General features: G+C 73.7%; 55 protein-coding genes (2 of these 55 only partly in view). 30 read left to right on the plus strand and 25 right to left on the minus strand.

The window, feature by feature from the left end:
* Window positions 1–726, plus strand: the 3' portion of a protein-coding gene (locus tag JHAT_RS11570; RefSeq protein ID WP_253195464.1) for an ABC transporter permease. The gene continues 582 nt to the left of window position 1, outside the view; 726 of the gene's 1,308 nt are visible here — the last part of the coding sequence; its start codon lies beyond the left edge, outside the window; the stop codon is at window positions 724–726.
* A 203-nt stretch (window positions 727–929) separates the two neighbouring features.
* Here JHAT_RS11570 and JHAT_RS11580 read toward each other — a convergent pair whose 3' ends face one another.
* A complete protein-coding gene (locus JHAT_RS11580) occupies window positions 930–3,500 on the minus strand; it encodes a helicase C-terminal domain-containing protein (RefSeq protein ID WP_077798013.1) in 2,571 nt (856 codons plus the stop codon).
* Between the two features lie 146 nt (window positions 3,501–3,646).
* Between JHAT_RS11580 and JHAT_RS11585 the strand changes: the two genes are divergently transcribed.
* Window positions 3,647–4,711: a hypothetical protein gene (locus JHAT_RS11585; RefSeq protein ID WP_171990843.1), complete on the plus strand. Its 1,065-nt coding sequence runs from the start codon at window positions 3,647–3,649 to the stop codon at window positions 4,709–4,711.
* A gap of 84 nt (window positions 4,712–4,795) precedes the next feature.
* Window positions 4,796–5,446 (plus strand): HAD family hydrolase, encoded by a 651-nt coding sequence (locus JHAT_RS11590; protein ID WP_077798015.1) that lies wholly within the window; start codon window positions 4,796–4,798, stop codon window positions 5,444–5,446.
* On the opposite strand, the gene JHAT_RS11595 is transcribed toward JHAT_RS11590, so the two are convergent.
* Complete coding sequence (locus tag JHAT_RS11595) at window positions 5,407–5,673, minus strand: hypothetical protein (protein WP_077798016.1); 267 nt, start codon at window positions 5,671–5,673, stop codon at window positions 5,407–5,409. The two genes, JHAT_RS11590 and JHAT_RS11595, sit on opposite strands and share 40 nt — an antisense overlap.
* Window positions 5,674–5,823: 150 nt before the next feature.
* Here JHAT_RS11595 and JHAT_RS11600 point away from each other — a divergent pair, with 150 nt between their 5' ends.
* Window positions 5,824–6,207 carry a cold-shock protein gene (locus JHAT_RS11600; RefSeq protein ID WP_077798017.1) on the plus strand — a complete coding sequence of 128 codons (384 nt, stop codon included), beginning with the start codon at window positions 5,824–5,826 and terminating at the stop codon, window positions 6,205–6,207.
* A 10-nt stretch (window positions 6,208–6,217) separates the two neighbouring features.
* On the opposite strand, the gene JHAT_RS11605 is transcribed toward JHAT_RS11600, so the two are convergent.
* From JHAT_RS11605 to JHAT_RS11620, 4 genes are read right to left on the minus strand one after another with little or no spacing between them, the layout of a single operon-like run.
* The gene (locus tag JHAT_RS11605; RefSeq protein ID WP_077798018.1) at window positions 6,218–7,066 is read right to left on the minus strand and encodes a 1,4-dihydroxy-6-naphthoate synthase; all 849 of its coding nucleotides are present in this window, start codon (window positions 7,064–7,066) and stop codon (window positions 6,218–6,220) included.
* Window positions 7,056–7,754, minus strand: a complete 699-nt coding sequence (locus tag JHAT_RS11610; RefSeq protein ID WP_077798019.1) for a futalosine hydrolase — start codon at window positions 7,752–7,754, stop codon at window positions 7,056–7,058. Before JHAT_RS11610 ends, JHAT_RS11605 begins: the two co-directional genes overlap by 11 nt.
* Before the next feature lie 23 nt (window positions 7,755–7,777).
* Window positions 7,778–8,290: a DUF2771 domain-containing protein gene (locus JHAT_RS11615; RefSeq protein WP_171990844.1), complete on the minus strand. Its 513-nt coding sequence runs from the start codon at window positions 8,288–8,290 to the stop codon at window positions 7,778–7,780.
* 59 nt (window positions 8,291–8,349) lie between these two features.
* Entirely contained in the window at window positions 8,350–9,738 is a 1,389-nt protein-coding gene (locus tag JHAT_RS11620) for an MFS transporter (protein WP_077798021.1), read from the minus strand.
* Between the two features lie 470 nt (window positions 9,739–10,208).
* Here JHAT_RS11620 and JHAT_RS11625 point away from each other — a divergent pair, with 470 nt between their 5' ends.
* Complete coding sequence (locus JHAT_RS11625; RefSeq protein ID WP_077798022.1) at window positions 10,209–11,135, plus strand: DUF3027 domain-containing protein; 927 nt, start codon at window positions 10,209–10,211, stop codon at window positions 11,133–11,135.
* A gap of 70 nt (window positions 11,136–11,205) precedes the next feature.
* Here the strand turns inward: JHAT_RS11625 and JHAT_RS11630 are convergent, their stop codons facing one another.
* The 4 genes from JHAT_RS11630 to JHAT_RS11645 all read right to left on the minus strand — a co-directional run bounded on the left by JHAT_RS11630 (window position 11,206) and on the right by JHAT_RS11645 (window position 13,492).
* The gene (locus JHAT_RS11630) at window positions 11,206–11,463 is read right to left on the minus strand and encodes a hypothetical protein (RefSeq protein WP_077798023.1); all 258 of its coding nucleotides are present in this window, start codon (window positions 11,461–11,463) and stop codon (window positions 11,206–11,208) included.
* Window positions 11,460–11,807: a hypothetical protein gene (locus JHAT_RS11635; protein ID WP_077798024.1), complete on the minus strand. Its 348-nt coding sequence runs from the start codon at window positions 11,805–11,807 to the stop codon at window positions 11,460–11,462. Before JHAT_RS11635 ends, JHAT_RS11630 begins: the two co-directional genes overlap by 4 nt.
* Window positions 11,808–11,895: 88 nt before the next feature.
* Complete coding sequence (locus JHAT_RS11640) at window positions 11,896–12,819, minus strand: helix-turn-helix domain-containing protein (protein ID WP_077798025.1); 924 nt, start codon at window positions 12,817–12,819, stop codon at window positions 11,896–11,898.
* A 241-nt stretch (window positions 12,820–13,060) separates the two neighbouring features.
* Complete coding sequence (locus JHAT_RS11645; protein ID WP_077798026.1) at window positions 13,061–13,492, minus strand: ATP-binding protein; 432 nt, start codon at window positions 13,490–13,492, stop codon at window positions 13,061–13,063.
* A gap of 158 nt (window positions 13,493–13,650) precedes the next feature.
* Between JHAT_RS11645 and JHAT_RS11650 the strand changes: the two genes are divergently transcribed.
* The 3 genes from JHAT_RS11650 (at window position 13,651) to JHAT_RS11660 (ending at window position 18,035) form a co-directional block, all read left to right on the plus strand.
* Entirely contained in the window at window positions 13,651–14,529 is an 879-nt protein-coding gene (locus tag JHAT_RS11650) for a helix-turn-helix transcriptional regulator (protein WP_077798027.1), read from the plus strand.
* Complete coding sequence (locus tag JHAT_RS11655; protein ID WP_077798028.1) at window positions 14,526–14,741, plus strand: DUF397 domain-containing protein; 216 nt, start codon at window positions 14,526–14,528, stop codon at window positions 14,739–14,741. The genes JHAT_RS11650 and JHAT_RS11655 overlap by 4 nt, the downstream gene beginning before the upstream one ends.
* A gap of 165 nt (window positions 14,742–14,906) precedes the next feature.
* The gene (locus JHAT_RS11660) at window positions 14,907–18,035 is read left to right on the plus strand and encodes a sacsin N-terminal ATP-binding-like domain-containing protein (RefSeq protein WP_077798089.1); all 3,129 of its coding nucleotides are present in this window, start codon (window positions 14,907–14,909) and stop codon (window positions 18,033–18,035) included.
* 41 nt (window positions 18,036–18,076) lie between these two features.
* Here the strand turns inward: JHAT_RS11660 and JHAT_RS11665 are convergent, their stop codons facing one another.
* Window positions 18,077–20,479, minus strand: a complete 2,403-nt coding sequence (locus JHAT_RS11665) for an HAD-IC family P-type ATPase (RefSeq protein WP_077798029.1) — start codon at window positions 20,477–20,479, stop codon at window positions 18,077–18,079.
* Between the two features lie 130 nt (window positions 20,480–20,609).
* Window positions 20,610–20,897: a DUF2530 domain-containing protein gene (locus JHAT_RS11670; RefSeq protein WP_077798030.1), complete on the minus strand. Its 288-nt coding sequence runs from the start codon at window positions 20,895–20,897 to the stop codon at window positions 20,610–20,612.
* 202 nt (window positions 20,898–21,099) lie between these two features.
* On the opposite strand from JHAT_RS11670, the gene JHAT_RS11675 reads away from it, so the two are divergent.
* Window positions 21,100–22,557 carry an NCS2 family permease gene (locus JHAT_RS11675; protein WP_077798031.1) on the plus strand — a complete coding sequence of 486 codons (1,458 nt, stop codon included), beginning with the start codon at window positions 21,100–21,102 and terminating at the stop codon, window positions 22,555–22,557.
* Between the two features lie 27 nt (window positions 22,558–22,584).
* Here the strand turns inward: JHAT_RS11675 and JHAT_RS11680 are convergent, their stop codons facing one another.
* A complete protein-coding gene (locus JHAT_RS11680) occupies window positions 22,585–22,773 on the minus strand; it encodes a ribbon-helix-helix protein, CopG family (RefSeq protein WP_077798090.1) in 189 nt (62 codons plus the stop codon).
* A gap of 148 nt (window positions 22,774–22,921) precedes the next feature.
* Between JHAT_RS11680 and JHAT_RS11685 the strand changes: the two genes are divergently transcribed.
* The 3 genes from JHAT_RS11685 to thpR are packed head-to-tail and all read left to right on the plus strand — an operon-like array spanning window position 22,922 to window position 25,344.
* Window positions 22,922–23,359 (plus strand): MarR family winged helix-turn-helix transcriptional regulator, encoded by a 438-nt coding sequence (locus tag JHAT_RS11685; protein WP_077798032.1) that lies wholly within the window; start codon window positions 22,922–22,924, stop codon window positions 23,357–23,359.
* 27 nt (window positions 23,360–23,386) lie between these two features.
* Window positions 23,387–24,751 (plus strand): MFS transporter, encoded by a 1,365-nt coding sequence (locus tag JHAT_RS11690; protein ID WP_077798033.1) that lies wholly within the window; start codon window positions 23,387–23,389, stop codon window positions 24,749–24,751.
* Window positions 24,752–24,771: 20 nt separating this feature from the next.
* Window positions 24,772–25,344, plus strand: coding sequence for an RNA 2',3'-cyclic phosphodiesterase (gene thpR / locus JHAT_RS11695; protein WP_077798034.1), 573 nt, complete (start codon window positions 24,772–24,774; stop codon window positions 25,342–25,344).
* 132 nt (window positions 25,345–25,476) lie between these two features.
* Here thpR and JHAT_RS11700 read toward each other — a convergent pair whose 3' ends face one another.
* From JHAT_RS11700 to JHAT_RS11710, 3 genes are all read right to left on the minus strand, one after another.
* Entirely contained in the window at window positions 25,477–26,469 is a 993-nt protein-coding gene (locus JHAT_RS11700) for an aldo/keto reductase (protein WP_077798035.1), read from the minus strand.
* A gap of 52 nt (window positions 26,470–26,521) precedes the next feature.
* A complete protein-coding gene (locus tag JHAT_RS11705) occupies window positions 26,522–27,109 on the minus strand; it encodes a Uma2 family endonuclease (RefSeq protein WP_077798036.1) in 588 nt (195 codons plus the stop codon).
* A 101-nt stretch (window positions 27,110–27,210) separates the two neighbouring features.
* Complete coding sequence (locus tag JHAT_RS11710; protein ID WP_077798037.1) at window positions 27,211–27,891, minus strand: GDSL-type esterase/lipase family protein; 681 nt, start codon at window positions 27,889–27,891, stop codon at window positions 27,211–27,213.
* 100 nt (window positions 27,892–27,991) lie between these two features.
* On the opposite strand from JHAT_RS11710, the gene JHAT_RS11715 reads away from it, so the two are divergent.
* Window positions 27,992–28,975 (plus strand): hypothetical protein, encoded by a 984-nt coding sequence (locus tag JHAT_RS11715; RefSeq protein WP_077798038.1) that lies wholly within the window; start codon window positions 27,992–27,994, stop codon window positions 28,973–28,975.
* 64 nt (window positions 28,976–29,039) lie between these two features.
* Here the strand turns inward: JHAT_RS11715 and serC are convergent, their stop codons facing one another.
* Window positions 29,040–30,158, minus strand: coding sequence for a phosphoserine transaminase (gene serC / locus JHAT_RS11720; protein ID WP_077798039.1), 1,119 nt, complete (start codon window positions 30,156–30,158; stop codon window positions 29,040–29,042).
* Between the two features lie 110 nt (window positions 30,159–30,268).
* Between serC and JHAT_RS11725 the strand changes: the two genes are divergently transcribed.
* Window positions 30,269–33,145, plus strand: coding sequence for an FAD-binding and (Fe-S)-binding domain-containing protein (locus tag JHAT_RS11725; protein ID WP_077798040.1), 2,877 nt, complete (start codon window positions 30,269–30,271; stop codon window positions 33,143–33,145).
* A gap of 18 nt (window positions 33,146–33,163) precedes the next feature.
* Here JHAT_RS11725 and JHAT_RS11730 read toward each other — a convergent pair whose 3' ends face one another.
* From JHAT_RS11730 to JHAT_RS11740, 3 genes are all read right to left on the minus strand, one after another.
* Window positions 33,164–34,327, minus strand: coding sequence for an alpha/beta hydrolase (locus JHAT_RS11730; protein ID WP_077798041.1), 1,164 nt, complete (start codon window positions 34,325–34,327; stop codon window positions 33,164–33,166).
* A 104-nt stretch (window positions 34,328–34,431) separates the two neighbouring features.
* Window positions 34,432–34,716 (minus strand): hypothetical protein, encoded by a 285-nt coding sequence (locus JHAT_RS11735; protein WP_077798042.1) that lies wholly within the window; start codon window positions 34,714–34,716, stop codon window positions 34,432–34,434.
* Entirely contained in the window at window positions 34,713–34,964 is a 252-nt protein-coding gene (locus tag JHAT_RS11740) for a hypothetical protein (RefSeq protein ID WP_077798043.1), read from the minus strand. The genes JHAT_RS11735 and JHAT_RS11740 overlap by 4 nt, the downstream gene beginning before the upstream one ends.
* 145 nt (window positions 34,965–35,109) lie before the next feature.
* Here JHAT_RS11740 and JHAT_RS11745 point away from each other — a divergent pair, with 145 nt between their 5' ends.
* The 3 genes from JHAT_RS11745 to JHAT_RS11755 all read left to right on the plus strand — a co-directional run bounded on the left by JHAT_RS11745 (window position 35,110) and on the right by JHAT_RS11755 (window position 37,817).
* Entirely contained in the window at window positions 35,110–35,364 is a 255-nt protein-coding gene (locus tag JHAT_RS11745) for a GntR family transcriptional regulator (protein ID WP_077798091.1), read from the plus strand.
* Window positions 35,365–35,418: 54 nt separating this feature from the next.
* Window positions 35,419–36,234, plus strand: a complete 816-nt coding sequence (locus tag JHAT_RS11750) for a class I SAM-dependent methyltransferase (RefSeq protein ID WP_077798044.1) — start codon at window positions 35,419–35,421, stop codon at window positions 36,232–36,234.
* A gap of 131 nt (window positions 36,235–36,365) precedes the next feature.
* Window positions 36,366–37,817, plus strand: a complete 1,452-nt coding sequence (locus JHAT_RS11755) for an FG-GAP and VCBS repeat-containing protein (protein WP_253195465.1) — start codon at window positions 36,366–36,368, stop codon at window positions 37,815–37,817.
* 56 nt (window positions 37,818–37,873) lie between these two features.
* On the opposite strand, the gene JHAT_RS11760 is transcribed toward JHAT_RS11755, so the two are convergent.
* Window positions 37,874–38,272: a helix-turn-helix domain-containing protein gene (locus tag JHAT_RS11760; protein WP_077798045.1), complete on the minus strand. Its 399-nt coding sequence runs from the start codon at window positions 38,270–38,272 to the stop codon at window positions 37,874–37,876.
* Window positions 38,273–38,462: 190 nt separating this feature from the next.
* Between JHAT_RS11760 and JHAT_RS11765 the strand changes: the two genes are divergently transcribed.
* Window positions 38,463–39,188, plus strand: a complete 726-nt coding sequence (locus tag JHAT_RS11765) for an alpha/beta fold hydrolase (protein ID WP_077798046.1) — start codon at window positions 38,463–38,465, stop codon at window positions 39,186–39,188.
* Window positions 39,189–39,426: 238 nt separating this feature from the next.
* Window positions 39,427–39,987 carry a DinB family protein gene (locus JHAT_RS11770; RefSeq protein WP_061444117.1) on the plus strand — a complete coding sequence of 187 codons (561 nt, stop codon included), beginning with the start codon at window positions 39,427–39,429 and terminating at the stop codon, window positions 39,985–39,987.
* Window positions 39,988–39,990: 3 nt separating this feature from the next.
* Here JHAT_RS11770 and JHAT_RS11775 read toward each other — a convergent pair whose 3' ends face one another.
* Together JHAT_RS11775 and JHAT_RS11780 are read right to left on the minus strand one after the other, a co-directional pair.
* Complete coding sequence (locus JHAT_RS11775) at window positions 39,991–40,605, minus strand: dihydrofolate reductase family protein (protein WP_077798047.1); 615 nt, start codon at window positions 40,603–40,605, stop codon at window positions 39,991–39,993.
* 93 nt (window positions 40,606–40,698) lie between these two features.
* Window positions 40,699–41,151 (minus strand): NUDIX hydrolase, encoded by a 453-nt coding sequence (locus JHAT_RS11780; protein WP_061444119.1) that lies wholly within the window; start codon window positions 41,149–41,151, stop codon window positions 40,699–40,701.
* Window positions 41,152–41,347: 196 nt separating this feature from the next.
* Here JHAT_RS11780 and JHAT_RS11785 point away from each other — a divergent pair, with 196 nt between their 5' ends.
* Window positions 41,348–42,325 carry a DMT family transporter gene (locus JHAT_RS11785; RefSeq protein WP_171990845.1) on the plus strand — a complete coding sequence of 326 codons (978 nt, stop codon included), beginning with the start codon at window positions 41,348–41,350 and terminating at the stop codon, window positions 42,323–42,325.
* 41 nt (window positions 42,326–42,366) lie between these two features.
* Here JHAT_RS11785 and JHAT_RS11790 read toward each other — a convergent pair whose 3' ends face one another.
* On the minus strand, window positions 42,367–42,531 hold the full coding sequence (locus JHAT_RS11790; protein WP_171990841.1) for a hypothetical protein: 165 nt from the start codon (window positions 42,529–42,531) through the stop codon (window positions 42,367–42,369).
* A 150-nt stretch (window positions 42,532–42,681) separates the two neighbouring features.
* Between JHAT_RS11790 and JHAT_RS11795 the strand changes: the two genes are divergently transcribed.
* The 9 genes from JHAT_RS11795 to JHAT_RS11835 all read left to right on the plus strand — a co-directional run bounded on the left by JHAT_RS11795 (window position 42,682) and on the right by JHAT_RS11835 (window position 54,638).
* Window positions 42,682–44,445 (plus strand): serine/threonine-protein kinase, encoded by a 1,764-nt coding sequence (locus JHAT_RS11795; protein ID WP_077798049.1) that lies wholly within the window; start codon window positions 42,682–42,684, stop codon window positions 44,443–44,445.
* Between the two features lie 143 nt (window positions 44,446–44,588).
* Entirely contained in the window at window positions 44,589–45,383 is a 795-nt protein-coding gene (locus JHAT_RS11800; protein ID WP_077798050.1) for a TIGR03084 family metal-binding protein, read from the plus strand.
* Window positions 45,380–47,050: an acyclic terpene utilization AtuA family protein gene (locus tag JHAT_RS11805; protein WP_077798051.1), complete on the plus strand. Its 1,671-nt coding sequence runs from the start codon at window positions 45,380–45,382 to the stop codon at window positions 47,048–47,050. Before JHAT_RS11800 ends, JHAT_RS11805 begins: the two co-directional genes overlap by 4 nt.
* The gene (locus tag JHAT_RS11810; protein ID WP_077798052.1) at window positions 47,047–48,645 is read left to right on the plus strand and encodes an acyl-CoA carboxylase subunit beta; all 1,599 of its coding nucleotides are present in this window, start codon (window positions 47,047–47,049) and stop codon (window positions 48,643–48,645) included. The genes JHAT_RS11805 and JHAT_RS11810 overlap by 4 nt, the downstream gene beginning before the upstream one ends.
* An 8-nt stretch (window positions 48,646–48,653) precedes the next feature.
* Entirely contained in the window at window positions 48,654–50,507 is a 1,854-nt protein-coding gene (locus tag JHAT_RS11815) for a biotin carboxylase N-terminal domain-containing protein (protein ID WP_077798053.1), read from the plus strand.
* A 55-nt stretch (window positions 50,508–50,562) separates the two neighbouring features.
* Complete coding sequence (locus JHAT_RS11820; RefSeq protein WP_077798054.1) at window positions 50,563–51,708, plus strand: acyl-CoA dehydrogenase family protein; 1,146 nt, start codon at window positions 50,563–50,565, stop codon at window positions 51,706–51,708.
* 28 nt (window positions 51,709–51,736) lie between these two features.
* On the plus strand, window positions 51,737–53,305 hold the full coding sequence (locus tag JHAT_RS11825) for a 4-coumarate--CoA ligase family protein (RefSeq protein WP_077798055.1): 1,569 nt from the start codon (window positions 51,737–51,739) through the stop codon (window positions 53,303–53,305).
* Window positions 53,302–54,036 (plus strand): enoyl-CoA hydratase family protein, encoded by a 735-nt coding sequence (locus JHAT_RS11830; RefSeq protein WP_077798056.1) that lies wholly within the window; start codon window positions 53,302–53,304, stop codon window positions 54,034–54,036. The genes JHAT_RS11825 and JHAT_RS11830 overlap by 4 nt, the downstream gene beginning before the upstream one ends.
* Window positions 54,024–54,638, plus strand: coding sequence for a TetR/AcrR family transcriptional regulator (locus JHAT_RS11835; RefSeq protein ID WP_107481905.1), 615 nt, complete (start codon window positions 54,024–54,026; stop codon window positions 54,636–54,638). Before JHAT_RS11830 ends, JHAT_RS11835 begins: the two co-directional genes overlap by 13 nt.
* A gap of 24 nt (window positions 54,639–54,662) precedes the next feature.
* Here the strand turns inward: JHAT_RS11835 and pdxH are convergent, their stop codons facing one another.
* Complete coding sequence (gene pdxH / locus JHAT_RS11840; RefSeq protein WP_077798058.1) at window positions 54,663–55,340, minus strand: pyridoxamine 5'-phosphate oxidase; 678 nt, start codon at window positions 55,338–55,340, stop codon at window positions 54,663–54,665.
* Window positions 55,341–55,603: 263 nt separating this feature from the next.
* Between pdxH and JHAT_RS11845 the strand changes: the two genes are divergently transcribed.
* Window positions 55,604–56,329: the 5' portion of a citrate synthase 2 gene (locus tag JHAT_RS11845; protein ID WP_077798059.1), read on the plus strand. The gene runs 375 nt beyond the window's last position; 726 of the gene's 1,101 nt are visible here — the first part of the coding sequence; it begins with the start codon at window positions 55,604–55,606; its stop codon lies off the right edge, out of view.

Below are 56,329 nucleotides of genomic sequence, written 5' to 3' on the forward strand. Positions count from 1 at the left end.
GTCGCCGTGCTCGGCACGGGCATGGCCGGCCGGCTCGGCATCACCACCCTGGACACCCACCCGGCCGTCTTCATCGGCGACGACGCGTTCACGGTCGTCGGCATCGTCGGCGACGTGCGACGCCGGGCCGACCTGCTGCTGTCCGTGATCGTCCCCCGCAGCACGGCCCAGGAACTGTGGGGCCCGCCCAAGGACGGCGCGGACATGCTCGTCTCCACCCGCGTCGGCGCCGCCCAGCAGGTCGCCCGCGAGGTCCCCTACGCGCTGCGCCCCGACCACCCCGAGTACTTCGAGGCCGTACCGCCGCCCGACCCCAGGAGCCTGCGCAGCGGCGTCAGCGACGACCTCGGCCAGCTGTTCCTGCTCCTGGCCGCCGTCTCCCTGTTCATCGGCGCGGTCGGCATCGCCAACACCACCCTGGTCGCCGTGATGGAACGCACCGGGGAGATCGGACTCCGGCGGGCGCTGGGGGCCCGCTCCCGGCACGTCCTCACCCAGTTCCTCACCGAGTCGGCCGTCCTCGGCTCCCTCGGCGGCGTGATCGGCACCTCCCTGGGAGTCCTCGCGGTCGTCGGCGTCGCGGTCGCCCGGGACTGGACGCCGGTGGTCCAGCCGACGACGGTGCTCGCCGCGCCGCTGATCGGCCTCGCCACCGGCGCACTGGCCGGGCTCTACCCCGCCTGGCGCGCCGCCCGCATCCAGCCCGTCGAAGCACTCCGGCGCTGATCACGCCCCGGCCACGAGGACCGTTCCCGCGTTCCGGCCGCCGTTCCGGGCGACCGCCCACGTCCGGCACGCGGGCACCGAGGCGACCTGGGCGTACACCCCCGCCCCACCGTGGCCGACGACCGACCGGCCCCCCGCCCCCTGCTCGACGGGCGGGCCCGTCTCCCGTCTTTCGGCGTCCGCCTCCCGCACGGCAGGCGCGGTCAGCCGTCCTCGGCCAGCTCCGCCACGCCCGTGATCCGGTGCAGCGGATACGTGCGCACCTCGTCCGCCGTGTGGTCGTACGCCGTGACGAAACCGCCCTCGACCCGGATCGGGGCGATGACGCGCTGGCTGGCCGCGCCCTCGGCGTTCACGTAGCCGATCCACAGCGCCTCGCCGGTCAGCACGGCCGCCTGCACGGTGGCCAGGGTCTCGGCCGCGCTCGTGCGGGGCAGCTCGCCGTTCACGGCCGGCGCGCCCTCGCCGGCGCCCGGACCCGGCTTGCGCGGGGCCGTGGAGGCCAGGTCACCGGCGCGCACGGCGCGGATCGCGGCCGCCAGCAGCGTGTCGTCGGGCACCGGGGGCCCGTCCGGCACCGGCTCCGGCGCCGTACGCGGCGGCGTGCGGTGGGCGTCGGCGCGGGCGACCAGCACGTCGCCCCCGGCGGACTCGGCGGCCGGCGCGAACCCCATCGCGCGCAGCCCCTCCAGCAGCGCCGCCGGATCGGCCTGCGCGGCCAGCACGGTCGGCGCGAGGCGGCGCAGGCCCAGGCCGGCGGCCCGCCTGTCGGCGAGGATCTCGTCCAGCGTCGCGTCGTCGTCGCACCGCACGTACGCCGAGGCGGCCCCGACCCGCAGCCGTCCGTGCCGGCGGGCCACGTCGTCGATCAGGTACGTGAGCGGCTGCGGCACCGGCGTACGGGAGTGCCGGGCGAGGAAGGCGTGCAGGTCGGCGGCGGTCCGGCCGGCGTCCAGCGCGCGGCGCACCGAGCCCGGCGTGAACCGGTAGACGGTCGCCCCGCCCCTCGACTCCACGTCCGCGAGCACCCCCAGCACGTCCGCGAGCGGACGCTCCAACGGCCCCGGCGCCACCGCCGTCAGGTCGGCCTGCAGCAGCACGTGGTCCAGCGGATCGGGCAGCAGGGGCGCGAGCAGCCGGGCGGCGGCCGCGGTGGCGGCGGCCCGCTCGGCGGAGCTCGGCGACGGGAGCGCCGCGGGCGCACGGTGGTGGACGGGAAGCTTGGCGCCCGGCCCCTCGGACTCCTCGGGCGCGTCCACCGGGCGGGGCGGCTCGGGCGCCCCGATCAGCGCCCGCCCCGGCGCCGCCAGCGCGCCGCGCCCGGTGACGCCCAGCAGCTCCGCCTCGGACAGCGTCCAGCGGGCGAGCCGGGTACGCAGGTCCCCCTCCTGGTCGGCCCCGCCGTCCCGCCGCGGCCCCCGCAGCGGACGCTCCCAGCGCAGCCTCGCCAGCACCGACTCCCCGTCCGGCGCGGACCCTTCCGGCAGCCCGGCCAGCAGGGCCAGCACCCGGTGCCGCACCTCGGGCGCGGCCGACCGGTCCAGGTTCGGGCCCAGCGCCGAGAGGGTGCGGTCCTTGGCGTCCCGCCCGCCGACCAGCCCCGGCGTCCGGGTGGCCGTCAGCCACGCCTCGGCGAGCCGCGCCCAGCGCTCGGCGGCGGGCAGCTCGCGCCACTCGTCGTACGCCGGAGTCGCCGCGTACCGCTCGTCGGCCTCGCCGTCGGAGGCCAGCAGCCCGGCCGCGTAGGCCAGTTCGACCCAGAACGCGGCGACCGGCTCGGGCACGTCCAGCGCCACGGCCGTCCGCTTCAGGTCGCGCACGCTCAGCCCGCCGGCCCGCAGCACCGCAGGGCCGCCCTCGTGCCAGTCCTTCAGCAGCTCCTCGACGGTCGCCAGCGCCGTGAGGGCCTGGCCGGCCGCGGTGGCGTCCACGACCCGCGGAGCGTGCGCGGCGGCGGCCTCCACCGGCGGCGGCACCGGCTCGGGCGTCCGGTGCGCCCGGCCGGCGCGCAGGTGCAGGGCGACCTCGCGGGGCAGGACGACCGTGCCGGGCGCGGTCGGCAGCAGCAGGCCGCGGTCCAGCAGCCGGCGCAGGTGGGGCGCCGGATCATGGGTGACCTGGCCGTAGGGCGGGCCCCAGACCAGGCGGTCCAGCACCTCGAGGGAGTCCGCCGGCAGCTCGGCCAGCAGGGCCGACATCCGCTCCCGGTCGGTGAACAGTTCGCTCAGCCCGGCCAGGGCGGTGACCGAGTCGTGTGTCGAGGGCAGACCGAGGGCGGTCAGGATCTCCTGGACCCGGCCCGGCGACATCCCCGCCGCGGCCTCCCGCACGGTGGGCCCCAGTCCCGTCGGGGACGGGTGCTGCGGGGAGGGCGCCAGCAGCTCGCGGGCCGTGCGCACCAGGCGCAGCCGGTCGTCACCGCCCCACACCAGGGCCTGCTCGCGCAGCAGGGCGACGGCCCGCGGGAGGGCACCGGTGACGACCGGGTCACCGTCGTCGCCGGCCATGAGGCCGAGCAGCTCGCCGTACGTCGCCGGGTCCGCCGCCACGGCCAGCGCCTCCGCCGTCTGCAGCGTGAACCGGTCCAGCCGCTCCAGGGCCCGCACCACCGAGGCACGGGTGCCGGCCCGGGTGGCGAGCTGGGTGAGGTCCGTGGGCACGGGGGTGACGAGGTCGGGACGGCTGCGCAGGAGGGCGGCCAGGGAGACGTCGTCCCTCGCGCGGAGCGCTTCCGCGAGGGACCGGGGGGCCGCGGACTTCTCCTCGGTGCTCATCCGGCCAACGTTAGCGGGTGGACACGGCGGCGGAGCGACGCGTGCGCGATGCGGTCCGGCGCGCGGGACGTCCACCGCGCACGGGAACATTCGGTACCGTCGTCCGACGGGGTGTCACCCCTCATCCGCCCCGGAGGGATTGTTTCGTGGGGATCGAGAGCGACCAGGTCGTCTACGAGTACCTGAGCCGCGTCGGCGACGTGGCCCAGCAACGGCAACTGCCGTCGGCCACGCGCATGCGGCTGGTCTCCGAACTGCGCAACGAGATCGACCGGCACCGCGCGAGGACGACCGTCGACAGCCCGGCCGCCGTCCGCCGCATCCTGGACCGGATCGGCAGCCCCGACGACGTCGTCGACGCGGCGGGCGGCACCGGCGGGTCGGACGGGCCGGGCGGGGCGGGCGGGGCGGGCGGGGCGGACGGGGCGGTCGGCGAGCCGTCCGCCGCCGTACCCGTACAGCGGGACGGCGCTCCGGAGAACCGGGAGAGGCGCAGGGGCCTGCGGCGCGCCGTACCGCGCCCCCGCCCGGCCGCGCCCCCGCCCGCACCCGAACCGGCCGCCGCCCCGCCGCACCTGGCGAGCGCGCGGGAGCTGGGGGACAGCGCCGTGCAGCCCGACTGGTGGCGGGTGGACGACGGGCCGTTCGGCGGCGGCGACAGCGTGCCGGGGTTCGTCGGCGGCGTGGAGATCCCGGACCTGCTCAAGGCCCCACCGAGGAAGCCGGACGGCAGGGACGACAAGGACGGCAGGGACGGCAGGACCGGGGTCGGCCGGAGGGCACCGGCGACGGAGGAGACGGCGGACCCGCCCCCCGGGAAGCCGGACCGGGCCCGTGCCCCGCGCCGCCGCCCCCGCCTGTGGCCCGAGGGCGGCTGGAACAACCCGCTCCTGCTGATCGCCGCCGCCCTGCTGATCGCCGGCGCCGTGCTCGGCAGCCTCGTCCCGCTCGGCCTGGGCTGGCTGATCGCCTACCTCTCCCGCCGGCTGACCCCGGCCCAGGCGAAGTGGGCGGTACTGGGCCTGCCCGGCACCGTCGCGGCGGCCGGCGTCGTCTGGCTCTGGGGCCGCACGGAGGGCCGCTGGGGCGACCCGATCGCCGAGGGCCACATGAACGACGCCGTCGCCGAGACCTGGCCCTGGGTCCTGCGCTCCGCCGCCGTCGCCACGGCCCTCTACCTCCTCTGGCGCTCCCGCCGCCCCCGCGCCTGACCGGGGGGCGGGCCCGGCGGCGTCCGGCCCGGGCGCCCGGACCGGCCCCCTCGGCCCCTGAGGCCCCCGGGCACAATGGGGGCCATGGCCTCCACCACCCGCCCCGCGCCCACCGTCGGCTTCGACCTCGACATGACGCTGATCGACTCCCGTCCCGGCATCCGCGCCTGCTACCTGGCGCTGTCCGAGCGGACCGGGACGTACGTCGACGCCGACCTGGCCGTCACCCGGCTCGGGCCGCCCCTGGTGGAGGAGCTGGCGCACTGGTTCCCCGCCGAGGAGGTCGCGGCCACCGCCGCCCTGTACCGCGAGATGTACCCGGCGTACGCCGTCACCGCCACGACCGCGATGCCCGGCGCCCGCGAGGCGATCGAGGCGGTACGGGAGGCCGGTGGCCGGGCGATCGTCGTCACCGCCAAGTACGAGCCCAACGCCAAGCTGCACCTGGAGCACCTCGGCATCGAGCCGGACGCGGTGATCGGCGACCTGTGGGCCGAGCAGAAGGCCGTGGCACTGCGCGAGCACGGCGCGGACGTGTACGTCGGCGACCACCTCGGCGACGTCCGCGGCGCACGCGCGGCGAACGCCCTCTCCGTCGCCGTGGCCAGCGGGCCGTGCGACGCCGGGGAACTGCGCGCGGCGGGCGCCGACGTCGTCCTCGCCGACCTGACGGAGTTCCCCCAGTGGCTCGCGGGCTACCGCGACGCCGACGGGCTCGACACGGCGCGCGCCTGACGCCGCCCCGCGGCGATCGACCGGAGCACCCCCGCCCCGGAGACCAGGAAACCCACTCCCATCAGCATGCTCAGTCCGAACATGTAGGTGGGAAAGGGCGTCGTCCCCAGGAACAGCGGGGCCACCGTGACCAGGGTGGCCACGGCGCCGATGAAGAAGACGATCACACCGGCGCGGATCAGGAGGTCACCGGGCCCGGCGGAATTCGTTCGAGTTTCGTCACGCACTCGACCAGGGTAGTTCCCAGCCCGAAGGAACGACCGGGGGACGTCTTGTCACCGGCCCGAAGACCACTAGCCTGGGTACCGGCGGGTCCCACGACCCGCCCGAGTGCTATCAAGAGCAGTTTTCCGACGAGTACGAGGACGAGGACAGACGTGCCTACCGGCAAGGTCAAGTGGTTCAACAGCGAGAAGGGCTTCGGCTTTCTCTCCCGTGACGACGGCGGTGACGTCTTCGTCCATTCCTCGGTCCTCCCCGCCGGAGTCGAGACGCTGAAGCCGGGGCAGCGCGTCGAGTTCGGCGTGGTCGCCGGCCAGCGCGGCGACCAGGCCCTGTCCCTCACCCTGCTGGAGCCGGCCCCCTCGGTCGCCGCCGCGCAGCGTAAGAAGCCGGACGAACTGGCCTCCATCGTGCAGGACCTGACGACCCTCCTGGAGAACATCACCCCGATGCTGGAGCGGGGCCGCTACCCCGAGAAGGCGGCCGGCAAGAAGATCGCCGGCCTGCTCCGCGCGGTCGCCGACCAGCTGGACGTCTGACCCCGGGGTCCTACGGGAACGCCAGCGCGTCCGGGCCGAGGGCCGGTACCAGTCCCTCGGCCGCCGCGCGGGTCAGCAGCCCCCGGATCGCCGCGTAGCCGTCCTCGCCCAGGTCGGCCGTGAACTCGTTGACGTACAGCCCGATGTGCTGGTCGGCGACGGCCGGGTCCATCTCCTGGGCGTGCTCCATCACGTACGGGCGGGACGCCTCGGGGTCGTCCCAGGCCGCGCGCACCGAGGCGCGGACGGAGTCGGCGAGCCGCGTCAGCGTCCCGGCGCCCAGTGACCGCTTGGCGATGATCGCGCCGAGCGGGATGGGCAGCCCGGTGGTGGCCTCCCAGTGCTCGCCCATGTCGGCGAGCTTGTGCAGCCCGTAGTCCCGGTACGTGAAGCGTGCCTCGTGGATCACGAGGCCCGCGTCGACCTTCCCGTCCCGCACGGCCGGCATGATCTCGTGGAACGGCATGACGACGATCTCGCCGACGCCGCCGGGGACCGTGTCCGCCGCCCACAGCCGGAACAGCAGGTACGCCGTCGACGTCTCGCTCGGCACCGCCACCGTGCGCCCGGCGAGGTCGGCCCCCGCCTCGCGGGCCAGCACCAGCGGCCCGCAGCCCCGGCCCAGCGCGCCGCCGCAGGGCAGCAGGGCGTACCGGTCGAGGACGTACGGCAGTACGGCGTACGACACCTTCAGCACGTCGAACTCGCCGCGCTCGGCCATGCCGTTGGTGATGTCGATGTCGGCGAACGTCACGTCGAGGGCGGGGGCGCCGGGGACGCGGCCGTGGGCCAGGGCGTCGAAGACGAAGGTGTCGTTCGGGCAGGGCGAGTACGCGATCTGCAGGGTCTCAGCGCTCATGGGGGTTCCAACTCGTGAAGAGGGGGGTGAGCTTCCCGAAGGCGTCCGTCAGGGCCGTGAGGGCGTCGCCGATGCGCCACGCGGCGCGGTCCCGCGGACCGACCGGGTTGGAGACCGCGCGCAGTTCCAGCACGGGCACCCCGTGCGCGGCGGCGGCCTCGGCGACGCCGAAGCCCTCCATGGCCTCGGCGAGGGCGCGGGGGTGGCGGGCGCGCAGCAGCGCGGCGCGTTCGGCGGTCCCGGTGACGGTGGAGCCGGTCAGGACGGTGCCGGGGCGGGCCCCGGTCGCGGCGGCGACGGCGCGCACCAGTCCGGCGGGCGGGTGGTGGGTGACGGTGCCGAAGCCGAGGTCGGTCACCGGCAGGAAGCCGTCGGCGGTCTCGGCGCCCAGGTCGGCGGCGGTGATCTCGTCGGCGACGACGAGGGAGCCGACCGGCGCCTCGGGCGCGAAGCCGCCGGCGATGCCGGTCGAGACGACCAGGCCGTACGGGGCGCCGTCGAGGGCGGCGGCGGTCAGGGCGGCGGCGGTGGAGGCGGCGGCGAGGGCGGGGCCGACGCCGGCCGCCAGCAGGTCCGGGCCGTCGTCCGGGAACCGGTGGAGGACCGTCCCGGGCCGGGGGGTCTCCACGGCCGGGCCCGGCAACGCCCGGGCCACCGCGTCCCGTTCGACGGGGACCGCGGTGGCCACGAGGACGCGTACGGAGGACGTGGTCAGTCGTCCTTCTTCAGCTTGAAGACCCACACGCCGGTGATCTTCTGGCTGCCTTCCTTGCCGTCGCGGGCCGCGATGGCGACGTTCGTCGAGTCGCCCTGGGCGCCGTACTGGGCGTTGAAGAAGACGCTGCCCGGGATGGTGCGGTAGGTCTTCTTGCTGTCCTCGACCAGCTGCTGCCCGTTCATCAGGATCGTCCAGTGGTCGTCGGCGATCTCCGGGTCGACGCCGAAGCGGACGGTCTCGTCCTGGCCGACGCTGATGGACTCGACGTCCGGGTCCTTGAGGCACTTGTTGATCGCGTCGTCGGAGAGGGCCTCGCCCTCCCCTCCGCAGGTGGCCTCGGAGCTGACCGAGTCACTGCCGACCGTGATCGTGGACATGGCGGTCGGCTCGTCACAGGCGGACAGCAGGAGCAGTCCGGCGGATACGGCACCGGCGGCGGCGACGGCACGGCGGCGTCGCACAACGCGGTGTCCGATGGCGGCTGCGCCGCGGGGCAACGTGGTCATGGACCGAAGGCTATATTGCGCCTCCGGCCGTCCCCCCACCTGGGTCCGGCGTGGCGTGGTCACGCCACCCTCGCCCGTGCGGTGCTCCCGTGCCGGGCCGAACCGATCAGCCCCCGTACGGTGGTCAGCCATCCGGCGGCGATGATCGCGGCGGCCACCGACAGGCCCAGCGTGCCGTTCAGCGGCAGCGCGATGCCCACCGCCCCGCCGAGCACCCAGGCCACCTGGAGGAGGGTCTCCGAGCGGGCGAACGCCGAGGTGCGGACCGCCTCCGGCACGTCCCGCTGGATCAGCGCGTCCAGGGACAGCTTGGCCAGGGCCTGGGCGAAACCGGCCACCGCGGCCAGACAGGCCACGAGCACCGCGCCGAAGAACACCGCCGCCGTGAGTGCCGCGCCCAGCACGATCGCGACGACCGTCACGATGATGATCTCCGGGGCCCGTGACCGCAGCCACGCCCCGACCGCCGTGCCCAGCGCGTTGCCGGTGCCGGCCGCGACGCCCACGATCCCGAGGGACACGGCCGCGTTCTGGCCCGTCATCGGGTGGACGCGCAGCAGGAACGCCAGGAAGAAGATCAGGAAGCCGGTCAGGCAGCGGATGGCGGCGTTGGCGGCCAGCGCGTGGGTGACCGCGGGGCCCACCGTGCGCAGCCCGGGGCGCCTGGCGGACCGGCGGTGCGGTCCGTGCAGGTGCCGCTCGTCCGCGGCGAGCAGCGCCCGGTCCTCGCCCCGCGCCGAGTCCACCGTCCGCGGCAGCGTGAACGACAGCACGGTCCCCGCGACGAAGATCACGAACGCGCCGTACAGCGGCCAGCGCGGCCCCAGGTGCTGGAGTCCCGCCGCGATCGGCGCGGCCACGCCGGTGGCGAGCAGCCCGCACAGGGTCACCCGGGAGTTGGCCTTCACCAGGGAGAACCGGGGTGGCAGCAGCCGGGGCACGACCGCGCTTCTGACCACGCCGTACGCCTTGGAGGCGACCAGCACGCCGAGCGCCGCCGGGTACATCTCGATGCTGCCGGTGATCATCGCCCCGGACAGCACCAGCGCGAGCAGCGCGCGGGCCCCCATCGCCGTCGCCATGGCCGCGCGCCGGCCGTGCGGGACGCGGTCCAGGATCGGGCCGATGACGGGGGCGAGGAGCGTGAAGGGGGCCATGGTGATGGCGAGGTAGAGCGCGACCCGGCCCCGCGCCTCGTCCGTCGGCACGGAGAAGAAGACGGTGGAGGCGAGGGCGACGGTGATCATGACGTCGCCGGCGCCGTTCACCCCGTGCAGCTCGATCAGCTTGCCGAGGCCGGACTCGCCGGCGCCGTGCGCGTGCGTCGCCCGGCGGATGCCGCGCGCGGCTCCCGTCACCGGCAGGCGCAGGGCACGGCCGACCGTACGGAACCAGCCGGGACCACGTCCCCGGCTCCCGCTCTTGAACTCCGTCCGTGCGGCTGCCACCCCGTCATAGTGCCCCGAGAGGCCGGGCTGTAGCGCCGTTGCGGTGCGGATGACACCGATCGGGTCGGGTGCGGCGCGCCGGGGCGCGGGGTGGCCGGGGGGACGGGGCGGGGGCTGCCGCGGGGTCCGGTGCGGGGTCCGGTGCGGGTGTCCGCGGCGGGCGCGGCACGGGGTCCGGTGCCGGTCCCGTCCGGCCGCGGACGGGGGGCGGGACCGTGCCGAAGCGGGATCGTGCCCCCGCCGAAACTCCCGTCGGTGTAGGCCCAGCGCACATGAGCAGGTAGCGTGCCTAGCGCGCCGTGGCGAACGTTCTCGGCCGCGCGCCTTACGGCCATACCGCAGAATGGATGACGTAGGTGTGCCCGAGCGCGATCGGGCGCGGACGTCGACGCGGTCCACAGGTCCGCTCCGTCCGCCCCTCGCAGGCAGCGGCGCACTCGTGAGACGGCGTATGGAGAGAAGCGATACCTGTGAGCGCAGCGACAACGCGAAGCCGCACCCCTGACCGTCTGTGCGCCGAGGCCGTCGACCTCGCCCGCGCCGCCGCCGAGGAGGCCGCCGCCCCCGGCGTCGTCGGCGAGCACGAGGGGCTGGTGTCGGAGGGCGACCGGGTCGTCACGCACTACTTCGCCGCCAAGGAGCTCGGCTACCGCGGCTGGCGCTGGGCCGTCACCGTGGCCCGCGCCTCCCGCGCCAAGATCGTGACCGTGGACGAGGCGGTGCTGCTGCCCGGCCCCGACGCCCTCCTCGCCCCCGAGTGGGTGCCGTGGAGCGAGCGGCTGCGCCCCGGCGACATGGGGCCCGGCGACCTGCTGCCCACCGACGCGGAGGACCTGCGGCTGGAGCCGGGCTGGATCGGCGAGGACGAGCCGCCGCCGAACTCCGTCGTCTCCCACGAGATGGCCGACCTGGTCGAGGCCGAGGACGCCGAGGTCACGGCCGGGCGCCCCGCCGAGCTGTCGACCACCCCGGCCCGCGGCACGATCGCGGCCGTCGCCGAGGAGCTGGGCCTGCGCCGGGCGCGGGTGCTCTCCCGCTACGGCCTGCACATCGCCGCCGACCGGTGGGAGGAGGCCTTCGGGCCCAAGACGCCGATGGCCCAGGCCGCGCCCGCCTCCTGCGCCTCCTGCGGCTTCCTGGCCCGCATCGGCGGCTCGCTGGGCCAGGCCTTCGGGGTGTGCGCCAACGAGTTCTCCCCGGCGGACGGCCGGGTCGTGTCCCTGGCCTACGGCTGCGGCGGCCACTCCGAGGCCGCGGTCATGCCGAAGACCCCGCAGCCGGCGCCGCCGGTGATCGACGAGACGCGGATCGACCCGTTCCCGCTGCGGCCGGCGCCGGACTCCGGCTCGGTGCCGGTGTCCGAGGACGAGGCGTCGGCGGAGCTCGGGCACTCCTGACGGGCGGTGAGCGGGGGGCGCCGTCCGGCCGCGGGGGAGTCTCCTCTGTCGTGTGGGGGCGGATGCCGCCTCAGAAACCCAGGTACGTGATCTGGACCACGTAAACGCGTTCGGCTCGTACGACTGTCTGGTACGCGAACATTCCGCCGGGAACGGTGATGTCGCCGCCCTTCGGATCCTCTCCGCCGTGTGCACGGCCGTGCACGAACAGTGCCTCAGCCGCTCGGACCAGTTCGGCGGCCTTGCGTTCCACTTCGGCGAGGAAGGCGGGTGGGGCGGTGCGGGCGGCCTCTTCTGCGCCGAAGGCGTACTCCCAGGTCCAGCTCAAGCGCGTACTGCCTTCATCGCCTCGTCCAGGACGGCGCTCAGCTCCCGCAGCGCCTCCCGGCCGACGGCCGTGTCGGCATGCTCCAGGCGGTGCTTGGCATGGGCGTGGCGAGCGGCGAGATCGGGGCGGCGAGCGATCTCGATGTCCCGGGCCCAGGTCAGGATCCAGCTCCGTACGGGGCTGAGCGACTGCCATTCCACGGCCTTGGCGAACGCCTCGTCCTTCGTCCGCTGCATCTCTGCCAGACGCTCCGGAGCGACGACGGCGAGTGCGGCCCGCAGGGCGTCGGGGGTCTGCTCGGGGCGGGGAACCAGCTCGTGTCCGTGCTCGGCCTGCGTGCTCATCGAGTCCTCCCGGGAGTGCACTGGCCAGGGTAGTCGTCCGGGACGGCCGGGGTGGGCTGAGGCGAACATCGGCGAGCGTTTCTCCTGGTCAGTGAGTGCGTGCGGGGGCACGGCCGGGCGGTTTCGGGACCGTGCCGTGGCTTTCCACCGTGCGGCAGTCGCGGCAGTGGGTCTCGGTCTCGGGGGCGCGGAAGCCCCGATCGCAGCCGTCGCAGTTGCGCATCTTGTGGCGGGGCGGTGGCGGGGTGGCCGGTGCGCGGAACGGGGGCGGGGGTGGCAGCTGGGCCGTGAGGCGGTGGGCCAGGAGGGCGGCCGGGCGGTGCAGGGGTTCGTCGGGCAGTCCGGTGGTCAGGGTGTGGCGTACGGCGGTGGGGGCGACGTCGCGTTCCAGCCAGGCGGCGACGCCGGGGGCCAGGTGGGCGGTGTCGGCCGCGGAGAGCAGCAGGCGGGGGTCGTGGCGGCGCAGGCCGGCGAGGAGGTCCACGGCCGCCTGGAGGAGGGCCGGGGACTCGCGGCTCGGCTGCGGGACGGCGGGGAGGGCCTTGCGGGGGCGCGGGACGCGCCGGGTCGCGTGCTCCGTCGCCGGTCGGGCCGGTTGCCGCGGGCACCCGGCGCCGTCGGCCTCGCGCCGGTGCCGGGGCTGGTTGCAGGAGACGGTGCGGGTGACGATGCGGCCGGTGGGGGTGCGCACGCGTTCGCGGCGCAGGTAGCCGTGGGTCTCCAGCTCGCGCAGGGCGGCGGCGATGCGGGTGGGGCCTTCGGGGAAGCGGGCGCTGAGCGACTTGATGTCGGCGCTGGCCCCGGTGGGCAGTGACTGGAGGTGGCAGCCGAGGCCGATCGCCAGCAGCGACAGCTCCTTGTGCTGGACCAGGTGGTTGCCGATCACCACGAAGCGGGTGGTGTGGCGGGTGTTGTCGTGGACGATGCCGCCGCCGTGGTGACGCGTACGGGTCGGATCGGCGGCGGGGGCTGACTGGGCGCGCGGGGGCGCGCTAGGGTTTTGGGTATCCATCGGGAAGCCTTCTTCTTCCTTGGTGGTAGGCCCTCGCACCGGGATGCCAGTCCCAGCGGGGGCCGAAGTCTTTTCGGGTGTGCTTGCGCTGAGAGTAGGGGAGTTGGGGGCCCGGAAATCCAGCTGAGCCGGTGATGTTCACCCGCCCGGGTGATCGCCGGCCTCGGGCGGAAAGGTGGGGCTTGGTGGGGTGCTTTTCCCCGAGTTCTTGTCTTGGGAGGGCACCGACATCACCGGAGCTTCAAAACCCGGGTTCCGGTGGCGTACGGCGCAGCTCGGCCCACACGGTCTTGCGCGGGAAGCGGCCCTCGGTCACTCCCCAGCGGTGGGCCAGCGCTTCCACGAGCAGCAGGCCGCGGCCCGATTCCGCGTCGGGCGCGGGTGTCCGAGACTCGGGAAGCCGTTCGCCCCGGGTGTCCGTGACCTCGATGCGCAGGGTGTCGCCGACGACGTAGAGCGTGAGCCGGAAGTCGCGGCCGGGGACGCGTCCGTGGGCGCTCGCGTTGTTGGCCAGTTCGGCGACCACGAGGCGGGCCGGGTCCAGCGGCAGTCCCCAGGAACGCAGTTGCTCGGTCGCCAGCAGGCGGGCCAGGCGGGCGCCGCGTGGCGTGGGGGAGAGCTGCACGCTGAAGTTGCGGACGGGCGAGGTGAGTTCGGCGGTTTCCTGATTCACGTCACTCAGCGTGGTGGTGTGTGCGTACCGTGAGAAGTGACTCAGCGGATGCGTACGGTGACTGTCCGGAGCTTGTCCGGTGCTGTCGGGGCTGTCGGGGACGGGCGCGCGGGTAGGGCGCCGGGAGCAACGCAACCGGTACGACGGAAGGGCGCGGGATGACGGTGGTCGAGGCGGGGACGGGGCGGCTCGGGGACGAGGCCGACGGGCCGGGGTGGGAGGTGGACCCGGACGACGAGTGGGGCGTCGCCGTCATCGCCACCGTGGGGAGGCAGTTGAGGCTCCGCCGGGAGGCGGCGGGGATGCGGGCCGCCGAGTTCGCGGCGGCGGTGGGGTACGGGGAGGACCTCGTCTACAAGGTCGAGGGCGGCAAGCGGATCCCCCGGCAGGAGTACCTGGACAGGGCCGACGAGGTCCTGGACGCGGGCGGGCTCATCGCGGCGACGTGGGAGGACGTGAAGAAGGTCCGGTACCCGAAGAAGGTGCGGGAACTGGGCAAGCTGGAGGCCAAGGCGGTCGAGATCGGCCTGTACGAGTGCAACATCATCGCCGGGCTCCTGCAGACGCCGGAGCACGCGCGGGCGGTGATCGGGGCGGCACAGCCGCCGTACTCGCCGGACGACGTGGAACGCATGGTCGCCGCGAGGCTGGCTCGGCAGTCCGTCTTCGACCGCGATCCGGGACCGGCGCTCAGCTTCGTCCTGGAAGAGGGAGTCCTGCGTCGTCCCATCGGAGGGAAGGCGGCCTGGCACCGGCAACTCGAGCGTTTGTCGGAGGTGGGGCGGCTGCACAACGTCGTGCTTCAGGTGATGCCGACGAGCTGTGACACCCATTCAGGGCTGGACGGAAGGATCGAGCTGCTGAAGTTCGCGGACGGTACGGCGGTGGGCCGCTCCGACGGGGCGTTCAACGGGAGGCCGACCTCGGACCCCAGGCATCTGCGCATCCTCGAACTGCGGTATGGCACGATCCGAGCGCAGGCTCTCTCTCCACGCGAGTCGCTGGCCTTCATCGAACAACTGCTGGGAGAAACATGATCCGCAAGACCACTGCCGGGGACGTTTCCGAGCTGAAGTGGTTCAAGAGCAGCTACAGCGGTGGCAACGACGGCAACTCCTGCGTCGAACTCGCCCTCACCCCCGGCACCGTCCACGTCCGTGACTCCAAGAACCCCCCGGCCGACGGCCCTCGCCTCGCCTTCGCCCCGGACGCGTGGGCGGCCTTCGTCCCGTACGTGCCCGGGTCCTGATCGCGCGACCCGGCCCGGCGAGGTCCTCGGGCCCCTCCGGTACCGGGGCGTATCCGGACGCGCGTGGGACGTGTGCCGTGTGGAACCCGGTGCCGTGCGTTTCCGCGCCGGAGGGAGCGGTACCTTCGACTCCACGCAGATCAGGGCCGATGAGGAGAGATGACCGTGAGCATGTTCGAGCGGCCCGCCGACGAGGGGGCGGACCCTTTCGCCACGGCACGTCTGCGGCGCGGGGTGCTGGACGCCTGGGCGACGAGCCCCGCCCGGTTCCGTGAGGACGCCAACGCCGAGGAGGACCTCGTCCTCGGCGGCTACCGCGACCGGCTGGTCGTCGAGCTCGCCCAGAACGCCGCCGACGCCGCCGCCCGCGCGGGCGTGCCCGGCCGACTCCGGCTGACCCTGCGCGACGGCGTCCTCGTCGCCGCCAACACCGGCGCCCCGCTGGACGCGACCGGCGCCGAGTCGCTGTCCACGCTGCGCGCCTCCGCCAAGCGCGAGGGCGGCGAGGCCGCGGTCGGCCGGTTCGGGGTCGGCTTCGCCGCCGTCCTCGCCGTCACCGACGAACCCGCCGTCGTCGGACGGCACGGCGGCGTGCGCTGGTCCCTGGCCGAGGCACGGGAACTGGCCGCCGACACCGCGCGGTACAGCCCCGGCCTCGGGGACGAGATCCGGCGGCGCGACGGGCACGTGCCGCTGCTGCGGCTGCCGTTCCCCGCCGAGGGCAGCGCCCCCGACCCGTACGACACGGCCGTCATCCTGCCGCTGCGGGACACCGCCGCCGCCGACCTCGCCGAACGGCTCCTGCACGCCGTCGACGACGCGCTGCTGCTCGCCCTGCCGGGCCTGGCGGAGGTGGTGATCGAGGCGGGCGACGAGGTGCGCACCCTCTCCCGCCGCACCGAGGACGCGCTGACCGTCGTGGAGGACTCCCGGGAGGGCGTCACCCGGTGGCGCACCGCCGCCGCGCACGGCCCCCTCACCCCCGACCTCCTCGCCGACCGGCCCGTGGAGGAACGCCTGCGCCCCCACTGGTCCGTGACCTGGGCGGTGCCCGTCGACGCCGACGGCGCCCCCGTCCGCCCCCGCACCAGCCCCGTCGTGCACGCGCCGACGCCCAGCGACGAGCCCCTCGGCGTGCCCGCGCTGCTGATCGCGTCCTTCCCGCTGGACTCCACCCGCCGGCACACCGCGCCGGGACCGCTCACCGACTTCCTGACGGAACGGGCCGCCGACGCCTACGCCGGGCTGCTCGCCGACTGGCGGCCGGTCGGCGCCGGCCTCATCGACCTCGTGCCCGGTGCACTGGGCCGGGGCGAACTGGACGGCGCGCTGCGGCAGGCGATCCTCGACCGGCTGCCCCGGACGTCCTTCCTGCCGCCCGCCGCCCCCTCCGCGGGCCAGGACGCGGAGGACGACCTCCCGGAGTCCCTGCGGCCGCGCGACGCCGAGGTGGTGGAGGGCGCGGGCGCCGACACCGTGCGGGTGCTGGCCCAGGTGCTGCCGACGCTGCTGCCCGCCGGTCTCGAACGCCGCTCCGAACTGCGCACGCTGGGCGTGGCCCGGGTGCCGCTGACCGACGCGATCGACCGGCTGGCGGGCCTGGAGAAGGCCCCCGCCTGGTGGCGCGGCCTCTACGACAGCCTCGCCGGCGTCGACCCCGACCGGCTGTCCGGCCTGCCCGTGCCCCTGGCCGACGGCCGTACGACCATCGGCCCCCGGCAGGTGCTGCTGCCCTCCCCGGACGCCGCCTCGATCGACCCCGAGGTCCTCACCCGCCTCGGTCTCAAGGTCGCCCACCCGGACGCCGCCCATCCGCTCCTGGAGAAGCTCGGCGCCCTCCCGGCCACCCCGCGCGCCGTGCTCACCACCCCGCAGGTGCGGGCCGCCGTCGCCGCATCCCTGGACGACGAGGGCGGCGTGAACTGGGAGGAGGACGCCCTCGACGCCGAGGAACTGGCCGACACGGTCCTCGGCCTGGTCCGCGACGCCGGGCTCGAACCCGGCGACGAGCCGTGGCTCGGCGCGCTCGCGCTGCCCGACGAGGACGGCGAACTCTCCCCGGCCGGTGAACTCGTCTTCCCCGGCGGCCCCTTCGCCCAGGTCATGCGCGAGGGCGAACTCGCCGCCGTGGACGCGGAGCTGGCCGGGAAGTGGGGGCCGGAACCGCTCGCCGCCTGCGGCGTCCTCGTCACCTTCGCCCTCGTCCGCGCCACCGACGTCGTCCTGGACCCGGACGAACTGGAGCCCCGCGACGGCGACTACGCCGAACCCGACGACGCGGGCCTGCTGGACGCCGTGGACGTGTGGAGCGAGGACGTCCTGGACCGCTTCCCGGACAGTCCCGTCCCGCCGGTCGCCACCGAGATCGTCGCCGTGCGCGACCTGGACCTGGTGGACGACGACCAGTGGCCGCGCGCCCTCGCCCTGCTGTCGCGGCCGCCGCTGCGGGACGCCCTGGTCGAGCCGGTGCGCGTCCTGCTGCACGACGGCACCCACGAGGTCGTACGGCCGTACACCGCGTGGTGGCTGCGCGGGCACCCGGTGCTCGGCGGGCGGCGCCCGGCCGGTCTGCGCGCGGCCGGCAGCGACCCGCTGCTGCGGGGCCTGTACGACGAGGCGGACGCGACCGGCTTCGAGGACGAGCAGGTGCTGCGGGCGCTGGGCGTACGCACCTCGGTCGCCGCGCTGCTCGCCGAGCCCGGCGGCGCGGCCGAGCTGCTGGACCGCCTCGCCGACCCCGACCGCCCGGTCACGGCCTCCCAGCTGCACGCCCTGTACGGGGCGCTGGCCGAGCTGGACCCGGACCAGGTCACCCTGCCGGACGACCTGCGGGCCGTCCGCGACGGCCGCGTCGAGGTGGTGGACGCCTCCGACGCCGTCGTCGTCGACTCGCCCGACCTGCTGCCCTTCACGTCGGGCGTCCCGCTGCTGCCGGTACGGCCGGCGCTCGCCGCCGAGCTGGCGGAGCTGTTCCAGGTGCGGCGGCTGAGCGAGTCCGTCACCGGCGAGGTGCACTCCGAGGGCACCGGGCACGACGTGCCGGAGCCGGTGCGGGTGCTGCTCGGCGCGGGGACCCCGGCGTCGTACGTGGAGCACGAGGAGCTCGTGGTCGACGGCGTGGAGATCGACTGGCGGCTCACGCCCGACGGCGTGCTGCACGCCGCGACCCTGGAGGGCGTCGCCGCGGGCCTCGCCTGGGCGGCGGGGCAGTGGCCGCGGCGGTTCGAGGTGGCGGCCCTCCTGGAGGACCCGACCCGCACGGAGGAACTGGCCCGGGACCGCTGGTTCGACTGAGGGGTCCTCGGTCCGTGGACCACCGCTTCCCGGCGCGCGCGTCACGCCGGGAAGCGGTGGTCCACCCACCTCCACAGCAGTTCCAGGGAGGCCGCCGCCGCCACCGCCACCCCGACGGCGGTCCACGGCATGGTGGTCCCCACCAGCTTCAGCGCGAAGAAGTCCTGCAGCCACGGCACCGCCAGCACCACCGCGAAGGCCAGCCCCATCGCCGCGACCAGCAGCACCCGCCACCAGGTGTAGGGCCGGGCGACGATCGCCAGCACCCACATCGAGATCAGGAACAGCGTCAGCGTCGCCGTGCTGGTCTCCGCGTCCAGCGCCCCCGGCCCGCTGTAGTGGTGGCGGGCCAGCAGGTACGTCGCGAAGGTGGCCGCCCCGGCCACCGCCCCGCCGGGGACGGCGTACCGCATCACCCGCCGCACGAAGTGCCGCCCGGCCCGTTCCCTGTTGGGGGCGAGGGCCAGGAAGAAGGCCGGGACGCCGATGGTGAGGGTGGACAGCAGGGTCAGGTGGCGGGGCAGGAAGGGGTACTCGACGCGCGAGCACACCACCAGCACCGCCAGCAGCACCGAGTACACCGTCTTCACCAGGAACAGGGTCGCGACCCGGGTGATGTTGCCGATGACCCGGCGGCCCTCGGCCACCACCGACGGCAGGGTGGCGAAGCTGTTGTCCAGCAGCACGATCTGCGCGACCGCCCGGGTGGCCTCCGAGCCCGAGCCCATCGCCACGCCGATGTCGGCGTCCTTCAGCGCCAGGACGTCGTTCACCCCGTCGCCGGTCATCGCGACCGTGTGCCCGCGGGACCGGAGGGCGCCGACCATGTCCCGCTTCTGCTGCGGGGTGACCCGCCCGAACACCGTGCCCGCGTCGAGTTCGGCGGCCATGCCCTCCCGCTCGGCGGGCAGCCGGCGCGCGTCGACGGCATCACCGGACAGCCCGAGCTTGGCGGCGACCGCGCCGACGGAGACCGCGTTGTCCCCGGAGACGACCTTGGCCCGCACGTCCTGCTCGGCGAAGTAGCGCAGGGTGTCGGCGGCGTCCGGCCGCAGCCGCTGTTCCAGCACGACCAGCGCGGTCGGCACGGCGCCCTCGGCCGGCTCGGCGTCGTCGAGGTCCCGGGTGGCGCGGGCGAGCAGCAGCACCCGCAGGCCCTGCTCGTTGAGCCGCCCGGTCTCGGCGAGGGCGGGGTCGCCCTCGGCCAGCAGCACGTCGGGCGCCCCCAGCAGCCAGGTGCCGGAGGTGCCGTCGTCCTCGTCGAAGGTGGCGCCGGCGTACTTGCGGGCGGATGAGAACGGCAGCGACTCGGTGCAGCGCCACTCCTCGGCGACCTCGGCGACCGGGTAGGCGTCGATGATCGCCTGGAGGGAGGCGTTCGGGCGCGGGTCGGACTCGCCGAGGGCGCCGAGCACCGCGCGGACGTACCCCTCGTCGGCGTCGCCGAGGAGGTGCAGTCCGGTGACGTCCATGCCGCCCTCGGTGAGGGTGCCGGTCTTGTCCAGGCAGACGGTGTCGACGCGGGCGAGGCCCTCGATGGCGGGCAGCTCCTGGACGAGGCACTGCTTGCGGCCCAGGCGGATCACGCCGATCGCGAAGGCGACCGAGGTGAGCAGGACCAGGCCCTCGGGGACCATGGGCACGATGCCGCCGACGGTGCGCGCGACGGAGTCCTTGAAGGCGTCGTCCTCGGTGAGCAGCTGGCTGACGATCAGGCCGATCGCGGTCGGGACCATCATCCACGTGATGTACTTCAGGATCGTGGAGATGCCGGAGCGCAGCTCGGACCGGACGAGGGTGAAGCGGGACGCCTCCTCGGCGAGCTGGGCGGCGTAGGCCTCGCGCCCCACCGCGGTCGCCCGGAACGCGCCGCCGCCGGCGACCACGAAGCTGCCGGACAGGACCCGGTCCCCGGGCCGTTTGACGACCGGGTCGGCCTCGCCGGTCAGCAGCGACTCGTCGATCTCCAGTCCGTCGGCCTCGACGCACACCCCGTCGACCACGGCCTTGTCGCCGGGGCCGATCTCGATGACGTCGTCCAGCACGATCCGCGAGGTGCTGATCTCGACGCTCCGGCCGTCCCGGCGCACGGCCGGTCTGACCTCGCCGATCAGGGCCAGGGAGTCGAGGGTCTTCTTCGCCCGCCACTCCTGGAGGATGCCGATGCCGGTGTTGGCGAGGATGACGAAGCCGAACAGGCTGTCCTGGATCGGCGCCACGCTCAGCATGATCACCCACAGCACGCCGATGATCGCGTTGAAGCGGGTGAAGACGTTGGCGCGGACGATCTCGCCGAGCGAACGGCTGCTGCGCACCGGTACGTCGTTGACCTGTCCGCGCGCGACCCGTTCGGCGACCTCCTGGGCGGTCAGCCCCGTCTCCGGCGGGGACGGGGGGACGGGATGCGCTGGATCGAGTGCGGCGTCCGCGTCGATGTGCGTCATGCATTCGACGGTACGTGCGGTTCTGGGGCTTCACCCCCCGGATGCCCGGAAGATCCGACCTGGGTACGAGGGGGTGCGGGTGCCGTGTGGCGCCCCGGTACCACGCGGTGCGCCGCGTGCCGCCCCGGTACTACGCGGTGGGGTGGGCCTGCGGGGCCGCGTCGTCCTGCCGGGCCGCGGCGTCCCGCTTGATCGCGGCGTCGCGCCTGCGGACGTACCAGATGCCGATCAGGCCGAGTCCGCCGCCGGCCAGGCAGGTCCACACCCACCAGGTGTGCCCGTGGTCGTCGAACCAGCCGTAGAAGGGCAGCTGGGCCAGGAAGAGGACGAACCAGAGGATGGTGCCGCCGGTGATGGTCGCGACCACGGGGCCCTCCAGGGGCTCCGGCGCCTCATGTACAGGTGTCCACTTCGCCATGCGTACAGCTTACGAGGACGGCGCGGGCACCCTCCCGGCCCTCCGCCTCGTCCTCCCCCGGCACGCCGCCGCACGGTTCTACGCGCGGAGATAGCGATCCGCGGCTCATACGTTCATACTGAACCCGTTTGTCTCTGACCGCTTTCATTCGTAGGAAACACCGACAAGGCCGTGGGGGAACCTGTCGGTGATGAGGTCTCTCATGTCCGCCTCGGCCACCGCCAAGGTCCCCCCGTCCCCCGAATCGCCGGAAGACCGGCGACCCCCGCAGAACGCCGTCGACCGCTACTTCAAGATCTCCGAGCGCGGCAGCACGCTGGGCCGCGAGGTCCGGGGCGGTCTCGCCACCTTCTTCGCGATGGCCTACATCGTCGTGCTGAACCCGATCATCCTGGGCAGCGCGAAGGACATGTACGGCCACCAGCTCGACAACGGTCAGCTGGTCACCGCGACCGCGCTGACGGCGGCGTTCACCACGCTCCTCATGGGCGTGATCGGCAACGTCCCGATCGCGCTCGCGGCCGGTCTCGGCGTGAACTCCGTCGTCGCCCTCCAGCTCGCCCCGCGGATGTCCTGGCCGGACGCCATGGGCATGGTGGTGCTGGCCGGCTTCGTGGTCATGCTGCTGGTCGCCACCGGTCTGCGCGAGCGCGTGATGAACGCCGTGCCCTTCGGGCTGCGCAAGGCCATCGCCATCGGCATCGGTCTGTTCATCATGCTCATCGGCCTCGTCGACTCCGGGTTCGTCACCCGGATGCCGGACGCCGCCCAGACCACCGTCCCGCTCCAGCTGGGCACGGGCGGTCACCTGCTCGGCTGGCCCGTCCTGGTCTTCGTCCTCGGCGTGCTGCTCACGCTGGCGCTGATCGTCCGCAGGACCCCCGGCGCCATCCTGATCTCCATCGTCGTGATGACCGTCATCGCGATGGTCATCAACGCCGTCGCCGACGTCCCGTCCTGGGGCCTGACCACCCCGGAGTGGCCCGGCAACCCGGTCTCCACGCCCGACTTCGGCCTGGTCGGCCAGGTCAGCCTGTTCGGCGGGTTCGGGAAGGTCGGCGTCCTGACCGGCGTCCTCTTCGTCTTCACCGTCCTGCTGTCCTGCTTCTTCGACGCGATGGGCACGATCATGGCCGTCAGCGACGAGGCCAGGCTGACCGACGCGAAGGGCCAGATGCCGGGCATCAACAAGGTCCTGTTCGTGGACGGCGTCGCGGTCGCCGCGGGCGGTGCCGCCTCCTCCTCGGCCACGACCTGCTTCGTGGAGTCCACGGCGGGCGTCGGCGAGGGCGCCCGGACCGGCTTCGCCAACATCGTCAGCGGCGCGCTGTTCGCCGTGGCCCTCTTCCTCACGCCGATCGCCACGATGGTCCCGTCGCAGGCGGCCACCCCGGCACTGGTCGCGGTCGGCTTCCTGATCCTGGCCGGTTCGATCACGGAGATCGACTGGTCCGACTTCACGGTCGCCGTCCCGGCCTTCGTGACGATGCTGATGATGCCGTTCACCTACTCGATCACCAACGGCATCGGCATGGGCTTCGTCACCTTCGCGGTGCTGCGCCTGGCCACCGGCCGGGGCCGGGAGGTCCCGGTCGCGATGTACGTGGTGTCGGCGGTCTTCGCCTTCTACTACCTGATGCCGGCCCTGGGCCTGACCTGACCCGTCCGACGGAGCGGTTCCACGGGGTCACGGCACCCCGTGGAACCGCTCCGTCTCCTCGACGGCGGACTGGAACCGCTCGTCGAAGTCATTGCGCATGAGCGTCCGGACGACATAGTCCTGGACGCTCATTCCCCTTTTGGCCGCATGGTCCCGGAGCCGTTCGAGCAGCTCCCCGTCCATCCGCAGGCTGAGCACGCTGGTCCCCATGCGCACGAGGGTCACCCCCCGGCCGGGCGATGCTCCGGTTTCCGGAAATAGCTCACTCGTACGAGTGAAGATCGGGTTTCAGTGGCGGGAGTCACGGGCAGTCGGCAGGATGCGCATTGGTATTTCGCGAACCTAATGAGTTACGCTAAGGACCATGTCGGACCTCAAGCATGGCGACGATGCCGCCGCCGTGAACTCCCTGCGCTCCGCCGTGATGCGGCTGTCCCGTCGGCTCAAGCACCAGCGGGTCGACGAGTCGCTCAGCCCGACCGAGATGTCGGTGCTCGGCACCCTGTCCAACTGCGGCAGCGCGACCCCGGGCGAACTCGCCCGCAAGGAGCACGTCCAGCCGCCCTCGATGACCCGCATCGTGGCGCTCCTGGAGGCCAAGGGACTGGTCCGGCTGGAGCCGCACCCCGAGGACCGGCGCCAGAAGGTCGTGACGCACACCGAGCAGGCCGTGGTGATGCTCGAGGAGAGCCGCCGCAAGCGGAACGCGTTCCTGGCCGCACTGGTCGAGGGGCTCGACGAGGACGAGTGGGCGAAGCTGCGGGCAGCGGCCCCCGTACTGGAGAAGCTCGCACACCTGTAGGCAGCATTCGCGAGGAGGCGAACCCTTTTGAGTACGGGACCCGGAGCAGCTTCCGCCCCCGCACCTGACCACGACGACCCCCTGTCCAAGGCCCCCGCGGCCCCGCGCAAGACGTCCATGTTCGCCTCCCTGAGGGTCAGGAACTACCGCCTGTTCTTCCTGGGCCAGGTCGTCTCCAACATCGGCACCTGGATGCAGCGCATCGCCCAGGACTGGCTGGTGCTCAGCCTCACCGGCTCCTCCGCGGCCGTCGGCATCACCACCGCCCTGCAGTTCCTGCCGATGCTGCTCTTCGGCCTCTACGGCGGCGTCCTCGTCGACCGGCTGCGCAAGCGGCCCACGCTGCTGGTCACCCAGTCCGCGATGGCCCTGACCGCGCTCGCCCTCGCCGTCCTCACCCTGACCGGCCACGTCCAGGTCTGGCACGTCTACGTCGCCGCCTTCGCGATGGGCCTGGCCACCGTCATGGACAACCCCGCCCGCCAGTCCTTCGTCTCCGAGCTCGTCGGCCGCGACCAGCTGCAGAACGCCGTCAGCCTCAACTCCGCCAACTTCCAGTCCGCCCGCCTGGTCGGCCCCGCCGTCGCCGGCCTGATGATCACCGGCGTGGGCACCGGCTGGGCGTTCCTCGCCAACGGCCTGTCCTTCGTGGCGCCGCTGAGCTGCCTGCTGCTGATGCGCGCCCGCGAGCTGCACGTCGTCCGGCGCGCCCCGCGCGGCAAGGGACAGCTGCGCGAGGGCCTGCACTACGTCGCCGGGCGCCCCGAGCTGATCTGGACCATCGTCCTGGTCGGCTTCATCGGCACCTTCGGCTTCAACTTCCCGGTCTTCCTGTCCGCCTTCGCCGACGACGTCTTCCACGCGGGCGCCGGCGAGTACAGCCTCTTCAACACCCTCATGGCCGTCGGCTCCCTGACCGGCGCCCTGCTCGCCGCCCGGCGCGGCACGGCCCGGCTGCGCGTCCTGATCGCGGCGGCGCTCGGCTTCGGCGTCCTGGAGATCGTCGCGGCGACGGCGCCGGAGCTGTGGCTGTTCGCCCTGCTGATGATCCCGATCGGCGTCTTCAGCATGACAGTCAACGTCACCGCCAACACCAGCATCCAGATGTCCACCGACCCGGCCATGCGGGGCCGCGTCATGGCCCTGTACATGATGGTCTTCCTCGGCGGCTCCCCCGTCGGCGCCCCGATCGTCGGCTGGGTCACCGACACCTACGGCGCCCGGGTCGGCTTCGCCGCGGGCGGCGCGGTGGCCGCCACCGCCGCGCTCGTCATCGGCCTGGTCCTGGCCCGCGTCGGCAACCTGCGCCTGTCGGTCGGCTGGCACCGGGGGCATCCGCAGGTCCGCTTCGTGCCGCGCGAGCACCGGGAGGAGCTGGCGCCGGCGGCGTAGAGGTCTGGGAAGGTGACGGCATGAGACTCTTCGCCGCCGTACTGCCCCCCGAGGACGTCGTCGCCGATCTCGCCGCCGAGGTGGCCGTGCTCAGGAGGCTGCCCGGCGCGGACGGGCTGCGCTGGACGGGGCGCCCCGGCTGGCACCTCACGCTCGCCTTCTACGGTGAGGTCGACGACGCCCTCGTCCCCGACCTGTCGGCCCGCCTGGAGAGGGCGGCCCACCGCACCCCGCCCTTCGAGCTGGCACTGCGCGGCGGCGGCCAGTTCGGGCACGGGCGGGCCCTGTGGGCCGGGGCGGCGGGCGGCCTGCCCACCCTGCGCCTGCTCGCCGAGCGCGCCGAGTCGGCGGGGCGCAGGGCGGGCATCGAGATGGGGGAGCACCGCCGCTACAAGGCCCACCTGACGCTGGCCCGCAGCCGGGACGCGTTCGACGCGGCGCCGTACGTCGACGCGCTGGCCGGCTTCACCGGCCGCACCTGGACCGTGACCGACCTGGCGCTGGTCCGCAGCAACCTGCCGAGGTCCGGCGTGCCGGGCGAACAGCCCCGCTACGAGACGGTCGCCCGCAGCCCGCTCGGCGCGTCCGGTTAGGCTCGGGGGCGTGGACCCGAAGACCCGTAACCGGATCATGGCCGGTGTGCTCGTGCTGATGTTCGTCGTCGTGGCGGTGGCGGCGGCGCTCGGTTAGCCGAGCCCCGCCGCCACCGCCGGACCCCGCGCGTCCTACCAGGCGAAGGCCTCCGGCGACGGCCCCGGGCCCGGGAAGATCTCGTCGAGCCCGGCCAGCAGCTCGTCCGACAGCTCCAGCTCCACGGCCCGCAGCGCCGACGCGAGCTGCTCGGCCGTACGCGGACCCACGATCGGGCCGGTCACCCCGGGCCGGGTCAGCAGCCAGGCCAGCGCGGCCTCGCCGGGCTCGACGCCGTGTTTGTCGAGCAGGTCCTCGTAGGCCTGGACCTGCGCGCGCTTCGCCGGGTCGGCCAGGGTGTCGGCCGCCCGTCCGGAGGCGCGGCGCCCGCCCTGGACCTCCTTCTTGATGACCCCGCCCAGCAGCCCGCCGTGCAGCGGCGACCAGGGGATGACGCCGAGGCCGTAGTCCTGCGCGGCCGGGATGACCTCCATCTCGGCCCGGCGCTCGGCCAGGTTGTACAGGCACTGCTCGCTGACCAGACCGATCGTCCCGCCGCGCCGGGCGGCGGTCTCGTTGGCCTGGGCGATCTTGTAGCCGGGGAAGTTCGACGACCCGGCGTAGAGGATCTTGCCCTGCTGGACCAGGGTGTCGATGGCCTGCCAGATCTCGTCGAAACCGGTGGCGCGGTCGATGTGGTGGAACTGGTAGAGGTCGATGTGGTCGGTCTGCAGCCGCTTGAGGCTGGCGTCGACCGCACGCCGGATGTTCACGGCGGACAGCTTGTCGTGGTTGGGCCACGCCTCGCCGTCGGGGCCCATGTTGCCGTACACCTTGGTGGCGATGACGGTCTTGTCGCGCCGGTCGCCGCCCTGGGCGAACCAGTTGCCGATGATCTCCTCGGTACGGCCCTTGTTCTCGCCCCAGCCGTACACGTTGGCGGTGTCGAAGAAGTTGATGCCGGCGTCCAGCGCCGCGTCCATGATGGCGTGGCTGTCGGCCTCGTCGGTCTGCGGACCGAAGTTCATGGTGCCGAGGACGAGCCGGCTGACCTTGAGTCCCGTGCGTCCGAGCTGCGTGTACTTCATGGTCCCCAAGCCAACGACTTGGAGTGCGCTCGAGGCAAGCGGGCGCGGGGGGTTAGGCGCGCGGGAAGCCGGCGGTGGGGAGCGTGAGGTCGAGGACGGTGCCGGTGAGGTCCAGGTCCTCTCCGAAGACGACCCGGGTCTCGGTCGTGTAGTCGCCGTCCTTGGGGTGGGTGAAGACGTGGCACCTGCCCTGGTACGGGTCGGCGATGAGGTGGAGGGGGACCTCGGCGGTGGCGTAGGCCAGCTTCTTGGGGCCGTAGTCGTTGGCGGCGGTGCCTTGGGAGACGACCTCGGCGACGAACTCGACGTCCTGGTGGCGCCAGTGGCCCGTCTCGTCCTGCTCCGCTCCGTCACGGAGCTTGGCGACGTCCGGGCAGAAGCCGTTCTCGTGGCCGGGGAAGTCGATGCGGACGTCCGAGAGGACGGCGACGTCCATGCCGAACCGGTCCTCGATGGGCCGTACGATCCGGCGGATGATTCCCCAGCGCGTGCCGCGCTGCGGTGTCATGTGGACGGTGCCCCCGACGATCTCGACCCTGAATCCTTCGGGGACGGGCATCCGCTCCAGCCGCTCGAACCACTCGTCCAGGCGCTGGGTGCTGGCGTCGGCCATGGCGGTCCTGTCTTCGAGGACGGTCATCGTGGCGCTCCTCCCCGGCCGTCCCACGGGCGGGAGCGGCCGCGCGGTACAACGATACGTACGGCGGCCGGGTCACGGCAGGGCGCGCATATGCCAGGCGACTAGGGGGCGCCCGTGTAGGGCCCGCCCAGCCCCCACTCCCCGTGCAGCGCCTCCGCGAACGCCCCCGCGATCTTGTGCTCGCCGTCGGCGTTGGGGTGGGTGCCGTCGTACGTGTCCGTGTGGAAGTCGTACGACGCCGGCGGCGGGACGAGGAGGAGCGGGGAGCGCCGCTCGTCGAGGTCGGTGATCGTCTCGGCCAGGAGGCCGTTGAAGCGGTGGACCTGGGCGGCGAAGGCCGCGTCGGCCTCCACCCGGACGTTCGTGATCACCGGCATGACGGCCACGCGGACGCGCGGGTTCGCCGACCGGGCCGCGGCCACGAAGGCGCGGACGTTGTCCGCGGTCTGCTCCGGGTTGGTGTAGAAACCGAGGTCGATCAGACCGAGGGAGACCAGGAGCACGTCCGCGCGGTGGGCGCGGACCGCCTCGCCGATCAGCGGCGTCATGTGGTGCCAGCCCTCGCCCCAGCCGGCCAGGTGGGCGCGGGGGAAGTCGGGGTCGGCGTAGGCGCACGAGGTGGGGGCGTCCGTCGACGGGTCGTGCAGCGTCTCGCGGGGGCCGACGAACGTGAAGGGGCGGCCGTACGCGTCGCGCAGGTGCTGCCACATGCGGTAGCGCCAGGTGTGTTCCCCGGCGCTCCCGATCGTCATGGAGTCACCGACGAACATGAACCTGAGCATCCGCTCATCATGGAGGATCGGCCTGGCCGGCGCGATGTGAGCCCGGCCACGCAGGGTGACCGGCGGCGTGAACGCCCCCGCGGGATGGCAGGCTTGGCGCATGCGCCGATCTTTCGCCCTCCTTGCCTCGGCCCTCCTCGTGGGCGCGTTCGCCGTGCCCGCCTCCGCCGCGGACGGGGACGGAGGGAGCGGCGGGAGCGACGGGTTCACGATCAAGGACCCGCGCATCACCGAGTCCAGCGGCCTCGCCGCCTCCCGCCTCCACCCCGGCGTCTACTGGACCCACAACGACCAGGACACCGGGCCCTACCTCTACGCCGTCGACGGCGCCACCGGCGAGACCGTCGCGCGCGTCACGCTCTCCGGCGTGGGCACGCCCCGGGACGTCGAGGCGATCTCCATCGGCCCCGGCAACAAGATCTTCGTCGGCGACATCGGCGACAACCTCGGCGGCACCTGGCCGTACGTGTGGATCTACGAGCTGCCCGAGCCGAGGGAACTGAAGGACCAGACCGTCAAGGCCACGCAGTACGTCGTGAAGTACGCGGACGGCGCCCGCGACGCCGAGTCGATGGTCGTGCACCCGAAGACGGGGCGGGTCTACATCATCGACAAGAACGAGGACGGCGGGCACCTGTACGAGGGCCCGGCGAAGCTGTCGTCGTCCGGCACCAACGTCTTCGAGCCCACCGTCCCGGTCGACCTGTGGGCCACGGACGCCGCGTTCTCCCCGGACGGCGAGCAGCTCGTCGTGCGCGGTTACCTCGGCGGCATCCGGTACGCCTGGAACGGCGGGAAGATCCAGCGCAAGGGCCGGATCAGCGTCCCCCTGGGGCAGGGGGAGTCCGCCACCTACACGGCCGACGGGAAGAAGCTGCTGCTCGGGATGGAGGGCGCGAACAGCCCGGTGCAGGCCCAGGACGCGCCCGGGGACGGCGGCGAGACGCCCTCGTCCTCCTCGGGAGGCACGTCCGCCTCCTCCGGCGACTCGTCCGACGGGAACACGCTCAAGGTCGGCGCGGTCGGCCTGCTCGTGGCGTGCGCGGTGCTGTTCGGGCTGCGGCGGCTGTTCCGGCGTACCTGAGACGCGGAGAGGGCGCCCGGCGGATCGTCCGCCGGGCGCCCTCTCCGTGTGCTGTCGCCGGAGGCTAGAGCTTCTCGATCACGTAGTCGACGCACTTCGTGAGCGCCTCGACGTCCGCCGGGTCGATCGCCGGGAACATCGCGACGCGCAGCTGGTTGCGGCCGAGCTTGCGGTACGGCTCGGTGTCGACGACGCCGTTGGCGCGCAGCACCTTGGCGACGGCGGCGGCGTCGATGTCGTCGGAGAAGTCGATCGTGCCGATGACCTGCGAGCGCTTGGCCGGGTCGGAGACGAACGGGGTGGCGTACTTGGACTCGTCGGCCCAGGCGTACAGGCGGGACGAGGAGTCCTTGGTGCGGGCGGTGGTGAAGTCCAGGCCACCCTGGCCGTTCATCCACTCCAGCTGCTCGTTGAGGAGGAACAGGGTGGCCAGCGCCGGGGTGTTGTACGTCTGGTTCTTGCGGGAGTTGTCGATCGCCGTCGGCAGCGAGAAGAACTCCGGGACGTGGCGGCCGGAGGCGTGGATCCGCTCGGCGCGCTCGATCGCGGCCGGGGAGAAGACGCCGATCCACAGGCCGCCGTCGGAGGCGAAGGACTTCTGCGGGGCGAAGTAGTAGACGTCGGTCTCGGCGATGTCCACGGGCAGGCCGCCCGCGCCGGAGGTGGCGTCGACCAGCACGAGGGAGCCCTCGTCGGCGCCGGCGACCCGCTTGATCGGCATGGCGACGCCGGTCGAGGTCTCGTTGTGGGTGAACGCGTACACGTCCACGCCGGCCTCGGCGCGCGCCTCGGGGTGGGTGCCCGGGTCGGCGGAGACGACCGTCGGCTCGGCCAGCCAGGGGGCGAGCTTGGCCGCCTTGGCGAACTTGGAGGAGAACTCGCCGAAGGTGAGGTGCTGCGACTTGTTCTCGATCAGGCCGTGCGTCGCGACGTCCCAGAACGCGGTGGAGCCGCCGTTGCCGAGGACCACCTCGTAGCCGTCGGGGAGCCGGAACAGCTCGGAGATGCCCTCGCGCACCTTGCCGACCAGGTTCTTGACCGGGGCCTGGCGGTGGGAGGTGCCCATGAGGGACGTACCGGTGGCGGCCAGGGCGTCCAGCGCCTCCACCCGCACCTTGGAGGGACCCGCGCCGAATCGACCGTCCGCGGGCTTGATGTCAGCAGGAATCTGGATCTCAGCCACGAGCCGGAGGCTACCCGCTGGGCGGAACCGGACGGGCGGGTGTCCGTCCGATGAGACGAGATCTCCACCGTGCGGACCTGTAGTGAGCTACAAGGGACCATCCTGGACGCATGACCGATCTGGAGGCAGCACTGCGCAGGGCCGTCCGCGGCGAGGTCGGGTTCGACGTCACCTCCCGGGCGCTGACCACCATGGACGCGTCCAACTACCGGCGCGTGCCGCTCGGCGTGGTGGCGCCGAGGGACGCCGACGACGTGGCGGCCGTGCTGGAGGTGTGCCGGGAGCGGGGCGTGCCGGTCGTGGCGCGCGGCGGCGGCACGTCGATCGCGGGGCAGGCGACGGGCACGGGCGTCGTGCTCGACTTCACCCGGCACATGAACCGGCTGGTGGCCCTCGCCCCGGAAGCGCGTACGGCCGTCGTCCAGCCGGGGCTCGTCCTCGACCGGCTCCAGGAGGCCGCCGCCCCGCACGGCCTGCGCTTCGGCCCCGACCCCTCCACCCACAGCCGCTGCACGCTGGGCGGCATGATCGGCAACAACTCCTGCGGCTCGCACTCGGTGGCCTGGGGCACGACGGCGGACAGCGTGCGGGAGCTGACGGTGCTGACCGCGCGGGGGCGGTCCCTGCGGCTGGGGCGCGACTGGGCCGGGGCCCCTTCGGGCCTGCGCGAACTGGTCGACGGTGACCTGGCCCGCCTGCGCACGGGCTTCCCCGACCTGCCCCGCCGCATCTCCGGCTACGCGCTGGACGCGCTGTTGCCGGAGCGCGGCGCCGACGTGGCCCGTTCCTTCTGCGGCTCGGAGGGCACGCTGGGCGTGCTGACGGAGGCCGTCGTCCGGCTGGTCGAGGCGCCGCGGGCGCGGGCGCTGGCGGTGCTGGGGTACGCCGACGAGGCGGGGGCGGCGGAGGCGGCGGCGGGCCTGCTGCCCCTCGGTCCCCTGACCGTGGAGGGCATGGCCGCCGACCTCGTGCCGTCCCCGGTCGGACTGCCCCGGGGCGGGGCCTGGCTGTTCGTGGAGACGGGCGGCGACACGGAGGCGGAGGCGCGGGCGCGCGCGGACGCGGTGGTGCGGGCGGCCGATGTGGTGGACGCCCTCGTGGTGACCGACCCGGCCGGGCAGCGGACGCTGTGGCGGATCAGGGAGGACGCGAGCGGTACGGCGACGCGGATGCCTGGGGGCACCTCCCGGACGGAGTCTGGGGGAGGTGCGGAGGCGTGGCCGGGGTGGGAGGACTGCGCGGTGCCGCCGGCGCGGCTCGGCGGCTACCTGCGGGACTTCAGGGCGCTGCTGACCTCCCACGGCCTGCGCGGCACGCCGTACGGGCACTTCGGCGACGGCTGCATCCACGTGCGCATCGACTTCGACCTGCTGTCGGACGCCGGGGTGGCCCGTTTCCGCCGCTTCTCGGAGGAGCTGGCGGACGTGGTCGTGGCGCACGGCGGCTCGCTGTCGGGCGAGCACGGGGACGGGCAGGCGCGGGCGGAGCTGCTGCCGCGGATGTACGGCGCGGAGACGGTGGCCCTCTTCGAGCGGGCCAAGGGCGTCTGGGACCCGGACGACCTCCTCAACCCGGGGATGCTGGTCCGCCCGGCACCGCTGGACGCGAACCTGCGCTTCGCCGTCCTGCCGCACGAGCCGGTGGACGTGGCGTTCGGCTACCCGTCCGACGGGGGCGACTTCTCGGCGGCGGTGCGCCGCTGCGTCGGGGTCGCCAAGTGCCGTACGACGTCGGCGGCGGGGGCCTCGGTGATGTGCCCGTCCTTCCGTGCGACGGGGGAGGAGGAGCACTCCACGCGGGGGCGCGCCCGGCTGCTGCACGAGATGCTCGCGGGCGAGCTGGTGACGGACGGCTGGCGGTCGACGGAGGTCCGGGACGCCCTGGACCTGTGCCTGTCCTGCAAGGGCTGCCGCTCCGACTGCCCGGTCGAGGTCGACATGGCCACGTACAAGGCGGAGTTCCTGCACCACCACTACGCCGGGCGCCGCCGCCCCGCCGCCCACTACGCGATGGGGTGGCTGCCGGTGTGGCTGCGCTGGGCGGCACGGGCGCGGGTGGCACCGGTCGTCAACGCGCTCGCGTCGGTACGGCCGTTGGCGGCGGTGGCGAAACGGCTGGGCGGGATCGCGGGGGAGCGGGAGGTGCCGCGGCTGGCGGGGGAGACGTTCAGCCGGTGGTGGCGGGGGCGGCGTCGAGGGCCGGTCGGGGGCGGCGACTTGGTGGTCCTGTGGCCGGACACGTTCACCGAGCACCTCTCGCCCTCCGTGGGCCGGGCGGCCGTACGGGTGCTGGAGGCGGCGGGGCTGCGGGTGGCGCTGCCGCCGACGCTGCGGGGAGGGGGCGTCGGGGACGGTCGTACGAGGTCCGCGATGGCTCTCCTGGCCGCCCGCCGGGGCCGGGTCTGCTGCGGCCTGACGTACGTCTCCACGGGCCAACTGGACCGCGCCCGCGCGGTGATGCGCCGCACGCTGGACCTGATGGCCCCGGTGCTGGAGACGTCCGCGCCGGTCGTCGTCCTGGAACCGAGCTGCGCGGCGGCCCTGCGCACGGACCTGCCCGAGCTGCTCCACGACGACCCGCGCGCGGCCCGGCTGGCGGCGCGGGTGCTGACCTTCGCGGAGGCGCTGGAGCGCCACGCCCCCGACTGGACCCCGCCCGCGGTGGACCGTCCGGTCACCGGCCAGACCCACTGCCACCAGCACGCGGTCCTGGGCGAAGCGGCCGACCGCCGACTGCGCGAGGCGGCGGGCCTGACCGGTGAGCTGAGCGGCGGCTGCTGCGGCCTCGCGGGCAACTTCGGTTTCGAGGACGGCCACTACGAGGTGTCGGTGGCCTGCGCGGAGGACCAGCTGCTCCCGTCGGTGCGCGAGGCGCCGGACGACGCGGTGGTCCTGGCGGACGGCTTCTCGTGCCGGACCCAGCTGGAGCAACTGGCGGGGGTGCGGGGGCGGCATTTGGCGGAGGTGCTGGCGGAAGGGCTGGAGTGAGGGCGCCGGTGGGGGCTCCTACGGCCGGTGGAAGTCGACCTCCGGATGGGAGGGCGTGGGGCCCTGGAGGAGGGGCTGGGGGATGCCCCGGAGGTGGAGGTCGAAGAAGGCGCGGACGTAGTCGCGGGTGATGTACCAGCCCCGCTCGCCCGAGAGCGGCACCTCCGGATCAGGCAGCCCCAGCTGCTCCGCCAGCCAGGGGATGTCGGTGAAGGAGAAGTGCCCGGCCCCGGAAACGGTCAGCCAGCGCTTCCAGCCGTGCAGGCGGTCATAGGTTTCGGCCCAGTCGTTGCCGGTGTTGGCAGGACCGTGCACGTCTTCGGCGCCGACCATCATGAACGGACGCCGGCCGAGCCCGGACCCCGCGTCGCGTACGAAGAAGCCCCCGTCGAGGTTGACCCCTGCCCGGACGCGCCGGTCGGCGGCCATCGTCGCCAGGGCGGCCGCCCCGCCGATCGAATGCCCGGCGACGCCGATCCGGTGCGAGTCGATCACGTGGGCGAGCGCCCCCGCTCTCCGGTGGCCCGTCAACTCGTCGATCACGAGGGACAGGTCCGCGGCCCGGCCCTCCACGACCGCCGACTCCTCGACATCGACGCCGACCCGGTCGCAGGCCACGCAGGGCGGAACCCGCCCGCCGGGGAACTCCGTGCCGACGGACTCGTAGGCGTGGTCCACGACGGCGACGACGTAACCGCGGGCGGCCAGTTCCCCGGCGAGCGCGGTGAGCGTGGTGCGCGGCATGGAGAAGCCGGGGGAGAGGAGCACCAGGGGGAAACGGCCCGGTGCGGCGGGTGCGTCGACCTGCGCGTGCGTCCGCGCCCCCGCGACCGTCGCGGCCGGTACGACCCCGGCGAGTCCCTTGGCCTCCAGGAGCCGTTGCGCCTCGCTCTCGGTCATGTACGCCGCCGGTGCCCCGCCCGACGGGCGTGCCGGGTAGGACACGGACACCATCAACTCCCTGCCGCGCGCCGTCGGCACCCAGGGATCGGTGCGGAGCCGGTCGACGAGGTGCAGGGTGCGGCGGCCCACGGGGTACGGCCCGGTGGGCGGGGGCAACTCCAGCGCCGGGGCGGACGCCGACGAAGCGGCGGGGGCGGCCCCCAGGAGGGGGACGGCCAGACCCCCCGCGAGCAGTGCGGTCAGGACGGTTCTGCGCGAGGTGTTCGATCTGCTGTGCATGCGGTCGAAGTTAGACGCCGGGTACCGCCCAACGCGTCGCCGCCGAGCGGTACTTGGGCGTACGACTGGCGGCTGATCCTCGGGGGCCGGATGGCACCGTGGTATCAGTTCAGGCCCCGGAGCCTGCGTCCCCGGCTCTCGGCCACGCGCAGCGCGTCCGCGAGGGCTTCGGTGAGGCGCTCGGCGAGGTAGCGGAGTTCGCCGTGCGGGGCGCGGGGGAGAAGGTCGCGGGCGTGGGCGAGGAGCTCCGCTCCCATGCCGAGCTGGGTGGACTCGGTGGTGTCGGCCAGTCGGGAGACCGGGCCGCCGCCGTCGTCGGTGATCAGGTAACACGGCTTGCCCTCGGCGCCGGACCAGGGGAGCAGACGGGGCTCACGCGGCGTCGTCATGCCGCCGCCTCCGGTGCGTACAGGGTGCCCAAGAGCAGATACGGGCGCACGGCCACGGTTTGGGTGCCGTCGAGCGTGGTGGGCAGGCCGTAAGGGCTGCGGTGGGAGGGGAGGGGGACTGTGCCGGTGGCGGGCGGAGAGGGCGGTGCGGTGTGGCTTGCCGGGTGCGGGTTGGTACGACGGTGGGTGCCTCGGGGCTTGAGCAACAGGGTCACCCAGGTGTCGAGGCAGCCGATAAGGTACAGCACGTCAGCAGCTCCTTAGGGGTCTCAGCTGGTGGCCACGCCCCCGGACGGCTCCACCCGTCGCGGGGGTTTCAGCTGGACTGGTCTCGTGGTCTACTGCAGTCTACTGCGGTCGCGCGGTCTACCGCAGAGTTTTAGCGTCCACCGCATGACTCCCGAGCTCGATCGCACCCGACCCGTCTGGCGGCAGGTCGCCGCAGCCATTGAGGCACGTATCGCGGACGGTACTTACCCCATCGATGCGCGGGTTCCGTCGGTGGTCGAGCTGTCTGCCGAGTTCGCCATTGCGGCATCGACCGCGCAGAAGGCACTCGCTCACCTGAAGGCGGAGGGGCTGATCCGTGCCGAAGTAGGACTGGGCTCCTTCGTCGCCCGCTTGCCCGATGGCGACGGCGAGGCATAACAGGAAACCCGCGCCCCATGGACCGCTTCACCGGGCGGCCACGAGAATGCCTGGATGACGAGCCTTGAGGTGACGCCGGAGATCGTGAGGTTCTACAGCGAGACCGTCGACGAGGCGGACCGGTTGGTCAGTACCGCCGACGGGCGTCTGGAGATGGTACGCACGCAGGAGCTGCTGCGCCGTTACCTCCCCTCGCCGCCGGCCCGGGTGCTCGACGTCGGTGGTGGTCCCGGCACGCATGCACGGTGGCTGGTGGAGGACGGGTACGAGGTGCACGTGGTCGATCCCATCCCCCGACACGTCGCACAGGCGACGGCCACCGGCGCGACCGCCGAGCTGGGCGATGCCCGACACCTCACGGCCGACGACAACGCCTACGACGTCGTACTCGTGCTGGGCCCGATGTACCACCTGCCGCAGCGGGCGGACCGGGACCGTGCGCTCGCCGAGGCACTTCGGGTGCTCCGGCCGGGCGGACTCCTCGCGGTCGCCGGGATCAACCGGTACGCCTCGCTCTTCGAGCACGCCGCCTACGCGCACCTGCACACGGAGTCGATGCGGGAGAGCATCGGAACCATCCTCGCGACCCAGATCCACGACGGGAAGAAGGCGTTCACCACGGCGTACTTCCACAGCGGGGAGCAGTTGCGCGAGGAGGTCGCGGCGGCGGGATTCCTGGACGCGTCCGTCTTCGGGATCGAGGGGCCCGCCTGGTCCCTGCTCGCGGCGGCGGAGCGGAACACCGGTCAGTCGTTCCGTGAGTCGAGTCTGTTCGAGTCGGTGCTCACCGCTGCCCGTATGGCCGAGCCGTACCCGGAATTGCTGGCGGCGAGTTCGCATCTGCTCGCGGTCGGGCGCCGGCCGGTCTGAGGAGTCGGAACCGCGTCCGCGGTCGTCGCGTGATCGTCCGTATGGACGGTTCGGGTGATCGGGTGGAGGCGTCGCGGCGGCGGTTGGGCAGGCGGTCCTGGGTGGTCGGGGGCGGTGCGGTCGTTGTCGCGTTGGCGGTCGCCGCGGGGGTGGTGATCGCCGATGAGGAGCCGGCCCGCATCGCCGCGCCGTACGGATGCGGCACCGGCGGTGCCCACGCCCCCGCGAAGGTCCCGCAGGGCGCCGTCGACTTCGACGGGGACGGGCGTCCCGACCTGGCGCTCGGGGCGATGGGGAGCGTGGAGGGCGGGGCCGGGGGCGGGAGCATCGAGGTCGCGTACGGAGCCGGGGGCGGGACGGGGATCGGCCGGTGCCAGTACCTCACGCAGGACGACGCCGGGATACCGGGGAAGAACCGCGACGAGGCATTCTTCGGCACGGACGTCGTGGCCCGCGACTTCGACGGGGACGGGTACACCGACCTCGCCGCCTCCGTCTTCGACTGGAAGCCGAGCGTGATCATCATGTGGGGGTCCGGGGACGGACTCTCGCGTGCCGCCCGGGTGCCCGGCACGGACGTCAGCCATGTCGCCTGGGACAACGACCCGGTCCTTGACGAGCAGCTGGTCGCCGGGGACTTCGACGGGGACGGGCACCCCGACCTGGTCTTCGGGCTCGGCTCCGACAAGGGGCTGCTCAAGGGGCCCTTCGAGCGGGACGGCACCCCCGCCGGGACGGCCCGCGTCCCCGCCCCGCGCCGGCCCGCCCCCGACGTCGGCGACGCGAACTACGGGGACCTCGTCGCCGGGGACCTCGACGGCGACGGCATCGACGACCTGGTGAGCTTCCACGCCGCCGACCCGGAGCCCGAGGCGCCCTGGGCCGAGCTGAACCGGCCGGTGAGTTATCTGCGCGGCGGCCGGAGCGGGTTCACGCAGCCCGAGGGCATCCACCTCCCCGACGCCGGCGAGGGGGCGATCGGCGACGTGGACGGCGACGGCTACGACGACCTGGTCCTCAGCCCCCGCGGCGGCGACGCGAGCCGCAGTTCGGTCACCGTGGTGTACGGGGCGGAGGACGGGCCGGGCAGGCGTAGGACGACGACCGTCGACCGGGACACCCCGGGCGTGCCCGGCGCCGAACCCCAGGACGAGGACGCCGTCTTCACCAGCCTGGCCACCGGGGACGTCAACGGCGACGGGTACGCGGACGTGGTGGCCGGGTCTCCCCGGTGGGACGTGTACGGGGAGCCGGGGCCGGAGGAGGTGCTGTTCCTGGCGGGCGGTCCGGACGGGCTCAGTGGCGAGGGCGCCCGGCTGTTCGACGGGGACGACCTCGGCGCCGCCCCGGGCGGGGACGCCGACTTCGGCGCCGCTGTGGGCCTCACCGACCTGGACGGCGACGGGTACGCCGACCTCGTGGTGACCGCGCCGGGCAGCGACACGGTCGACGGGGTGGCCTACCTGCTGCCCGGCACGGCGAACGGGCCCGCCACCCAGGGCGTCACCCGGTTGTCCGGGGACGCCTTCGACGACACCGAGGGACTGGGGCTGCTGATGGGCGGCGGGGAGGTCGCCCTTTAGGCCGTCAGGCCGTGTCTCCGAGTGGGGTTGCCTGGTGGCACCCGCTTGCCATCCCGCTATGAGGCCGTCGGTGGACCGGTGCGGGCAGCGTAGGCGGCGCGGGCATCGTCGATCCGGGCGAGGTGCGCGACGCTCCATTCGAGCAGAGGCGCGGTGGCCTCGCGCAGGGTGATGCCCATGTCGGTCAGCTCATAGCTGACATGCGGCGGCATCACGTCGTGGACGGTGCGGGTCAGGATTCCGTCGCGCTCCAGGCCGCGTAGCGTCACGGTGAGCATGCGCTGACTGATTCCGTCGATGGCCCTCTTGAGCTCGGTGAAACGGCGCGGTCCGTCTTTGAGGTTGCGCACGACCAGCAGCGACCACTTGTCACCGACGATGTCGAGCACCACCCGGGTCCGGCACGCGTCGCTGGGCCGCGCCACCGACTGCGGATCACCCTGTGCCGCGTCCATGGTTACCTCCGGAGAACCGAGGCACCGAAAAGTGCCTTATTGCCTGTGGTGCGTCGTGTGCACCAGCATGCTCTTGGTACTCAAACAGTACCGAGGCACGAAAAGTAACCGCCAGAGCCGCGAACCAGCGGCATGCGCGTGACCGTGCTCATCTGCTCATCTGCTCATCTGCTCCTGCGAAGGAAGATCGATGTCCACATTCCTGCTGATCCACGGCGCTTGGCACAACGGACGGTGCTGGGAGCGGGTGGTACCGCTGCTGGAGGCCGCCGGGCACCGGGTGTTCGCGCCGTCCCTGACCGGCTACGGAGACAAGGCACACCTGCTCGGTCCGGAGGTGGGTCTCGACACGCACGTCGGCGACGTGGTCGGGCTGATCACCGAGGAGAACCTCGACGACGTCGTACTAGTCGGCCACAGCTACGCAGGACTGGTGATCTCCTCCGCGGCCCACCGGATCCCGGAACGCATCGCGCACCTGGTCTACCTCGACGCGATGGTCCCGGAGGACGGCGAGTCCGCAGTCGACATCCACCCCGTGACACGGCAGCTGATCGAGCTCGCCGAGAAGTCCGGGAGCGGCTGGCGTGTGCCGCCGATGCCCGAGCAGCCCGCGCCGTTCGGCCTGTTCGGCGTCACCGACCCGGCTGACGTCGCGTGGCTGCACGGGATGCTCTCGGACCAGCCGGTGCGCTGTCTTCAGCAGCCGGTGCGACTGGGCAACCCGGCCGCTGACGCGATCCCCCGCACGCACATCCACAATGTCGGCGCCATGCCGGAGGGCGTCACCCGTCGCCCCGTCCCGCCGGTCCAGCCCAACGGCACTGCCGCCCAGGTCTGGGAGTTGCCCACCGGCCACGACTGCATGATCACCATGCCGACCGAACTCAGTGAACTGCTTCTCAAGCTCTCCTAGCGCGCCGCTCGTCGGAGGCCGGCGGGGGTCCGCCCCGGCCGCCGCGCCGGAGCCGGTCGAGGACTCGGGCACGTCCCGCCGAGCCGGGCGCGTCCGGAAGGATCGGTTGAAGGCGCGGCCCGGGCGATCACGGTGATCGATTCGTGCCCCGGGCCGTCTAGGACAGGATGTGACCTATATGGCTCCTAGCGTGGTTCTCGATCGACGGAACGGCCCCACCGGAAGACGGAGACAGACCATGGCTATCGACCAGACCACCACCCCCGACCCGACCCAGGCCCCGGCGGCCGCGACCGGCGAGCGCGCCGACCTGCTGGAGATGCTGGCCGAGCACCGGAACTTCCTGCGCTTCACCACCCGTGACCTCACCGACGAGCAGGCCGGGTTGCGGACCACTGCGAGCGAGCTCTGTCTGGGCGGCCTGATCAAGCACGTCGCCGCGGTCGAGCGGAACTGGCGGAACTTCATCCTGGACGGCCCGTCCGTGATGGGGGACTTCACGGCCATGACCGAGGCCGACCGGGCGCGATGGACCGACGGGTTCAGGATGCTGCCCGGTGAGACGCTGGCCGGCGTGCTGGCCAACTACGCCGAGGTGGCCCGCCGGACCGACGAACTGGTCGCCACCCTGCCCGACCTGGGGGCCACCCAGCCGCTGCCCAAGGCACCGTGGTTCCAGGACGACACCGAGTGGTCGGCCCGCCGGGTGCTGATGCACATCATCGCCGAGACCGCCCAGCACGCGGGGCACGCCGACATCATCCGGGAGTCCCTGGACGGGGCCAAGACCATGGGGTGACGGTCACTTCGCGAAGCGGTACTTCAGGTGGGTGGCCAGCGGGGTCTCGACGACCCGGACCTGTTCCAGGTCGCGCCGCCGTGCCCCCAGCCCCTCGAAGAGGCGCAGCCCGCCGCCGAGGAGTACGGGCACCACGTGCAGCTGGAGCTCGTCGACCAGGTCCGCCGCGAGGTACTGCCGCACCGTGTATGCGCCGCCCCCGATGTCCACGTTCCGGTCTCCGGCGGTGGCCTTCGCCCGCTCCAGGGCGCTGTGGATGCCGTCGGTGACGAAGGTGAAGCTGGTGCCGCCCTCCTTCACCAGGGTGGGACGGGGACGGTTGGTCAGGACGAAGACCGGGGTGCGGAAGGGCGGGGTGTCGCCCCAGAACTCCTCGCCCGTGTCGTACATCATCCGGCCCATGATCACCGCCCCGGTGGCGTCGAACCACTCGCGCATCAGCTCCGAGTCGCGGTTCTCGTCCCCGCCGGTCATGCCCTGGCGCTCCCGCCAGCTCGCCAGGGTGTGGATCCACTCGAAGATCGGCTCGCCGCCGTCGCCGCCCGGGTTGTCGAGGGTGACGTTCGGGCCGGCGACGTAGCCGTCCAGGGTGATGGCCAGGTCCGCGGTCACGGTCATGAGGGGTGCCTCCTCGGGTGATGGGTACTGCCGTACTGCCTTCACCCTGGCGTCGATCGGGCACCGCCGTTTTCGACACCCCGGCGAGCGGATTCAGGGCACCGTCTCTCCCCGTACCAGCGGGCGGCACACCGGCTGGACGTCCTCGGGGAGGTCGTCCGGGCGGCACCAGCGGGCCTCCAGGATCTCGAACGGGTCCAGGCGCAGCTCGCCGCCCAGCAGGCGGGCCTCGAACGCCACCTCCAGGCGGGTGCGCAGTCCGCTGTTCAGCATGACCAGCCGGCCCACCTCCACGTCGAGGCCGGTCTCCTCCTTGACCTCCCGGACCACGGTCCGCCGGAAGTCCTCGCCCTTGTGCGCGAAGCCGCTCGGCAGACCCCACTGGCGGCCCGGCGCCCACAGCCGGTGCTTCAGCATCAGGACCCGCCCCTCGTCGTCCCGCACGACGCCGGTCACGCCGACCACGAACTTGGCGTTCACCAGCCACATCACGCGGCTCTGCACGGGGCGCAGCAGGCGCCAGAGGCGGGTCAGGAGTCGTCTCACCCGGTGGACGGTACCGCCTGGCCGCGCGGCCAGGGCAGGGTGTTCCCGGCTCGCCTGGCGGACGTGCGTTGACAGCCGTACGCCCCGGACCCGACAGTTGCGTAAAAGCACTATGTGCCTGACAGAGTCCATTACTCTGAACCGGGCAGTGCAGCATGCTGAACGACGTCCACCCGCACACCGTCCCGGAGCCCCCGTGAGTACCCCAAGCGCCACCCCCGGCACCCCGTCCCCGGCTGCCGCCGCGCCCGCCGTCGGCCACGCGCCCGCGCCGGACGGTGCGCCGGGCGGGCGGTTCGGCTCCCTCGGGCCGGTCGGTCTGGTCCTCGCCGGTGGGCTCTCCGTGCAGTTCGGCGCCGCGCTGGCGGTGAGCCTCATGCCCCGGGCCGGTGCCCTCGGTGTGGTGACCCTGCGGCTGGTCGTGGCCGCCGTCGTCCTGCTCCTGGTCTGCCGTCCCCGGCTGCGCGGCCACTCCCGGGCCGACTGGGGCACGGTCGTCGTCTTCGGCATCGCCATGGCCGGCATGAACGGCCTCTTCTACCAGGCCGTCGACCGCATCCCCCTCGGCCCCGCCGTCACCCTGGAGGTGCTCGGCCCGCTCGCCCTGTCCGTCCTCGCCTCCCGCCGCGCGGTCAACCTGGTCTGGGCCGCGCTCGCCCTGGCCGGCGTCTTCCTGCTCGGAGGCGGCGGCTTCGACGGCCTCGACCCGGCCGGCACCGCCTTCGCGCTGGGGGCGGGCGCGATGTGGGCGGCGTACATCGTCTTCAGCGCACGCACCGGGCGCCGGTTCCCGCAGGCCGACGGGCTGGCCCTCGCCATGGCGGTCGGCGCGGTGCTCTTCCTGCCGCTGGGCATCGCCGAGTCGGGGGCCGAACTGGTCGACCCCGTGACGCTCGGGCTGGGCGCCGGGGTGGCCCTGCTCTCCTCCGTCCTGCCGTACACCCTCGAACTGCTCGCGCTGCGGCGCCTGCCCGCACCGACCTTCGCCATCCTCATGAGCCTGGAGCCCGCCATCGCCGCGACGGCCGGTTTCCTCGTCCTCGACCAGGCCCTGTCCGCCCCCCAGGCCGCCGCCATCGCCCTGGTCGTCGCGGCGAGCATGGGCGCGGTGCGGACGCAGGTGGGGCGCCGGGCCGCAGGGCGCCGGACCGAGCCACTGCCCGACACCCCCTAACCCGACGCCCTCCGGCCCGACGGTCCCGGCCCGGCGCCCTGTCAGAGGCTGCGGGCGGTGACGTCGCCGTGGGAGGTGGTCGCGCGGATCGCCAGGGTGGCGCCGTCGCCGCTGTTCACCAGGGCGACCTCGCCCAGGCGTCCGACGCCCCGGAACCCGGCGGCGGACGTCTTCGCCTCGACGCGGGAGCCGGCGGGCGGCTGCACGGTCACCTCCACGGCCCCGGAGTCACCCGCGGCACCGCCGTCGGACCCCGCCGACGCGCCCGGGCCGGACGGTCCCGAGGACACCGGCCGCCCCGGCATCGCATAGGCTGCGTGCCTGGTCAGCTCATCGGGATCATGGGGAGGGAACCGATGAACCACACGGCCGAGGTCTTCCAGCCCTTGCAGGACGACGATCCGCGCACGGTGGCCGGTTACCGTCTCGCGGCCCGGCTCGGAGCGGGCGGCATGGGACGGGTCTACCTCTCGCACACCCGGGGCGGCCGGCCCGTGGCCGTCAAGGTCGTACGGTCGGAACTGGCCGACGACCCGACCTTCCGGCGGCGCTTCGGCCGGGAGATCAAGGCGGCCCGCAGGGTGAAGGGCGCCTACACCGCCGAACTGATCGACGCCGACCCGGACGGCGTGCCGCCCTGGCTGGCCACGCTGTACGTGCCCGGGCCCTCCCTGTCGGGCGCCGTCGCCCGGAGCGGGCCGCTGCCGGTGCCCGCGGTGCTGTGGCTGATGGCGGGCGTCGCCGAGGCGCTGCAGGCCATCCACGGCGCGGGCATCGTGCACCGGGACCTCAAGCCGGCGAACGTGCTGCTGGCCGCCGACGGCCCGCGCGTCATCGACTTCGGCATCTCGCTCGCCGCCGACAGCACCGCGCACACCGCCACGGGCACCACCATCGGCACGCCCCAGTACATGGCCCCCGAGCAGGCATCCGGCGGCGATGTCACGGCGGCCACCGACGTCTTCTCGCTCGGGCAGACGGCCGCCTTCGCGGCCCTGGGCAGGCCGCTGTACGGCGACGGCCCGGCCGCCACCGTGCTGTACCGGATCGTCCACTCCGAGCCCGACCTGTCCGACCTGCCCGAGCGCCTGCGCACCCTGCTCGGCCGGTGCCTGGCCGCCGACCCGGAGGCTCGGGCCACCCCGGCGGAGATCGTCGAGTGGTGCCGCCGGGAGCTGGGCCGGGACGGCGGGGAGGACACCGGGCCCGCCGTGTGGCGGGAGATCGCCGGGCCGCCGGTGACGGTTCCGCCGCCGGTCGCGGCCACGGGACCGGCGACCGCCGCGGCTCCGGCAGCCGCCCCGGGTTCCACCGCGGTGCACACGGCCCCGTGGACCGCGCCGTACGGGACCGCCCCGGCACCCTGGCAGGCCACCTCCGGGCCCTGGCCGGGCGCCGCCGGACCGGGAGGCCCGTTCGCCCCGCAGCAGCCGGTCGGGCCGGAGGAGCGCAAGCGCCGCAGGAGACGCGCCGCCCTGATCTCGGCAGCCGCCGTCGTCGCATGCGGCCTGGTGATCGCGGCGGGGTCGGCACTCCTGGACGCGGCGGGCCGGGGCTTCGACCGGGCCCGGGACGCGGCCGCGTCGGCGGCGGCATCCGAGTCCGTGTCCGGTACGCCCCGTCCGGTGGCGGAGGGGTCCGCGGCGGGCGGGGAGGCCGCGCCGTCGACCGGGCCGGGTGCGGCCTCGTCCGCCGACGCGTCGCACACGGAGCCCGACGGTCCCGCGGCCGGGACCACGGCACCGGTGGCCCACGCCTACATCGCCCCGTTGCTGAAGGGCGACAACTCGCTGATCCTCCACAACGGCGAGGAGAGCAAGGACCGCAAGGGGGACATCCGCTTCGGCTGCGAGTCGGTGGGCTGTGAGCTGACGAGCGACACCAGCGTGATCGTCCTGGTCCCCGACGATCCGGGTGCCACCTACGAGACGTGCCGCGACCTGACCTCCGGCACGAACGGCTCGCACGAGCTTCCCCTGGCCGCGGCGTCGGCAGGCAGCGAGATCTGCGTCAGGCATCGCAACGGCGACATCGCGCTGATGGTCGTCCAGACCAAGTCGACCGCCATGCCGGAGATGGGCTTCCTCACCTTCGACCTGACGGTCTGGCCGGCCGGGTGACCGTGCGGGGGTGAAGCCGTCCCGCGACGGACCCCGCGACGCCCGTCGCGAAAAATCATGCAAGCATGCTTGATTGTTAATCCCCGCCCTGCCATGCTCCCCCACACCGCCCCGCACATCGCCGTGCCCGAGGGGAGCGCCCCGTGTCCGACCCGACGTCCGTGATCGACGACCTGCGCGAGGAGAGCGAGGAACTCGACGCGCTGGTGGCCATGTTGAACCCGGAGGAGTGGCGGACGGCCACCCCGGCACCCGGCTGGACGATCGCCCACCAGATCGCCCACCTCAACTGGACCGACCGGGCCGCCCTGGTCGCCGTCACCGACGCGGACGGCTTCCAGGCGCTGGTGGACAGGGCCCTCGCCGCACCCGGCACCTTCGTCGACGAGGGCGCGGAGGAAGGCGCCCGGCAGACCCCCGCCGAGCTGCTGACCGCCTGGCGCAAGGACCGCGCCGCCCTCGACGAGGCCCTGCGCGCCGCCGCCCCCGGCGCCCGCTTCCCCTGGTACGGCCCGCCCATGGCCACCGCCTCCATGGCCACCGCCCGGCTGATGGAGACCTGGGCCCACGGCCTCGACGTCGCCGAGGCGCTCGGTGCGACGCGCCCGCCCACCGGCCGCCTGCGGCACATCGCCCGCATCGGCGTGCGCACCCGGGACTTCGCCTACGCCGCCCACGGCCTCACCCCGCCCGCCGAGCCGTTCCGCGTCGAACTCACCGGCCCCGGCGGCGACCCGTGGACGTACGGCCCCGAGGACGCCACCCAGCGCGTCACCGGCCCCGCCCTCGACTTCTGCCTCCTGGTCACCCAGCGCGCCCACCGCGCCGACCTCGCCCTGACCGCCGAGGGCCCGGACGCCGACCGCTGGCTGGACATCGCCCAGGCCTTCGCCGGACCGCCGGGAGCCGGACGCCCGCCGAAGGGAACCGCCGAGTGAGCGTCCTGCGCGTCGGCAACGCCTCCGGCTTCTACGGCGACCGCTTCGACGCGATGCGCGAGATGCTCACCGACGGCCCCCTGGACGTCCTCACCGGCGACTACCTCGCCGAGCTGACCATGCTCATCCTCGGCCGCGACCGGCTCAAGGACCCCGGCGCCGGATACGCCCGCACCTTCCTGCGCCAGCTGGAGGAGTGCCTCGGCCTCGTCCACGAGCGGGGCGTGAAGATCGTCACCAACGCCGGCGGGCTCAACCCCGCCGGACTCGCCGACGCCGTGCGGGCGCTGGCCGGCCGGCTCGGCATCCCCGTCCGGGTCGCGCACGTCGAGGGCGACGACCTCACCGCCGCCCACCCGGGCACCCTGGCCGCGCACGCCTACCTCGGCGGCTTCGGCATCGCCGCGTGCCTGCGGGCCGGCGCGGACGTGGTCGTCACGGGCCGCGTCACCGACGCCGCCCTGGTCACCGGGCCCGCCGCCGCGCACTTCGGCTGGGCGCCGACGGAGTACGACCGGCTCGCGGGCGCGGTCGTCGCCGGGCACGTGCTGGAGTGCGGGGCGCAGGCGACCGGCGGCAACTACGCCTTCTTCCGGGACGGCGACGTCCGGCGTCCCGGCTTCCCGCTCGCCGAGCTGCACGCCGACGGCACCTCGGTGATCACCAAGCACGACGGCACCGGCGGCTTCGTCGACGTGGGCACGGTCACCGCCCAACTGCTGTACGAGACGGACGGCGCCCGGTACGCGGGACCGGACGTCACCGCCCGGCTGGACACCGTACGGCTCGCCCAGGACGGGCCCGACCGGGTCAGGATCGAGGGCGTGCGCGGCGAGGCGCCGCCCCCCACCCTCAAGGTCGGCCTGAACCGCCTCGGCGGCTTCCGGGGCGAGGTCGCCTTCGTGCTCACCGGCCTCGACGTCGAGGCCAAGGCCGCCCTCGTGCGGGCGCAGATGGAGCCCGCCCTCGCCGAGGCCGCCGACGTCCGCTGGGACCTGGTCCGCACCGACCGGCCGGACGCGCCGACCGAGGAGACGGCGAGCGCGCTGCTGCGGCTGGTCGTCCGCGACGCCGACCAGCAGGCCGTCGGGCGGACGCTGAGCGGGGCCGCGATCGAGCTGGCCCTCGCGAGCTACCCGGGCTTCCACGTGACCGCGCCCCCCGGCAAGGGCACCCCCTACGGCGTCTTCGAGGCCGTCCACGTCCCGCAGGACACCGTCGAGCACGTGGCGGTCCTGCCCGACGGGCGCCGGACGGCGATCCCCCCGGCGCGGGACTCCGCCACCCTCACCGCCGTACCGGAACCGGACCTTCCCGAACCGCTGCCGCCGGGGCCCGTGCGCCGCGCCCCCCTCGGCCTGGTCGCCGGGGCCCGCAGCGGCGACAAGGGCGGCGACGCCAACGTCGGCGTGTGGGCCCGCACCGACGACGCCTGGCGCTGGCTCGCCCACGCACTGACCGCCGGCCGGTTCCGGGAGCTGATCCCCGAGGCCCGCGACCTGCCCGTCACCCGGCACGTCCTGCCGAACCTGCGCGCCCTGAACTTCACGGTCGGGTCGATCCTCGGCGAGGGCGTCGCCGCGCAGGCCCGCTTCGACCCGCAGGCCAAGGCGCTCGGCGAGTGGCTGCGCGCCCGCCACCTGGACATCCCGGAGGTACTCCTGTGACGGTCCTGCCCACCACCGTCGACCCGGCCGCCCCCGCCCACCGGGCCAACCGCGAGGCCATGCTCGCCAAGCTCGCCGAGCTGGACGCCGAACACGCCAAGGCCCTCGCCGGCGGCGGCGAGAAGTACGTCGCCCGGCACCGCAAGCGCGGCAAGCTCCTCGCCCGCGAACGCATCGAACTGCTCCTCGACCCCGACACACCCTTCCTGGAACTGTCCCCGCTGGCCGCCTGGGGCAGCGAGTACACCGTGGGCGCCTCCCTCGTCACCGGCATCGGCGTCGTCGAGGGCGTCGAGTGCCTGATCACCGCCAACGACCCGACCGTGCGCGGCGGCGCCAGCAACCCCTGGTCGCTGAAGAAGGCCCTGCGCGCCGACGACATCGCCCTCGCCAACCGGCTGCCCGTGATCAGCCTCGTCGAGTCCGGCGGCGCCGACCTGCCCTCCCAGAAGGAGATCTTCGTCCCCGGCGGCGCGATCTTCCGCGACCTCACCCGGCTGTCGGCGGCCGGCATCCCCACCGTCGCCGTCGTCTTCGGCAACTCCACCGCCGGGGGCGCCTACGTCCCCGGCATGTCCGACCACGTCATCATGGTCAAGGAACGCGCCAAGGTGTTCCTCGGCGGACCGCCGCTGGTCAAGATGGCCACCGGCGAGGAGAGCGACGACGAGTCGCTGGGCGGCGCCGAGATGCACGCCCGCACCTCCGGCCTCGCCGACCACTTCGCCGTGGACGAGCCCGACGCCCTGCGCCAGGCCCGCCGCGTCGTCGCCCGCCTCAACCACCGCAAGGCGTACCCCGACCCGCCGGCCGCCGAGCCGCCCACGTACGACCCCGAGGAACTCCTCGGCATCGTCCCCGGCGACCTGCGCACCCCCTTCGACCCGCGCGAGGTGATCGCCCGCATCGTCGACGCCTCCGACTTCGACGAGTTCAAGCCCCTGTACGGCACCAGCCTGACCACCGGCTGGGCCGCCCTGCACGGCTACCCGGTCGGCATCCTCGCCAACGCCCGAGGGGTCCTGTTCAGCGAGGAGTCGCAGAAGGCCGCCCAGTTCATCCAGCTCGCCAACCAGCGCGACATCCCGCTGCTGTTCCTCCACAACACCACCGGCTACATGGTCGGCAAGGAGTACGAGCAGGGCGGCATCGTCAAGCACGGCGCCATGATGATCAACGCGGTCGCCAACTCCCGCGTCCCCCACCTGTCCGTCCTCCTCGGCGCCTCCTACGGCGCCGGCCACTACGGCATGTGCGGCCGCGCCTACGACCCCCGCTTCCTCTTCTCCTGGCCCAGCGCCAAGTCCGCCGTCATGGGCCCGCAGCAACTCGCCGGCGTGCTCTCCCTCGTGGCCCGCCAGTCGGCCGCCGCGAAGGGACGGCCGTACGACGACGAGGCGGACGCGGCCCTGCGCGCCATGGTGGAGCAGCAGATCGAGTCCGAGTCGCTGCCCATGTTCCTGTCCGGGCGGCTGTACGACGACGGCGTCATCGACCCGCGCGACACCCGCACCGTCCTCGGCCTGTGCCTGTCCGCCGTCCACACCGCACCCTACGAGGGCGTGCGCGGCGGCTTCGGCGTCTTCCGGATGTGAGGTTCCCCGTGATCAGCACCGTCCTCGTCGCCAACCGCGGCGAGATCGCCTGCCGCATCTTCCGCACCTGCCAGGAGTCCGGCGTCCGGACGGTCGCCGTGCACTCGGACGCCGACGAGAACGCCCTCCACACACGCGTGGCCGACGCCGCGGTACGACTGCCGGGAACGGCGCCCTCCGACACCTACCTGCGCGGCGACCTGATCGTGAAGGCCGCCCTCGCGGCCGGCGCCGACGCCGTGCACCCCGGCTACGGCTTCCTCTCCGAGAACGCCGACTTCGCGCGCGCCGTCACCGACGCGGGCCTGACCTGGATCGGGCCGCCGCCCGAGGCCATCGCGGCGATGGCGTCCAAGACCCGCGCCAAGGAACTGATGGGCCTCGCGCCCCTGGACCGGGACGCGGTCACCGAGGCCGACCTGCCGGTGCTGGTCAAGGCCGCGGCGGGCGGTGGCGGACGCGGCATGCGCGTCGTCCGGCGCCTGGCGGACCTCGACGCCGCGCTGACCGCCGCGCGCGCGGAGGCGGCGAGCGCCTTCGGGGACGGCGAGGTGTTCGTCGAGCCCTACGTGGAGAACGGCCGCCACGTCGAGGTGCAGGTCCTCGCCGACACGCACGGCACGGTGTGGACGCTCGGCACCCGCGACTGCTCCCTCCAGCGCCGCCACCAGAAGGTGATCGAGGAGGCCCCGGCGCCCGGTCTCACCGAGGAGCTGACGGAGGAACTCCACACGCTGGCCGTCCGGGCCGCCCGCGCCGTCGACTACGTCGGCGCCGGCACCGTCGAGTTCCTCGTCGCCGACGGCAGGGCCCACTTCCTGGAGATGAACACCCGCCTCCAGGTCGAACACCCCGTCACCGAAGCCGTGTACGGCATCGACCTGGTCGCCCTCCAGCTCCGGATCGCCGAGGGCCACGCCCTCGAACCCGACCCGCCGCCCGCCCGCGGCCACGCCGTCGAGGCCCGCCTGTACGCCGAGGACCCGGCGCAGGACTGGGCCCCGCAGACCGGCCGCCTGCACCGCCTCGCCGTCCCCGACGGCATCCGCCTGGACACCGGCTGCACCGACGGCGACGACATCGGCGTCCACTACGACCCGATGCTCGCCAAGGCCGTCGCCCACGCCCCCACCCGCGCAGAAGCCGTCCGCCGGCTCGCCGGCGCGCTGGAACGGGCGGCGATCCACGGCCCGGTCACCAACCGGGACCTCCTCGTCCGCTCCCTGCGCCACGAGGAGTTCGCCTCCGCCCGCATGGACACCGGCTTCTACGACCGTCACCTCGCCGCCCTCACCGCGCCCGCCCCCGATCCCCTCGCCCCGCTGGCCGCCGCCCTCGCCGACGCCCACGGCCGCTCCCGGTTCGGCGGCTGGCGCAACGTCCCGTCACAGCCGCAGGTCAAGCGGTACGCCCTGGCGGGCGAGGAACACGAGGTCCGCTACCACCACACCCGCGACGGCCTCGCCGCCGACGGCGTCCGCGTCGTCCACGCCGACGCCCGCCTGGTCGTCCTGGAGGCCGACGGCGTCCGGCGCCGCTACGAGATCGCCCGCTACGGCGACCGGGTCCACGTGAACACCACCGTCCTCACCGCCCTGCCCCGCTTCCCCGCCCCCACCGCCCGGCACGCCCCCGGCTCCCTCCTCGCCCCCATGCCCGGCACGGTCGTCCGCGTCGCGGAGGGCCTGACCGAGGGCGCGGCCGTCCGGGCGGGCCAGCCCCTGCTATGGCTGGAGGCGATGAAGATGGAACACGAGATCACCGCCCCGGTCACCGGCACGCTGAGCGCTCTCGACGCCGAGCCCGGCAGACAGGTGGAGGTCGGCGCCCTCTTGGCCGTGGTCGACGGGGACGCCGGTTAGGGGCGCGGGGAACTGCGCGACCAGCCACGACGAGACCCGCAGACGAAGGAGCCGCATGACCCCCGTACTCGAATCCGAAGAGCACAAGTCCCTCCGCGAAGCGGTATCGGCCTTCGCCAGAAGCCACCCCCGAACCCTCGGCACCGACACCCGCCAGTTCTGGCAGCAGGCCGCCAAGCTCGGCTACATCGGCGTCAACCTGCCGGAGGCCTACGGCGGAGGCGGCGGCGGCATCACCGAACTCTCGCTCGTTCTCGAAGAGATGGGCGCCGTCGGCAATCCACTGCTCATGATGATCGTCTCCCCGGCGATCTGCGGCACCGTCATCGCCCGCTTCGGCACCGAGGCCCAGAAGCGGGAGTGGCTCCCCGCCCTCGCCGACGGCAGCCGCCTGATGGCCTTCGGCATCACCGAACCCGACGCCGGCTCCAACAGCCACCGCATCACCACCACCGCCCGCCGCGACCCGGCGACCGGGGACTGGCTGCTCACCGGCCGCAAGGTCTTCGTCTCCGGCGTCGACATCGCCGACGCCACCCTCGTCGTCGGCCGCACCGAGGACGCCCGCACCGGCAGGCTCAAGCCCTGCCTGTTCATCGTCCCGCGCGACGCGGAGGGCTTTGGGCGGCGCCCCATCGACATGGAACTCGACGCCGCCGAGAAGCAGTTCGAGCTGACCCTCGACGACGTCCGGCTGCCCGCCGGCGCGCTCGTCGGCGACGAGGACGCCGGCCTCCTCCAGCTCTTCGCCGGCCTCAACCCCGAGCGCGTCATGACCGCCGCCTTCGCGATCGGCATGGGCCGCCACGCACTCGCCAAAGCCGTCGCGTACGCCCGCGAACGCACCGTCTGGAAGACCCCCATCGGCGCCCACCAGGCCATCGCCCACCCCCTCGCCCAGGCCCACATCGACCTCGAACTCGCCCGCCTGATGATGCAGAAGGCCGCCCACCTCTACGACGCCGGCGACGACACGGCCGCCGGCGAGGCCGCCAACATGGCCAAGTACGCGGCCGGCGAGGCCTGTGCGAAGGCCGTCGACCAGGCCGTGCACACCCTCGGCGGCAACGGCCTCACCCGCGAGTACGGACTCGCCCGGCTGGTAACGGCCTCGCGCGTGGCGCGTATCGCCCCGGTGAGCCGGGAGATGATCCTCAACTACGTCTCCCACCAGACCCTGGGCCTGCCCAAGTCGTACTAGGCCGTTCCCGGACGGCGTTGGAGGAACCGTGTTCCGCAGCCAGTACGCAGACGTCCCGCCCGTCGAACAGCCCATCCACGACGCCGTGCTCGGTCGGGCCGCCGTGTTCGGGAACGCCCCGGCACTGATCGACGGCACCGACGGCACCACCCTCACCTACGAACAGGTGGACCGGTTCCACCGCCGCATCGCCGCCGCCCTCGCCGAGGCCGGCCTGCGCAAGGGCGACGTCCTCGCCCTGCACAGCCCGAACACGGTCGCCTTCCCGCTCGCCTTCTACGCCGCCACCCGCGCGGGCGCCTCCGTGACCACCGTGCACCCGCTCGCCACCGCGGAGGAGTTCGCCAAGCAGCTCGGCGACTCACGGACCCGCTGGATCGTCACCATCTCCCCGCTCCTGGGCGTCGCCCGCCGGGCCGCCGAACTCGCGGGCGGGATCCAGGAGATCTTCGTCTGCGACGGCGCACCCGGCCACCGCTCCCTCGTCGACATGCTCGCCTCGACCGCACCCGAACCCGAGGTCGCCATCGACCCGGCCGAGGACGTCGCCGCCCTCCCGTACTCCTCGGGCACCACCGGCACCCCCAAGGGCGTCATGCTCACCCACCGGCAGATCGCCACCAACCTCGCCCAGCTCCAGCCCGCCGTCGGGGCCGGACCCGGCGACCGCGTCCTCGCGGTCCTGCCGCTGTTCCACATCTACGGGCTCACCGCCCTCATGAACGCCCCGCTGCGGCTCGGCGCCACCGTCGTCGTCCTGCCCCGCTTCGACCTGGAGCAGTTCCTCGCCGCCATCCAGGACCACCGCATCACCGGCCTGTACGTCGCCCCGCCGATCGTCCTCGCCCTCGCCAAACACCCCCTGGTCGCCGACTACGACCTGTCCTCCCTGAAGTACGTCGTCAGCGCCGCCGCCCCCCTGGACGCGAAGCTCGCCGCCGCCTGCTCCCGACGGCTCGGCCTGCCGCCCGTCGGCCAGGCCTACGGCATGACCGAACTGTCCCCGGGCACCCACGTCGTCCCCCTCGACGCCATGGCCGACGCACCGCCCGGCACCGTCGGCAAGCTCATCGCCGGCACCGAGATGCGCATCGTCTCCCTCACCACTCCCGGCGAGGACCTCGGCGTCGGCGAGGCCGGCGAGATCCTCATCCGCGGCCCCCAGGTCATGAAGGGCTACCTCGGCCGCCCCGACGCCACCGCCGCCATGATCGACGCCGACGGCTGGCTGCACACCGGGGACGTCGGACACGTCGACGCCGACGGCTGGCTGTTCGTCGTCGACCGCGTCAAGGAACTGATCAAGTACAAGGGCTTCCAGGTGGCCCCCGCCGAACTGGAGGCCCTCCTCCTCACCCACCCCGGCATCACCGACGCCGCCGTCGTCGGCGACCACGACGACGACGGCAACGAGGTGCCGCACGCCCACGTCGTGCGCCGGACACCCGCCGACGGGCCCACCGAAGGAGAGGTCATGATGTACGTCGCCGAACGCGTCGCCCCCTACAAACGCGTCCGCCGCGTCACCTTCGTCGACGCCGTGCCCCGGGCGGCCAGCGGCAAGATCCTCCGCCGCGAACTGCGAGGCCGCCCGTGACCCCCGTCGTCCGCGCCCGCACCCGGGGGGTCGAGACCCTCATCCTCGACTCCCCGCACCACCGCAACGCCCTCTCCGCCACCCTCGTCGCCGACCTCGCCGACGCACTGAAGGACGCCGGCCGGGACACCGGCGTCCGCGCCGTCGTCCTCACCCACACCGGCACCACCTTCAGCGCCGGCGCCGACCTGCGCGACCCGCCCCACCCGGACGCCCTCGTCGCCCTGCTCCGGCAGATCGTCGAACTGCCGAAACCGGTCCTCGCCCGGGTCACCGGACACGTCCGCGCCGGCGGCCTCGGCCTGCTCGCCGCCTGCGACATCGCGGCGGCGTCGCACGAGGCCACGTTCGCCTTCACCGAGGTCCGCATCGGCGTGGCACCCGCCGTCATCAGCCTCACCGTGCTGCCCCGCGCCGACCCCCGCGCCCTCGCCCGCCACTACCTCACCGGCGAGCGCTTCGACGCCGCCGAGGCCGCCCGCACCGGCCTGCTCACCGCTGTCGGCGACGACGTCGACGCCGTCCTCGCGCCCGTCCTCGACGGTGTGCGCCGTGCCTCACCACAGGGCCTGGCCGAGACGAAACGGCTGCTCACGGCTAGGGTGCTGGAGGCCTTCGACCGGGACGCGGCCGACCTGACCGCGCTCTCGGCCCGGCTGTTCTCCTCCCCGCAGGCCCGCGAGGGGATGACGGCCTTCCTCGAACGACGGGATCCGGAATGGGCGCTGTGAGCACGGCCGACCGTGCCGAACGAGTACCCAAGCAGGACCGCAGCCGGGCCACCCGGCAGCGGCTCCTGGCCGCCGCCGTGGCCTGCCTCGCCGAACACGGCTGGGCCGGCTCCACGGTCTCCGCCGTCGCCGAACGCGCCGGCGTCTCCCGCGGCGCCGCCCAGCACCACTTCCCGACCCGCGAGGACCTGTTCACGGCCGCCGTCGAGTACGTCGCCGAGGAACGCTCCGGCGCCCTGCGCGCCCTCTTCCCCGACGGCGCGGCGACCGACGACCGCCACGCCGTGGTCACCGCCCTCGTCGACCTCTACACGGGCCCCCTGTTCCGCGCCGCGCTCCACCTGTGGGTCGCCGCCTCCGACGAGGAACAGCTGCGCGACCGGGTGACCGAGCTGGAGGCCCGCGTCGGCCGCGAGAGCCACCGCATCGCCGTCGACCTCCTTGGCGCCGACGAGAGCCGCCCCGGCGTCCGCGAGACCGTCCAGGGCCTGCTGGACATGGCCCGCGGCCTCGGCCTCGCCAACCTCCTCACCGACGACACCGCCCGACGGGAACGGGTCGTGGCCCAGTGGGCGGACCTGCTGGACGCCGCCCTGGACTGACACGCCCCGGCCCGCCCCGGCGCATCACGGAGCGAGCCGCTCCACCCGCCAGCCCCCGTCGGCCCGAGCCACGTACCGCAGCCGGTCGTGCAGCCGGTTCTCCCGGCCCTGCCAGAACTCCACCGCACGCGGCACCACCCGGAACCCGCCCCAGTGCGGCGGCACCGGCACCCGCTCACCCTCCGGATACCGCGCCACCAGCTCGGCGTACGCGGAATCCAGGGCGTCCCGGCCGGCCACCACCGACGACTGGACGCTCGCCCACGCACCCAGCTGGGAGCCGTGCGGCCGGGTCCGGAAGTACGCGGCGGTCTCGTCCCGCCCGGTCCGCCGGGCCACCCCCGTCACGATGACCTGGCGGGCCATCGGATGCCACGGGAACAGCAACGACACGTGCGGGTTCTCGCCCAGCTCCCGCCCCTTGCGGGACTCGTAGTTGGTGTAGAAGACGAAGCCCTGCTCGTCGAAGTGCTTCAGGAGCACCGTGCGGGAACTGGGCCGGCCCCCGGCGTCCGCCGTGGAGACCACCATGGCGTTCGGCTCGAACAGGCCCGCCTCCGTCGCGGCCTGCCGGAACCAGCGCGCGAACTGCTCGACGGGCGTGGCGGCCAGCTCGCTCTCCAGGAGCCCGTCGGCCCGGTACTGCTTGCGCATCGAAGGAAGATCGAAGGGGACGGCATCGCGGTCGGTCACACCGGCCATCCTGCCGCATCCGCCGGGCACCCCCCGGGTGTCCTTCGTCACCGAGCGGCATCGAGTGGCACTGGGTGCCGCGACCCCTCCCCAAAGGTGACACCCAGGGATATCGTGCTGGTTCCGCCCCGGCCGGATGAGCACCGGCCGGACGGGGCATCACTCGGGTGACCGCAGGGACCGCGAGCCGCGACACGACCGTGGATCCATGGGGACGACCGCACTCGTCCCCGCACCGGTCGCCACACATCACGACCACGAGGAGCCGCCTGATGTCCGCATTCGTACCCGGACTAGAGGGAGTCGTCGCGTTCGAGACGGAGATCGCCGAACCCGACAAGGAGGGCGGCGCCCTCCGCTACCGCGGGGTCGACATCGAGGACCTGGTCGGCCACGTCTCCTTCGGCAACGTGTGGGGCCTGCTCGTCGACGGCGCCTTCAACCCCGGCCTGCCGCCCGCCGAGCCCTTCCCCATACCCGTGCACTCCGGCGACATCCGCGTCGACGTCCAGTCCGCGCTCGCCATGCTGGCGCCGGTCTGGGGCCTCAAACCCCTCCTGGACATCGACGCCGAACAGGCCCGCGCCGACCTCGCCCGCGCCGCCGTCATGGCCCTGTCCTACGTCGCCCAGTCCGCCCGCGGCCAGGGCCTGCCCATGGTCCCGCAGCGCGAGATCGACAAGGCCCGGTCCGTGGTCGAACGCTTCATGATCCGCTGGCGCGGCGAGCCCGACCCCAAGCACGTGGCCGCGGTCGACGCCTACTGGACCTCCGCCGCCGAGCACGGCATGAACGCCTCCACCTTCACCGCCCGCGTCATCGCCTCCACCGGCGCCGACGTCGCCGCGGCCCTCTCCGGCGCCGTCGGCGCCATGTCCGGCCCGCTGCACGGCGGCGCGCCCTCCCGGGTCCTGCACATGATCGAGGAGATCGAACGCACCGGGGACGCCGAGGCGTACGTCAAGAGGACCCTCGACGCCGGCGAGCGCCTCATGGGC

The sequence above is a fragment of the Streptomyces sp. JHA26 genome (genome assembly GCF_002005565.1).
Taxonomy (GTDB): domain Bacteria; phylum Actinomycetota; class Actinomycetes; order Streptomycetales; family Streptomycetaceae; genus Streptomyces.

Bases quoted from the DNA above. Each gene is read 5' to 3' on its own strand.
- JHAT_RS11580 (WP_077798013.1), bottom strand. From the start codon at position 3,500: ATGAGCACCGAGGAGAAGTCCGCGGCCCCCCGGTCCCTCGCGGAAGCG.
- JHAT_RS11590 (WP_077798015.1), top strand. From the start codon at position 4,796: ATGGCCTCCACCACCCGCCCCGCGCCCACCGTCGGCTTCGACCTCGAC.
- JHAT_RS11605 (WP_077798018.1), bottom strand. From the start codon at position 7,066: ATGAGCGCTGAGACCCTGCAGATCGCGTACTCGCCCTGCCCGAACGAC.
- JHAT_RS11615 (WP_171990844.1), bottom strand. From the start codon at position 8,290: ATGACCACGTTGCCCCGCGGCGCAGCCGCCATCGGACACCGCGTTGTG.
- JHAT_RS11635 (WP_077798024.1), bottom strand. From the start codon at position 11,807: ATGAGCACGCAGGCCGAGCACGGACACGAGCTGGTTCCCCGCCCCGAG.
- JHAT_RS11640 (WP_077798025.1), bottom strand. From the start codon at position 12,819: ATGGATACCCAAAACCCTAGCGCGCCCCCGCGCGCCCAGTCAGCCCCC.
- JHAT_RS11650 (WP_077798027.1), top strand. From the start codon at position 13,651: ATGACGGTGGTCGAGGCGGGGACGGGGCGGCTCGGGGACGAGGCCGAC.
- JHAT_RS11655 (WP_077798028.1), top strand. From the start codon at position 14,526: ATGATCCGCAAGACCACTGCCGGGGACGTTTCCGAGCTGAAGTGGTTC.
- JHAT_RS11665 (WP_077798029.1), bottom strand. From the start codon at position 20,479: ATGACGCACATCGACGCGGACGCCGCACTCGATCCAGCGCATCCCGTC.
- JHAT_RS11670 (WP_077798030.1), bottom strand. From the start codon at position 20,897: ATGGCGAAGTGGACACCTGTACATGAGGCGCCGGAGCCCCTGGAGGGC.
- JHAT_RS11675 (WP_077798031.1), top strand. From the start codon at position 21,100: ATGTCCGCCTCGGCCACCGCCAAGGTCCCCCCGTCCCCCGAATCGCCG.
- JHAT_RS11685 (WP_077798032.1), top strand. From the start codon at position 22,922: ATGTCGGACCTCAAGCATGGCGACGATGCCGCCGCCGTGAACTCCCTG.
- thpR (WP_077798034.1), top strand. From the start codon at position 24,772: ATGAGACTCTTCGCCGCCGTACTGCCCCCCGAGGACGTCGTCGCCGAT.
- JHAT_RS11700 (WP_077798035.1), bottom strand. From the start codon at position 26,469: ATGAAGTACACGCAGCTCGGACGCACGGGACTCAAGGTCAGCCGGCTC.
- JHAT_RS11705 (WP_077798036.1), bottom strand. From the start codon at position 27,109: ATGACCGTCCTCGAAGACAGGACCGCCATGGCCGACGCCAGCACCCAG.
- JHAT_RS11710 (WP_077798037.1), bottom strand. From the start codon at position 27,891: ATGCTCAGGTTCATGTTCGTCGGTGACTCCATGACGATCGGGAGCGCC.
- JHAT_RS11715 (WP_077798038.1), top strand. From the start codon at position 27,992: ATGCGCCGATCTTTCGCCCTCCTTGCCTCGGCCCTCCTCGTGGGCGCG.
- JHAT_RS11725 (WP_077798040.1), top strand. From the start codon at position 30,269: ATGACCGATCTGGAGGCAGCACTGCGCAGGGCCGTCCGCGGCGAGGTC.
- JHAT_RS11730 (WP_077798041.1), bottom strand. From the start codon at position 34,327: ATGCACAGCAGATCGAACACCTCGCGCAGAACCGTCCTGACCGCACTG.
- JHAT_RS11735 (WP_077798042.1), bottom strand. From the start codon at position 34,716: ATGACGACGCCGCGTGAGCCCCGTCTGCTCCCCTGGTCCGGCGCCGAG.
- JHAT_RS11745 (WP_077798091.1), top strand. From the start codon at position 35,110: ATGACTCCCGAGCTCGATCGCACCCGACCCGTCTGGCGGCAGGTCGCC.
- JHAT_RS11750 (WP_077798044.1), top strand. From the start codon at position 35,419: ATGACGAGCCTTGAGGTGACGCCGGAGATCGTGAGGTTCTACAGCGAG.
- JHAT_RS11760 (WP_077798045.1), bottom strand. From the start codon at position 38,272: ATGGACGCGGCACAGGGTGATCCGCAGTCGGTGGCGCGGCCCAGCGAC.
- JHAT_RS11765 (WP_077798046.1), top strand. From the start codon at position 38,463: ATGTCCACATTCCTGCTGATCCACGGCGCTTGGCACAACGGACGGTGC.
- JHAT_RS11770 (WP_061444117.1), top strand. From the start codon at position 39,427: ATGGCTATCGACCAGACCACCACCCCCGACCCGACCCAGGCCCCGGCG.
- JHAT_RS11775 (WP_077798047.1), bottom strand. From the start codon at position 40,605: ATGACCGTGACCGCGGACCTGGCCATCACCCTGGACGGCTACGTCGCC.
- JHAT_RS11795 (WP_077798049.1), top strand. From the start codon at position 42,682: ATGAACCACACGGCCGAGGTCTTCCAGCCCTTGCAGGACGACGATCCG.
- JHAT_RS11820 (WP_077798054.1), top strand. From the start codon at position 50,563: ATGACCCCCGTACTCGAATCCGAAGAGCACAAGTCCCTCCGCGAAGCG.
- JHAT_RS11835 (WP_107481905.1), top strand. From the start codon at position 54,024: ATGGGCGCTGTGAGCACGGCCGACCGTGCCGAACGAGTACCCAAGCAG.
- pdxH (WP_077798058.1), bottom strand. From the start codon at position 55,340: ATGGCCGGTGTGACCGACCGCGATGCCGTCCCCTTCGATCTTCCTTCG.